This is a genomic window from Teichococcus aerophilus (assembly GCF_014490485.1).
Lineage (GTDB): Bacteria > Pseudomonadota > Alphaproteobacteria > Acetobacterales > Acetobacteraceae > Pseudoroseomonas > Pseudoroseomonas aerophila.
The window spans coordinates 1-48,059 of sequence record NZ_JACTVA010000042.1 but is presented as its reverse complement, the minus strand read 5'-3'; the positions used below and the strand labels follow the sequence as shown (position 1 = coordinate 48,059).

Below are 48,059 nucleotides of genomic sequence, written 5' to 3'. Positions count from 1 at the left end.
GGCTTGTCGGGGCGATCCGGAAGATAGGACACAACTCTGCACCTGAGCGGAAAGCAGGAGATTTGCTCTCGAGTGGAGTATCTGGGAGTGCCTGCTAGAGGGCGTATCTTCCTACGCTATTCCCAGAGCAGGCTCGTCGCCTAGCCACCCAAGGTCTGCAGACCTATCTTCCTGTGTATGTCCCGCTCCCCTGCTGCTGACCTGGCCCCCCTCATCAAGCTGCTGCAAGCGGGTGTCCCACCCGAGCGCGCTGCCACCGAACTCTCTCGCGTTCTGGCGATCTGGAAGGCTGAGCTCAAGGATGACGAGGAGCAGCTGCAGGAAAGGCTCTCTGGCTTGGCCGAACAGCTGACAACAGGCATCGAGGACATGCACGAGGGCATCGCCGAAGCCAGCGACAAAGGGAAGCCTACGCTGCGGCGGATCCTGGCGGCGCATGAGGCGGTGCTGGACGCGGTGCAGAAAGCGCAGGGGACCGAATAGGCGTTCAACTAATCCGCCAGGATTAGCCACCGCCGCTCCCAACACAAGGCTTGGGCGGTCGGCCCCTACACTAGTTCAATTCCTGGAGAATGAGCCGCAAAGCCTACTCGGCCTGTCTGGCGCGGTCATATGCAGTGCGGGCGTCATTGATTGCGTCGCCATGCGCCAGTGCCCAACCACAGAGCGCCTCGAAGGGATGACGCAGAGAGTGCCCTAGTGGCGTGATGGCGTACTCCACGCCAATCGGCGCCGTCGGCAGCACAGTCCGCGTCACCAGCCCGTTCCGCTCCAGGCGCTTCAGTGCGTCCGCAAGGGCTTTGTGGGTGATGCCATCAAGGCGCCGCTTGATCTCGTTAAAGCGCGAAGGCTTTGGGCAGAGCACCGTGAGGATCAGGATGGTCCACTTGTCTGCGATCTTGTCCAGCACGGGGCGCACGCGCGCCATGTTGGACAGGGCGCAAGAGGAGAGGACTTCGAGGTCGGTATCGTTGGCCATATCTAGGCTATCCAAAGTGCGTTCTTGCTACCAGATACACTCTGTATATCTAGACCGCTATCGTTGATGAACTGGAGACGGCGATGGCGCGGATGTTGAACAAGGTGGCGTTGGTGGTAGGTGGCGCGAGTGGCATCGGCCTGGCCACCGCCCAGCGGCTAGCAGCCGAGGGCGCGACGGTGTTTCTCACCGGGCGCCGTGCCGAGACAGTGGATGCCGCCGCCGCTACAATCGGCCGAGGAGCACGCGGCCTCGTCGCGGATGCCAGCGTGGCGCAAGATGTGGCGGAAGCCGTCGCTGCGGTGCGGGACGCGCATGGCCGTATCGACGCGCTGGTGCTCAATGCCGGGATCTCCGAACCGGCAATGCTGACCGAGGAGACGCCGGAACATGTCGATCAGCACTTCCTGGTCAATGTGCGCGGCCCCGTTCTCGCCTTCCATGCGGCGGTCGGCGCCATGAACGAGGGCAGCTCGGCCGTGCTCATCGGGTCGATCGCGGACGTGGCGGGCATTCCCCACTATGGCACCTATGCTGCCACCAAGGCGGCCCTGCGCTCCTACGCGCGCACCTGGACCGCCGAACTAGCGCCGCGCGGCATCCGCGTGAACGTCGTCAGCCCGGGCCCCACGGATACGGCGATGATGGAGGCCACGACGGATGAGGTGCGCGCGGCCCTTGTTGGACAGATCCCGCTCGGCCGGATGGCGCGCCCGGAGGAAGTTGCGGCGGCAGCGCTATTTCTCCTCAGCGACGAGGCGAGCTTCATCGCGGGCGCTGAACTATGTGTCGATGGTGGGATGCGGCAGGTCTGATCTGTTACGAGCCAGCGGAGTACACGGGCTCACGCAGCTATCAGTCACTCGCAGAACGGTGGCCCTTCGCGCCGCGAGGCCATCCAGACACGGGTAGTATGTCCGATTCAGGCATCCGGTGTCACGACGCGAAGGACGGCAATGGGCGCCAAGTCGACCTACCAAGCCTGAGCCGCGGGCGGAATGGCAGCTGCTGGCAGACCTTTTGAAAAACCGCTACTGGGTTGGTAGCAGTAGGTGACCGGTCAGGGGTGCGCTCCGATTAGCATATCTCCTACGGCTGAAGCGGTGCTCTTCAGTGGGACGCCTAGGTGCGCAGCGCCTGCTCGAGGGCTAGGCTAGCAAGGCGAGCGGTCGCGAGGAGGCGGTCAAGGCCGTAACCCTCACGAGCTATGGTGGAGAGGCCGACCATCACCGTGACAACATAGTCTGCCAGCCGCCCGGCCGCCTCTGGGTGGGTGGCGGCAACGAAGCGACGGATTGTGTCCTCGGCGGCGGTGGTCAAGACACGGGCGGCGTTTCGCGCATCGGGGTCGTTGCAGCGGGCACCCTCGATGACGAGGCAGCCAGCTGCGGCAGGGTTGGCCCCATAGCGCCGGGCAGAATCCTCCAGCACGGCCGAGAGAGCCTCAGCCACGGGGCGCCCGGGCCGCAGGATCTCGGTCAACGGAACACCTTCTGTACCGGTGTAGCGGCAGAGGGTGCGGGCATAGAGTGCAGCCTTGCTGCCGAAGGCGGCGTAGAAACTGGGCGGATTGATGCCAAGCGCTTCAGTGATGTCGGCGACGCTGACGGCATCGTAGCCGCGAGCGTGGAAGAGGCGCTGAGCAGTGGCGACGGCTTGCTCCGGGTCGAAGCGGCGCGGGCGCCCCCGCGGGCGCGATATATTTGTAGTCACTATTACAAAACTCCTTGACGAGGCGTCCGCTGTCGGATTTATGTATCGACAACTACATTAAATCTCAAGGAACCTCCCGTGGGTAGTTTTCAAGGTAAGTCCGTTCTGGTGCTCGGTGGCAGCCGGGGCATTGGGGCGGCGATCGTGTGGCGTTTTGCAGCAGATGGCGCGGCGGTGACCTTCACCTATGCCGGTTCGCGTGAAGCAGCGGAGCGGGTAGCGGCCGAAACCGGCAGCACGGCGGTGGTGACAGACAGCGCCGACCGGGACGCGGTGATCGCACGGGTGCGGGATAGCGGGCCGCTAGACGTGCTGGTGGTGAACGCGGGGGTCGGCGCCTTCGGCGACCCGCTCGAGCAGGATCCTGACGCGGTGGACCGGCTCATCCGAGTGAACGTGGCCGCGCCTTACCATGCCGCGGTCGAGGCGGCACGGCGAATGCCAGAGGGCGGGCGGATCATCGTGATTGGCTCCGTCAACGGCGATCGAATTCCCTTTCCGGGCCTCAGCGCCTACGCGATGAGCAAGTCGGCGCTGCAGGGCATGGCGCGAGGGCTGGCGCGGGATTTCGGTCCGCGTGGGATCACGGTGAACGTCGTGCAGCCCGGACCGATTGACACGGACCTGAACCCGGCGGACGGGCCGATGAAGGACATCCAGCACGCCGTCATGGCCATCAAGCGTCACGGGCGGCCCGAGGACGTGGCGGGGATGGTCGCTTGGCTGGCAGGGCCGGAGGCGGGCTTCGTGACCGGGGCGATGCACACGATCGACGGCGGCTTCGGCGCCTGATGCGACGGAGCACGGGGCGGCCAGAGCGTCGGCCGCCCGCCCGTGGGTCCGTCCAACCTGTTTGCAGATAAGCCGCCTGGGCAGGTCCGTCCGCTTCCGGGAACACAGCGGTGCTTGGTGGCTACCTGAAATGGGCGCAAAGCAGGACAACTGGCCCTCCACGCCATTCCGCCCGATGTTCCTTCTTTTCGGACGAAATAGCCGATGGCATCCGGTCTCACCTTTTCGCCCGGCAGATTTGCGGCAATACCATCCGCAACCGCTGGTAGGGGCGGGAGCTGAAGGAGAGAGTGCATGTTACCGACACCGTCAGAAGTCTGCGTCATCCGCGTGCCCGCCTCTTCGACGCTCGGTAAAGCGGCGCTGGAACTCCGCCACAAGGTTTTCGTAGTGGAGCAAGGCGTTCCCGTAGAAGAGGAGATCGATGAGTACGATCCGGGCGCGACCCATTACATCGCCTTATACGAAGGTGAACTTGTTGGGACGTTGCGAGTTGTCTTCACCCCGGAGCATGCGAAGATCGGCCGGGTCGCTGTGTGCCTTGAACATCGCGGACAGGGCATCGCACGCAAGATGATGAGCGCAGCCATGGAGTTTTGCCGGAAGGGCGGTATTGTTCGCTTCTACCTGACAGCGCAGACCGACAAGATTGGGCTCTACGAGAAGCTCGGGTTCGTCGCATTCGGTTCAGAGTTTATGGATGCGGGCATCCCTCATTTGGCCATGAAGACCTACTGAGGATGCCCGCTTCCCATTCATAGCGCGTCCCTGGCCGGCACATTCATTCCATCCGACCACAGCCATTCTCGGACGATGAGGCTGACCGTCAGATCATGGCTTCCATGCCCATTGCTTTCAGGACGCCGTTCTGGATGGGCGCGACTGCGTCGTTGATGTGCTGGACGCCGTAATCCAGCCCTTCGGGCATAACGACCGTGCGCAGCGGACGCCGCTCGGTCGCCGCGACCAGTTTCGCGATTGCATCAGCGACCAGCTGCGGACGCGGCGGGTTAGCGGGATCGAACTGCTGATCGGCATGGGCCTTGATCTGGCCCGGGATCGCCGCGACCTCGCCATAGGCTGCCAGCACTGCGCTATCAGATGGCTGCGGGCTGGACGCGATAAGGTTACTGGGGAAAGGGCCCGGCTCGACGATCACCGAATCGATCCCGAAGCTACTGAGTTCGTAGCGATAGGTTTCGACAAGCGCCTCGAGTGCGAACTTGCTTGCGGCATAGACGCCGAAGAACGGGATGGTGAATCGGCCCATCAGCGACGTGACCTGCACGAGGAGCCCGCTGCCGGCGGCACGCATGTGGGGGAGGACAGCGCGATCGGTACGGACGGCGCCGAAGACGTTGACCGCGAACAATCGCTCGACGTCGGCGGTCGTATAGGCCTCCGTTACGCCTATGGGCATCAGCCCTGCGTTATTGACCAGCACGTCGATTCGACCGTGCTGCGCGATCACGCTGGCGATAGCCGCTGCGACCGACGCATCGCTGGCGACGTCCATCTCGAGGACTTGCAGAGGGTTCCCGTCTGCCTTCGCGGTCTCGATCAATTCATCCCGGACCGTGCTATTGCGGCCGTCGATGTCGCGCATCGTCGCGACGACAGTATGTCCCTGCCGCACGAGTTCCAACACCGTGAGCTTCCCAAAACCGCTGCTCGCGCCGGTGACAACCACTACCTTGCTGCGCATTTCGAATCCAATCGACAATCTACAATGACCGCCATATAGACAGACCTGTCTGTATTTACAAGCGCGCAGATTACTGCCCTGTCCATCCAAGGGCGGCACCATTATGTAAAGATCATGAAGGCGATGCCATGCAAGAACTGACCAATCTTGACGACCAACCGTTTGCCGATCTCCCTCCAAGGGAGCGCATCCGGAGAACCGCGTCTGAGCTATTCTATCGGCGCAGCATCCACACTGTAGGAATCGACCGGATCATCGCCGAAAGCGGCGTTGCCAAGATGACCTTCTACAAGCATTTTCCATCTAAGGCGTGTCTGATTACTGACTATCTTCGCAGTCAAGCCAGGGTCTGGATGCAGATGCTCGTCACCAGGACCGAGCGTCCGGGCCTGTCCCCCGTTGAGCGAGTGCTGGCGATATTCGATGCACTCGAGGCATCCTTTCAGGAACGTCCGTTCCGTAGATGTCCCTTCGTAAAGGGTTTGGCCGAGTTCGGTCCGGAGGCAGATACCCCCGAAATACAGGCGATGATCGATACCTATTTTGAAAACCTGGATAAGCTGGTCACCGGCCTCATCGCGCCTTTGGGTTTGGCCAATTCTGAGAAAACTGTCCTTCAGATTCTTGCGCTTATCCAGGGCGTGATCGTAATGGCGCAAGCCACGTCTGACAGGCGGATCGGCGGAGCCATTCGTGACGCAGCCCGACTACTGCTGGGCGACAAGTCGTGTGATTAGCTCTGTCCGCTCTATGTACCCTCTCCCTGCGTCCGCCGGATTCAAGCTTGGGATACGGAACGGAAGGCCCCTAGAAAAATGCCTTCGTTAGAGCGCCAGAGGCCGTTATGGACCTGCGGCAAGTTGAGCGGCTTGCTTGAGCATGATGCAGGCGACGAGATGGAGATGGGCAAGCGTGGTGGCGTAGCGCTCGTAGTCCTTCACTAACTGCCAAAAGCAGGTGGCCCAGGCAAAGGACCGCTCGACCACCCAGCGTCGCGGCAGAAGCATGAAGTCGCGCTTGCTTCCGGCAACTTCACGACCTCCAGTTCGGTGCTGTACGCCCTGGCAGCCTCGGCAGCCTGCCGTATCCGGTCCAATGAAATATTGTGCAGCGCAGCATGTGTGGATTTGGATACCGGGCTAGGGGGATGTGGTGTCGCTTGTGGCTCCGCTGTCGCACTGGTTTAGGCTGCTCGCATGACCCGCCGTACTCTCTCCACGACCTTGCTAGGCGAGTTGGTCCTGCCAGTGGATACCGACCCCACGCCGACCCTGGACGCGCTCTCCGGCCGGGCGGCGGTCTATGCCACCCGGGAGGGGGGGAGGGCACCCGCCGCGTCTACCGCAGCGCCTGGGGTGCCTATGCCGCCTGGTGCACCGGCCTCGGCCGTGACCCGCTCGGCGCCGATCCCGACACCATCGCCATGTACGCCGTGCGCCTGGCCGATGATGGCCGCTCGGTCGCCACCCTGCGCGTGCATCTGGCAGCCATCCAGGCAGCGCACCGCCTGGCCGGCTTGGCGCTCGATCTTGGCGACGCCCGCCTGCGCATGGTCCTGGAGGGCATCACCCGCAGCACCGACACCCGGCCGCGCCGGCAGGCCGCCGCCACCCCGGATCTGCTGCGCAAGATGCTGGCGACGCGGCCGGCAGCCGACACGCCAATCGGTGCCCGTGACCGCGCGCTGCTGCTGATTGGCTTTGGCGCGGCGCTGCGCCGCGCCGAGTTGGTCGGCTTGGCGCTGGGCGACGTGGTGGCCGTGGCAGGGAAGGGGCTGCAGGTGAGCATTCGCCGCTCCAAGACCGACCCGCACGGTGCCGGTCAGCTGGTCGCCATCTGGGCCAACCCGGCCGAGCCCTCCTGCTGCCCGCTGGCGGCGTGGCAGGCCGGGATGAGCTTCCGCCGGGAGGCCGCGGATGTTTGCGGCGGCGCCTCGGATGCGGCGCTGCCGCTGTTCGTCAGGCTGAGCGAAGCAGGCAGTCCTAACGCCGCCCAGCTGTCCAACGAGGCGGTCTGGCGCCTGGTGCGCGTGGCGGCGCTGGAAGCCGGGCTAGAGGGCTGGGAACGCTTCTCCGGGCAATTCCCTGCGGGCTGGGCTGGCGACGGCCGCTGGCGAGGCGGGGGCGGACCTGGCGCAGGTGATGCGGCAGACCCGGCACCGCTCGGCCGAGGTGGCCATGGGCTACCTGCGGCCAGCGGAAATCTGGCGGCAGAACCCAACCCAGAAAATCTGGGCGAAGCCGGCGGCGTCTGCAGAGTAAGCCCCGCTTCGCCGAGAAGCGCCCCCAACCTACGCTCGCACAAAATCTTCCTTATCGCGAGAGAGGGAACTACGCCGACGCCGGCCACGCCGGCCACGCCGGCCACGCCGGCCACGCCGGCAGCGTCCGATCCGAGGCCGGGAAGGCCACCATGCCCGCCCCGTAGGCGCGCCGCAGGGCGGTGCAGAATGGCAAGCGGCTACTCGACCCTTCATCCGACAACGGGCGTTTCCAGACAGAATGACGTGCGTCCAGGCTCTGCGTTAGACCCACACCTGTATCCACTGGGACGGTCCGAGGAGAGAAGCTCGACGGCTTGCTCACGGTCGGGCATGCGGGAGGGCAATTCTCGGATCCCCTCCAGATGCGCAGGGCGGGTAGCGAGGCCCCGGAACGGGATCCGTCCGTGGCGGATGTATTCTATGCACTCCTCGAAGATGATGCGCATCACCGGAGGTTCATCCTCCTACACATCCGCAGCGCATACGGGGAGGGCGAAGAGAAGGGTGGCAGAAACCAGAGCCACGAATCTCGACAAGGCAATCCTTTTCCTCTGTGCAGGAACAACTATCTTGCATAGCGATCATGATGCCCCAAACCCTCGATATATGCGTCGTGGCTACCCGTCTGGATAGATGCGTTCTGAAAGAGCACTCTTCGATCATGCCACCAGACCTCATTCACAAACCATCGGCACGTCAGGCCAAGGGGGCTGCAAAAATCGCGTTCATCATGGCGATCTCGCGCTGCGTCGCCGCGTCCTCGCTGGGCTCGGGGCGGGAGGAGAGCTTGACCACGACGCGACGCTTCGTCCGGTCCACCCATAGCCACTGGGCATGGATGCCGATGGCGCAGAAGCTCGTGCCACTGCCATCCGGGTGGTACCAGCCGGAACGGTAGCGCCCACGTGGAAACATGTCCGCCGCGCTGCCCGCGGCCCAGGCGGGGAAGCTGGCCTGCTCGCGAAGGTCCTCGATCCACGCGGCAGGGACGACCTGCTGGCCATCCTCGCCCCGGCCATCCGCCAGAAGCAATTGGCCGATGCGTGCGAGGTCCCGTGCCGTCATGCAGAGGCCGCCCGAGGCGCGTGCCGTGCCGATGCCGTCCGTGGTGATATAGGCCGGCCCGCTGGCACCCATTGGGGCCCAAAGCTGCTCAGCCAGGTAAGTGTGGTAGCGCTGCCCAGTCACACGCTCCAGCACCAGGCCGAGCATATCGACATTGGGCGAGGCGTAGAAGAAGCGTTCGCCATGCGCGCCGCGCTGCTGCAAATCCGCCAGGACGTCGGGCAGCGTTTCAGCGGGTAGATTGGCGTCCGGCGGGTTCCACAGCATCGCCCTGCGGTAGCGGCCGAACAGCCCGGCGGTGTCCAGGTAGTCGTCCTCGAACGCGATGCCCACGGTCATGTCCAGCAGCTCCCGGATGTGCGCCCCGGCATAGGCGGCGCCTGGTGCCATGGGCAGGAAGTCGGCGATTTGCGCTTCCGGGTCCAGCAGGCCCTGCCCGACGGCGATTCCCGCCAGCAACCCGGTGATGGATTTGGATATTGAAAACACCGTGTGCGGGCGCGAGGGATCGACCCACGGTGCGTACCATTCGGTCAGCACTTCGCCATCCTGCAACACCAGCAAGGCATCGGCGGCGGAGAGGCCAAGATGGCCGCCCAGCGTCACCTGCCGCCCATCCGGGTAGGCGAAAGGCAGGTCCAGCAGCTCCAGCCCCGCCATGGCACGTGGCGGCGCCGGTTGGCCGGAGATGATGGCGGTGGGAATCAGGCGGTCGGCATTCTGGAAGCCCCAGCGGTTGAACGGCCACGTCCGCCAGTTGGACAGCGTCGTCTTGCCCTGCTCGCGGTCGGTCATGGTAGGCCTTTCGTGCTCGGGCTGGATCAGCCGCGGTAAAGGGCGATGATCTCGTCGGCCTCGCGCATGGTGTCGCACAGCCAGTCGGTCAGCAGCTTCACGTGGCGCTTGCGCTTCAGGTTCGGTGGCTTGACGAGATAGTAGGACATGCCTGTGGAAACCGGCAGGCGCCGTGGCGTGACCAGGCGGCCGGAGGCGATGGCACTGTGCGCGAGCACGACATCGGCCATCGCCAGGCCGTGCCCGGCCTCCGCTGCGCTCAGCGCCATGTCCAGCGCATCGAAATCGAGGCTGCGTTGCATGTCCAACCCGGCCAGGCTGGCGCGTTCGCACCAGATCGACCAATCCTGCCGGTTCGGCAGCGGGTGCAGCAGGGTGAGGTCGGCGAACTCCGCCGGGTTTTCCAGTGCTCGGCCGGTGATGTAGCCCGGCGCGCAGACGGGCAGCACCCATTCCTGGTATAGCTCCGACACCGCATCCGGCGCCCAGTTGCCGATGCCGTAGCGGATGCCGAGATCGGCATCCCCATCCCCGGCATTCATGTCGTTCAGCCGAGTCTGCACGTTGATGCGCACGAGCGGGTGCTGCGCCTGGAACTTGTTCAGGCGCGGATACAGCCAGCGCAGCGCGAAGGTGGGCAGCACGCGGATGGTCACTTCGTCCGCATCGCTGCGGAAGGGATCGAGTGCGTCGGCGATATGGTCGAAGGCCTCGCGCACCGCGCCGGCCAAGCGCTGCCCGGCCTCGGTGATCTCCAGCCCGTTATTCGTCCGCAGGAAGAGCGGCATGCCGAGCTGCTGCTCCAGGATACGGATCTGCCGGCTGACTGCGCTTTCGCTGACGCAGAGCGCATGGGCGGCCTTGCGGATGCTGAGATGCGCCGCGACGCTGTCAAAACAGCGCAGTGCGTTGAGGGAGGGGAGGCGGCGGTTCATGCCAGCCGCGACGGCGCGAGAGAGGCCGGTACCAGGCCCGCCGCCCGCAGCGCCTCCGGCCACGCATGGCCGAGCACCAGGGCCGCCGCCGCTTCCCCCAGCGCTGGCGAGGTCAGCACGCCACAGCCGCCCTGACCCGCGAGCCAGAAGAATCCGGGCGCATCCGTGGCCTTGCCCGCCACGGGGTCACGGTCGCGCACGAAGCTGCGCAGCCCGGCCCAGCGGTGGATGGGGCGCCCGATCTGCAGCCGCGTATCCGCCCCGATCCGGTCGATGGCCAGGGCGATGTCGAACTCCTCCGGCATGGCATCGCAGGGTAGGCAGGGGGTGGCATCGGCCAGGCTCCCCATCATCTGCCCCGCATCAGGCTGCACGTACCAGCGACCGCCGATATCGGCCACGTGTGGCCAGATGGTGTGGTCCAGGCCGGGCGTCGGCGCGAAGGTGAAGGCGGTGCGCCGATAGGGCTGGATGCCGATGGGCCGCACGCCGGCCAGGGCCGCCACCTCGTCCACCCAGGCCCCGGCCGCGTTGACGATACGGGGCGCACGGAACGCCGCGGCCTGCGTGCGGACCTCCCAGCCCTGGGCCTCATGGTGGAGTCCGAGGACCCGCTGGGCACCGAGGCAGCGCGCCCCGTGCGCCCGGGCGCCGCGCAGATAGCCCTGCAGCAGTGCATCCACCTCGATCTCCATCGCGTCCGGCTCCTCCACCGCGCCGGCGGCGGCGCTGGCGGCCAGCAGGAGCGGGAAGCGGGCGAGGGTGCCGGCCATGTCCAGCCGTTTCGCCTGGGCGCCGGCCTCGCGGATGCGCCGGGCCAGGGCATCGAGCCGGGCTTCGTCACCCGCGCGGCCGAAGGTCAGGCTGCCCCGGCGATGCAGCAAGGGGGACGCGGCGAAGCCGGCCGGCGGTTGCGCCAGGAAGGCGCGGCTGGCGGCGGCCAAGCGGCGCATGGCGGGGGCGGTGATGCCCACGGTGAACTGTGCCGCGCTTCGGCCGGAGCTGTGCTGTCCGAACTGCTCCTCCGCCTCCAGCAGCACGACCGAGGCGTGCGGGGCGAGGAAGAAGGCGGCCGAGGCACCGGCGATGCCGCCGCCCAGGATGATGACGTCAGCCGAGATGTCCACGTTGCGTTCCGCCGGCTGGCTGCCGGGATAATGGCCTGGGTTGAGCCACGGGGCGTGGCCGGGGTCCATGCGAATGAATGTAAAGCTGGCTCTAAAAAGCTGGGGCAGGCCAGGCAACGGTCCTGGCCCAGCTTTTTAGACCCCTGTTTGCCGTTATTGAAATCGACACACAGCGCGGCCGGTGGTCTTTACAGATGCGCTTTAGACCCATTCGCATCCATGCTCCACCCGCTATTCCCGCCGCCCCGCCCATGCTGAGCCTGCTGCCACACACGCCGGACGACGTGATGGCGCAGCTGACAGGCTGCGCCGAGCCGCTGCCCCGCCGAGCCGATGCGGTGGTCGTCGGTGGCGGCATCATCGGCCTGGCCGCCGCCTATTTCTTGGCCGAGCGCGGCCTGCGCGCGGTGGTGCTGGAGCAGGCGCGCCCGGCCGCCCTGCAATCGGGCCGCAACTGGGGCTTCGTCCGCAGTCAGTACCGCGACCCGCTGGAGATGCCGCTGGCCGCCGCCGCGCTGGCCCTGTGGCCGGGGCTAGAGGCGCGGCTGGGAATGCCGATGGGCTGGCGGCAGCAGGGCTGCTTGTTCGTAGCCGGCAGCGAGGCGGAGCAGGCCGCCCACCGGCGCTGGCTGGAGAAGGTCGCGGACCAGGCGCCGACGACGCGCCTGCTGAGCCCGGCGGAAGTGGCGGCATCCTGGCCCAGCCTGGGGCGCGCCAGTGCGGGCGCCCTGTTCTCGCCAGAAGATGGGCAGGCGGAGCCCGCCCTGGCCAGCCGCGCCTTCCTGCACGCGGCGCAACGTCTGGGCGCCCGCGTGATCGAGGATTGCAGCGCGCTGGCCATCGAGGCGAGCGGCGGGCGCGTCCGTGGCGTGCGGACGGAACACGGCAGCATCGCCAGCGACGTCGTGATCTGCGCCGCGGGCGCGGCATCACGCGGCTTGCTGGCGGGGCTGGGCCTCTGGCTGCCGCAGCAGGTAGTGCGCAGCACCGTCTCCCTCACCGCGCCACTGGCGGGGGTGATCGACCCGTGCTTCTGCGGCTTCGGCATCGGGCTGCGGCAGCGTGCCGATGGCTCCTGCATCGTGGCGGCGGATGGTGCCGCGGATATCGACCTGGACTGGGGTCTGCTGCGCGACGCGAGGCACTATTTGCCTAGCTTCGTGCGACACCGCCACGCTTTCACCCTCGGCCTGGCCCGGCCCGGTGCCCCCCGCACCGGGCCGAACCAGATGCGCGTGGTGGAGACGATGCGGCGCTTCGGCGCCCTGTTCGGCCTGCAGGCCCCTGTGAGCGTCGTCAAATCCTGGGCCGGGCAGATCGACCTGCTGCCGGATGCCCTGCCGGTGATCGATGCGCCGGAGCGGACACTCGGGCTGATCGTGGCCACGGGCTTCTCCGGCCATGGCTTCGGCCTGGCCCCTGCGGTGGGCCAAGTCATCGCGCAATTGGCCACTGGCAAGGCAGCCGCGCAGGACCTGGCGCCGTTCCGGCTGGATCGCTTCGAGACGGGGCGGGCGGGCCGCCCCTTCGGCCCGCTATGACGCCCCAACCCGGTTTTCGCGTTATTTGCGAGTAATTATCACTTTCATGAGCGACCGCATGCGCCGGGCTGTGCAGCCCGGCGTGGCGGATGGCGCCGACAGGAGACGTCCCTTGATTCCACTTGCCCACCCGACCACGCGCCGCCGGACCCCACGGGGCGGCAGCGCACGGATGGCCCTGCTGCTCGGCACCGCCGCCTCCGTCCTGGCGCTGGGGGTGGCACACACCGCCCGGGCCCAGATGGCTGCCAATACGGCGCCGGTGCAGTTGCCGGAGGTGAACGTGCAGGCCAGCGCGCTGGCCAGTGGCCTGCTGCCGCCGCGCGCGGGCGGGCAGGTGGCGACCGGCGGCGGGCTCGGCCTGCTCGGCAACCCGGATGCCATGGACACGCCGTTCAACACGCTGAACGTAACCTCGCAGCGCATCGAGGACAGCCAGGCGCGCACGGTGCAGGATGCCCTCTCCTTCGACCCCTCCATACGCGGCACCGGTCAACAGGGCGGCATCTTCGACGCGTTCTATATCCGCGGCTTCCCGATCGGTGAGGGCAATGCAGGCGAGATCGCCTTTGACGGCCGCTACGGTATTGCGCCGAACTATCGGGTGTTCAGCGAGTACGTCGAGCGGATCGAGGTCCTGAAGGGGCCGGGCGCGCTGCTCTACGGCATGGCGCCGAACGGCGCGGTGGGCGGCGTCATCAACATCGTGCCCAAGCGGGCGGATGAGGACCTGACGCGGCTGACGACGGATTACAGCAGTGACTCGCAGCTCGGCGCGCATCTCGACTTCGCGCGCCGCTACGGTGAGAACCGCGAATTCGGCCTGCGCTTCAACGGCAGCTACCGCGATGGCGACACGGCGGTGGACGAGCAGTCCCGCCGCGCCGGCGTGACGGCGCTGGCGCTGGATTACCAGGGCGAGCGGCTGCGCGTCTGGATGGATGCGCTGTGGCAGCGCGAGCGGTTCGACGCGCCGTCCCGCCCCCTGTTGCTGGCGGCGGGTGTGCCGATCCCGCGCGCGCCGGGCGGCCAGCGCAACATCACCCAGTCCTGGGAATGGTCGCGCATGGAGGATACCTCTGGCCTGCTGCGTGCCGAGTACGACCTGACCGACAGCATCACCGCCTTCGCGGCCATTGGCGGGTCGGAATCGGAAGTGGACCGGCTGTTCGGCACGCCGACCATCACCAGCTTTGGCGGCGACACGCTGCATACGCCGCAGCATTTCCGGTTCGAGGCCCACCGCTACACCTACGATGCCGGCCTGCGGGCGCGGTTCGAAACCGGCCCGGTCCGCCACACCGTCTCGCTGCAAGCATCGCGCTATCATGAGGCGCTGGACCGCGCGACGGTGAACGGCACGCCCGTCGCCTCCAACATCTACACCCGCGTCAACCGGCCGGCGCAGGACGTGGCGGCGCCCGGCCGCGTGCCGCGCGTGTCCGAGACGGAACTGACGGGCCTGGCCATCGCGGACACACTCTCGGTCCTGGATGACCGGGTGATGCTGACGCTGGGCCTGCGCAACCAGCAGGTCGAGACCGACAACTTCAATGCCGCCAACGGCCAGGTCTCCAGCCGCTACGACAAGAGCGCGGTGACGCCGATGGTGGGGCTGGTGGTGCGGCCCTGGCAGAACGTCGCGCTCTACGCCAACTATATCCAGGGCCTGAGCCGGGGTGACATGGCACCGGCCACCGCCAGCAATGCCGGCGAGGTCTTTGCGCCCTACGAGACCGAGCAATACGAGATCGGCGTGAAGCTCGAACTCGGGCAGCTCTCCACCACCGTCAGTGCCTTCCAGATCAGCAAGCCGAGCGCCGAGCTGGCCGGCAGCCGTTACGTCGTCAGCGGCGAGCAGCGGGTGAGGGGGCTGGAGTGGAACGTCTTCGGGGAGATCACGCCCGGGCTGCGCGCCCTGGGCGGCGCGACCGTCATGGACCCGGAACTGACCAGCTCCGCCAACCGCGCCGTGGTGGGCAACCGGCCGGTCGGCGTGCCGACGGTGCAGGCCAATGCGGCGTTGGAGTGGGACCTGCCCTGGGTGAGCGGGCTGACCGCCGGCGGCGCGCTGACCTATACCGGCAGCCAGTGGCTGGACACCACGAATGACCGCCAGTTCCCCGCCTGGACCCGCGCCGACCTGAACATGCGCTACCGCACCGAGATCGCTGGAAGGGCCACGACGTTCCGCGCCAATGTCTACAACGTCGCAGACAGCAAGTACTGGTCCAGCGTCTCCAGCTACGGCACCTTCTCGCAGGGTGCGCCGCGCACCTACCTGCTGTCCATGACCGTGGATTTCTGAGCGATGGCATGGCGCCAGGAATGGACGAGACGCTCGGCACTCACCGCCCTGGCCGGGCTTGCCTCCGGCCTGGCCCCGGACCTGGCAGCAGGAGCGGAGGGCATCCGGCTGCGGGACCTTGCGGGGCGGGATGTCGAGCTGCCGCGGCCGGTCCGGCGCGTGGTGCTGGGGGAAGGGCGGCTGCTCTACCTCCTCGCCGCGCTGGAGAGGGAGGATCCGGTGGCGCGCGTCGTCGGCTGGCGGCGAGACCTGGAGCAGACCGACCCCGCCACCTATGCCCGCTACTTGGCGCGCTTCCCGCAGATTGGGCGGTTGCCTGTCGTCGGCTCCAACGAAGCCGGCGCGCTGGATGTGGAGCGCATCGTGGCGCTGGAGCCGGACCTGCTGCTACTCAGCACCGACGTGGCGGCGGGCGGCTCACTGTCCTCGCAGGCGCAGGCGTTGATGAAGGCGGGCATCGCCGTGCTGTTCGTCGACTTCCGCTACCAGCCGATGCAGAACACCGTGCCGACCATGCGGCTGCTCGGCCGTGCCCTGGGGCGGGAGGACCGCGCGGAAGCCTTCATCGCCTTCTGGTCCGCGCAGATCCGGCGCGTGACGGACGTGATCTCGGCCCGCCAACCGGCCCGGCCGCGCGTCTTCATCGAGCGGATCGGTGGCTATTCGGAGGAATGCTGCTTTTCCTTCGGCCGGGAGAATTTCGGCCTGTTCGCCGAGATGGCGGGGGCCGACAACATCGCCGCTAACCTGATCCCCGGCACGTTCGGCCAGGTGAATCCGGAGCAGGTGATCGTCGCCGATCCGCAGCACGTGGTGGTGACCAGCGCCGACTGGCACCGCTTCTCCCCGCAGGGGGATTGGATTCCTGTCGGCCCTGGGGGCGATGCGGCGGAATCGCTCCGGAAGCTGCGGCTCTACCCGGGTAAGCCTGCTTACCGGGGCAGCAGCGCGGCCCGAAACCGTCGCTTCCACGCGATCTGGCACCAATTCTATAACAGCCCCTACCAGTTCGTCGCGATCCAGCAGATGGCAAAGTGGTTCCATCCCTCGCTGTTCGAGACTCTACAACCAGATGCTACCTTTGTAGAGTTACATGACCGCTTCCTGCCCCTTAAGTACGAAGCCGGGTATTTTGCTAGCTTGACGAGCTTGGTGGAGTAGATAGATTTTATCGGATAGAAAAAATTCGAGCGGCTGGCATAGATAAGCCGATAGAGGCTTGATCTTTGGTATGGAAAAGCGTCGTCGCAGTCGACTGCCGCTGGCCACGCAAAAGCGGCTGCTGGAGCACTTCGTGGCCGGTACGCCAGCCCGCAGCGCTGCCGAGCTCGTCGGCGTCAATCTCAACACCGCCACCCTGTTCTACCGAAAGCTGCGTGAGACCATCCAGGGCCAGATCGCCCAGGAAGCACCCCTGGATGGTGAGGTGGAAGTCGATGAGAGCTATTTCGGCGGCAAGCGCAAAGGCAAGCGCGGGCGCGGTGCTGCCGGCAAAGTGGTCGTCTTTGGCCTGTTGAAACGCCACGGACGGGTGCATGCCGTGATGATCCCAAACGCCCGCAGCCAGACCCTGCTGCCCTTCATCCGCCGGAAGATCCGACCAGATTCAGTGGTCTATTCGGACGCGCTCGGCAGCTACAACGTCCTGGACGTGTCCGAATGCCATCATCAGCGGATCGACCACAGCAAGCGGTTCGGCCAGGGCCGCAACCACATCAACGGCATTGAGAATTTCTGGAACCAGGCCAAGCGGCACCTACGCCGATACAACGGCATCCCGCGCCAGCACTTCCACTGTTTCTGGCCGAATGCGAATGGCGCTTTAACCACGGCTCACCCAAGAGCCTGCTTCAGGCCCTGACCAAATGGGCTAGGCTCACCACCCAGCGTCTCCCATAACCCCGCTTATCTATGCCAGCCTCTAGAGTTCGAATCCCGCGTGATCCGCCAACTCCCGGAACCGCTCGAACTGGTCGGCGGGGTGCATCGCCTCGCGGGTGACGTTCTCGTCAAGCGAGATTTCTGCCGCGTCGTTCTCGGTATCCAGAACGCAGCGGATCGGTTCGGACTTCTTGATCTGCTTGCGCTTCACGCGCAGCAACTGCGCCAGCCTGCGGCCTTCTCCGATGGTTACGAAATAGCTGCCGGTCGGTTCTCCCTCCGCATTCGTCTCCGGCTCTACCACCAGATTTTGCAGCATCCCCTTGGCTGCGATGCTGGCCGACAGCGCTTCGATATGGGCTTCGCTGTGCGGGGTCTTGCGCGCGTTGCGGGGCGACTTCTTCAACTTGTTCAGCGGCACGAACAGCGCCGCGCCGTTTGCGGCGGCGGGGGCTTCGGAAACCGTGGCGGTCGTTTCGATGGTGTCGGTCATGGTCTTGATCCTCATTGGCTTGGGTTGGAGCGCAGCGCTGCGCTGCAACCCTGGCCGTCGCCGAGACCGGGGGGTGCAAGGAGCAAGGGCGGGCGGGACGGAGGGGGATCACCCGGCCTGCACAAGCGGATAGAAGCTATGAGCCAAGAGTGTGAAACACGCATCCGCGCGGAAGGCCGGGGAGACCGTCCCGACCGAGCGTCAGCGATCCCTTGCGCCGCGCCCGGGGGAGACCCCCAAGCAACCGGCTCGGCGTGAGCAGCAGCGGTAGCCGGGCATCAAAACTCGATCGGGAGTGCAAAGCCGCCTGACCTTGCAGCTGTGAATCCCGATCACAGTATTCCCTTTAAGACGATCCCAGCATAGAATTCAAAACAGGGGCATTGGGGAATGATATGGCGTCGCAGGATTACGAAACCGAGAAAGTTGCGTTTCGCGATTTCTACGATGGCTCGTGGGATACGATGGAAGCGGCGCGGAACGCTTTCATTACGCTGATGCGCTCTCTTCTCGCCACGGATGTGGCAATTGCCGGAGCCAAGGTCGAAGGCCGGATCAAGGACCGTGAAGAATGTTTGAGCAAATTTCGTCTGAAGTATCAGACAGCACTCGAACGCGACAAAACGCCTTACGCCATTCGCGACCATATTTCCGATCTGATCGGACTGCGTATCGTCTGCTTCTACGAGGATGATATCGAGCGCGTGAAGGCGCTCATTTCGGAAGAGTTCGACGTGCTCGGCGTCACCGACAAGACCGCACAGATGGAGGAAACGGCAGATGCCTTTGGGTACAAGGGCCTCCATCTTGATCTGCGCCTGAGCGAGGGGCGACGGACGCTGAAAGAATATGCCGCTTATGCTGAGTATCCGTTCGAGCTGCAAATCCGAACCGTAGTTCAGGATTCCTGGAGCATTCTCGACCACAAGATCAAATACAAGAAATCGATCCCGAATAGTCTGAAGCGGCGTATCAACACGCTTGCCGCCCTGTTCGAACTTGCCGATCGTGAGTTTCGAGCCATTCGAGACGGAACGGCTGAAGAGATTGAGCGGACGGAGGCCTATGCCGAGATCGAGGAAGAAACAGCCGTTGTCCCGGCCGAGCCGGAAGCTGTTGTCGATTCAGCTCCACGTAAATATGCCCCGCTCAATGCCTTCAGCCTGCTACGGATCGCGAAGCACTTTTTTCCTGGGCAGGAGTTCGAGCCGCATAAGGTCGACGGTTTTACGCAGCAGGTCATCGACCTCAAACCAGACATCAGCCGCGGCAAGTTCAATTACTACCTGCGAGAGACGATCGGAGAAGTGCGGCGCTACAAGGCCGACTTTGAAGCACGCCCCGATGGCACGCCGTTCAATCCTTTTACGGTCATGCGGCACTGCCTCTATGCAGCCGATCCCGCTCTCTTCTCATCGCTTTTGACAGACAGGGCGAGGGAAAGCTTCGATGCCTGGCGTGCGGATAACAAGCCCGCTACGCAAGCCGGTTGACACGGTCGAAAGCCGTCTATCCAGATCGGATTTCTAACATGTGCGTGCGAAGAGTTTACGAAACAAAATCTCTGATCGCTTAACACCGTCCTCCGTCAGCACGACGGATTTCGCCTTGCCGACGGGATTGCCGATGTAACCCTTCTCGTGAAGGCGGTTCATGGCGTCCCAATCGAAGCCTTTCCATGCACGGCCGTCATGATCCAGCGACAGGAACAGCAGTGCGAGAACCGCATCGTCGATCTTGTCCTTGTCGGCCTCGATGCGGTCTCCGGCGGATCTTTGATCAGCCAATCCACGGGACGGGATCAGGGCGGTGTCGATCAACCGAAAGATCTCCGCCTGATATCGCGCATCCTCAAGCGGATCATGGGTGCCCGCGAGTGTGGGCTTTAGATGCTCGGCGATTTTGCTCGACCGCGTATCACGCCATGACGAGCCGGTGGCGCCCATATAGAGCGCCTTTATATCCAAAGCGGTGAAGCCGAACGGGTTTTGACCTGCAAAGCGATGGAAATAGTAGTTCACGAACGACCAGTCGAACGGCGCGTTGAATCCGACGAAGACGAGCGTGTCATCCGGACCCGCCAATATCGCCAGCCAATCCGAGAACACCTTCATCGCGGCTTCGGGATCGAGCCCCCGCTGGCGCAGCTCGTCCATCGAAAGCCCGGTCACTTCCAACGCCTTCGGGTCGAACCTATCGTTGATGGGTTTAACCTCGACGGTGAAGCCGTTGTCGGGATCGAAAGCGGAGCAGGCCCCGATCGACAGCAAGCTGTATTCACCCGGGATTGGCCCCGCCGTCTCGACATCGACCGAAACGAATATCTCGCGAGGGCTGGTCATGAGATCAGGGGCTCCGTCGGAACGAGGGTCGGACGATTACGGATCGCGTTCCAGTGTTCTTTGAACGCGCGCCGGCGTTCGTCGGCACTGCCGCTCGCCTTCCAATGGTGACCAGCGAATGTGGTGATATCGAACGGCAGGGAGGCCCCCTCCCGCGCCGTGACCATGGTGGGCAGGCCGCGACCCAGAGCGTAGCCCAGTTCGAGAAAGCAGTTCGGCCGAGCGCCGGTGATATCGGCCAGCACGACGCTACTGCGATGGAGCTTGGCAAAGATTTCCTGATCGATCCGCGCATGATCATAGGACTGCCGTCCGTCGATAACGATCAAACGATAGCCAAGTTCATCTTCGAGCACCGGCTTTGCCACAACGTCGAAGAAATCCTGCACGCTCGCGTAATCTTCATGGTCGGGGTTCAGCAGGCGTACGGCGAAAGCCTTCGGGCGGTCGAGAGATTCGAGCAGGTCGATCACGGCGGAAACGCGATCGGGAATGCTCTGCCGTTTCGGAAACCCGATGCGGTTGATCCAGTCATGCGCATCGCCGTCATCGGCAATCTGGAACAGGCGGCGCGTCTGGGCACTGGCGAGGCCAAAGGCGTAAAGCCGGCGCGCGCCCTTCGTTTCGGCGCCAATCGGAAGGTTCAGAGGTACGATCGGCTTGCCGGCATCGTGATAGAGGTTCGCGAGATACAGAACCCCTTCATCGCCACCAAGTGCAATCAGCACATCGCCGAAACGCGCCTGGGCCTCCATGTGCTTGCTGTTCATGTTCCAATAGGCGGCGCTCTCGATCTTGATCAGTTGGGATGCCCGAAGCTCGTCCCAAAGGTCGAGACACTCCTCGGGAATCTGCTCCTCGGTCTTGTGGTGTTGCACGGCGACGATGAACGGCCCCGGCACGTTCTGGGGGCGGTGGATGAGATTGTCTTTCACCGTCTTCCAGACCAGCCAGTCGAAACACACAGGCAGCCCATCGACGTTCCGCTTGGGCTCAGCGTCGACGGGAATGACGAAGTTGGCACCACGCTTGACCAGTTCCTTGACCAGCAGGGCGACCAGTTCGCGCGCTGCCTCGACATCGGCCGTCGGAGCGAGCGTCAGATCGTTGACGACGCTGCCGGAAATGTGGATGCGGCGTCCGAACATGGGAGATCGAGCCATTATTTGTCCTCCATGACCGGAGACGCATGAAGGGTGGACGCGACCGCCGTCAGGTCCGCGAAGCTTAAGGGCCGGTCGGGATAGGCCTTGGCGAGGGCCGCAGGATAGAGCCGTGTCCGAATATCCGAATATGTCCAGGCCGGATGGCGATCCCGCGCGCCCGTCAGCCGCGTCAACTCGGCGAGTTGAGGCTGAGCGAGCCCGAGACCGGCAAGGTCCATCTGGAAAAGCTGCTGGCGCTCGGCATCGCTGGGGCGGGCAAACGTCTCGATAATGGCCGCACGCCGGCGCAGGGCGGGATCGAGTACCGACAGGCGGTTGGTGCAGAGGATCACCACGATCCGCCCGCCATATTGCCTGAGATCGTCAATACCCTGGATCAGGGTGTTCACCGCCACCTTGTCCTCATGATGGCTGTGATCCTGCGCGCGGGACGCCGCCAGGCTGTCGCCTTCATCGATGATCAGGATCGCGCGCCGGGTTTTGCCGGCCGACTGCGTGACCTTTCGGAAGGCTTCGGCGATCAAGGTGCCCATTTCGCCGACCATGCCGTTGCCGCGCACCCGGTTCGACAGCTTGAACAGCATCGAATCCGAACTGCGCGCCTCGGCCACAAGGCGGTTTGCGATGCATTCCGCCATGGCCGTCTTGCCGGTACCGACATCACCGTGGAAGATCACCAGCGGATATTGCTCGGCGACCAGATCGCATAGCGAAAGCTTCCCGCCGTGGTGTTTCCTGTTCCATTCGCCGAGTGCGCCGACATTCAGCAAGAGACGAAGCTGGTCGTGAACGCGGACATAGCGCTGATCGAAGCCAAGCAGGCTCTTCTCGCGCTTGGCCAGGGTATCGCTCGGAAGCGCAATTTCGCTGTCAAAAATACCTGGCTGGCTCATGCGGCCCAATCCTTCCTCTGCATCCCGTAGGTGCTGCTGACATAGTTCCGGCCACCGGACGAACTGAGGCTGGAGTGGCTGGTGTCGGCATGGGAGGTGGTCCAGCCGATCTTGAGCTTGCTCCGCGTCGCCTCGCGGGCCGCGCTCGTGTAGGCATCGGTGTAACTGATCACGATCCGCAGTTCGGCGGCGGTGACACGCGGCCACAGCACACCGCCGGGACGGCTGGTGCTCAGCGTTCCCGCGTCGGTATCGACATTGAAGCGAACGGCCTTCAGCTCGACGCCGTTTTGCAGCAGCGTTACATCCACCCAGGCGAGATAGCCCGCCTTGGCGAGCACCTCGACATCATGGGCGTAATCCGCGGCCTTCTGAGGCGTCCATCCGCCGGTGCTGTCGGCGATCATGGCCAGATCTGCCTTCACGCGCCGGACGACGTTTTCGATATCGGTTGTCGTATAGGTGGCCGAAGCCGTTCTCGTTTGGCTCATGTCAGCCCTCCACCTTGAAGCCCGGCCCGAAGACCTCTTTCCAAACTGCATCGTCGTCCTCGACCGATGCGAAATTCACCGTCTCCCAAGCCTCCTGAGCCGCCGCAACGATCTCCTTCCGCTCAGCCTCGGAAATCCGGCTTGTGACGTTGTTGAAGCTGTAAACCGGATCGTAGATCACCACCGGATCGGAGAAGGTCCCCAGCGGCAGCGTGTTTTCGGGAAAGCTGATCTGATCCTTGAGGCCGGATTGGGCGATGTAGAGCAAAAAATTGCGGAAGCGCTGCTCGATGCTGCCATCTTTGCCTTGTGACGCGAGTACATGCGCCATGATCAGTTCGATGGCGAAAGATTTGAGCGGTTTGATCTCTGCATAGTTGCGCCATTTCTTGGCCATACGTACCAGCGTGCGGAAATCGCCGTCCTGGTTCTTGCGGTCGCGCACGAACTGGATTTGGCACGGCGCGCAGGTCTGGATTTTTGAACCGTCGTGGACATCGAACTGCCAGCCATAGCCGGCACGGCTCTCGTCTTCGATCACCGGCACGATATCGACGCTCAATCCTGTGCCGACGAAGGTTACGGTCGCCGCCTTGCGCTGGATCTCGAAATCCTCGACCGACTTGTTCGGGTAGATCTTGATCAGCAGGTCGTAGATCGTGGTGCTTAGGCTATCGAGGGTTTCCTTGCTCGCGTCACGGCCGGAAATGTAAAACACGACATCGACATCGACGGGATCATACGTCGTCTTGCGCAGGATCGTGAACTTGGCAAAGGAGCCGGCCTTCACGACCTTGGTGATCTTGATCTCGGTCTTGTCCCTGACGCTCTTGCGTAGTTCCTCGATCAGCCGATCGACCTGTGCGTGATATTCCTTGCGCTTGTCCGCCGGAAGGCGGAGCACATTGCCGTCATAGTAGCGAAGCTCGGTGTTCGTGAGAGCCATGATCGTTCCTGTGGGCCTGACACTGATCGAAGCGATCGGGACAGGCCGGCCCCGCATCGACGCAAAACGGTTTACAAAAGTGTCGGATATCCGACCATGAAACTCAGATGGGGGACCATTAACCGCGTTTCAAGAGGTTTTGGTTTACAAAAGTGTCCCCATATTCTAGATATGGAAACCGCATCACGCAAGGAGGCCGCCATGATCGGAAACAAGCTCAAGGTCGCTCGATCGGCGTCGGGCCTCTCGCTGCGCGCGCTCGCGGATGCGATGGACGGCCTTGTGTCCGCCCAAGCGATCGGAAAATATGAGCGCAACGAGGATATGCCGAGTTCGCGAGTTCTGATCGCGCTGGCAAAGGCGCTCAACGTCTCGGAGGAATATCTTCTGAGCGAGGACGAGCTTTCGCTCGAAGGCGTGGATTTCCGCAAAAAGGTCGGAACGTCGTCCAGAGAAGAAGCGGCGCTTGAGGCTCGTGCCATCCATATGCTGGAGCGCTACCTCGCAGTAGAAGACATGCTTCATATGCGAAGCGTTGAATGGGAGCAGCCGCGCAGCGCGCCTCACCCGGTTGCGGAGATACGCGATGCGGAAGACGCCGCCCGCTCGGTTCGCGAGGATTGGGGCCTTGGCAATGATCCGATTCCACAGCTTGCCGAGCTTCTGGAAGAGCGCGGTATCAAGGTGCTTTCGCTTGATCTCGACAATGTCGATGGCCTTGCCGCCAAGGTGCGCCGCAAGGAGCGGGACGCTGCGCGCGTGATCGTGGTCAAGCGGAGCACGTGGTCTGAACGCAAAAGGTTCAATCTGGCGCACGAGCTTGGTCACATGGTTATCGCTCCGTCAGAGGGTGTCGATGAAGAGAAGGCGGCACACCGGTTCGCTGGGGCCTTTCTGATGCCCGCCGACGTTCTGCGTGCGGAAATCGGTGCCCATCGGTCGTCGATCAGCATCGGGGAACTGGTCGCCCTGAAGAAACGCTTTGGCGTCAGCATCCAGGCGCTCGCTTACCGCTGCAAGGATCTCGGCATAATCAGTCAGCCCGCCTGTGCGCGGCTGTTCAAGATATTCGCCGAGCGGGGATGGCGCGCGGCTCCGTATGAGGAGCCAGAGAGCATGGCCCCCGAAGCAGAAGAGCCACGGCGCTTCGAGCGGCTTTGCTACCGCGCCCTCGCCGAAGGCGTTATTGGAGAAGCGCGGGCCGCCGAACTTCTCGGCATTTCTGTGCGGGAACTCGACAAGCGGCTCGATCAGGTGGCGGCTTGACCCTTGCCGATCCTCGTCTCCGATACGTCAGTCCTGATTGACCTCGAGAGGGCCAACCTGCTTGAGGAGTTGTTTCTTCTCCCGTTCGAGTTCGCCGTGCCAGACCTTCTCTATGATAGGGAGCTTGCCGGTGAACTTGGCGACAGGCTGGTGCAACTCGGCTTGCGAATAGAGGAACTGACACCCGTCGAGCTGCGACGAGCGACCGCCGTCAATCGGCAGCATAGTCGATTGTCAGTTCCGGATACGTTCGCGTTTGCAATAGCTGAGTCTAGGAGTTCGGGGCTACTGACGGGCGACGGCACGCTCCGCGAACTCGCTGTTGCTGAACAGATCGATATGCATGGCGTCCTCTGGCTTTTCGACCAGTTTGCGGACGGTAATCATGTTGGCTTTGCTCGTCTGCACGGCGGTCTTGCTACCCTGTTCGCTCACCCCAGATGTCGGCTACCCGCAAATGAAGTACGGCGCCGACTCTCACGATTCGCTCAAGGCTGAATGTTGTGTCTGCGGATCCGCCAACATGGAATCTGAACTCTATAGCCCCAAAGGGCGGCCTATCCGTTGGGCTTACGACTCGATCAGCGTGTGAAGGCCGCCATTTCCAGAGCATTTGAAACGATTACTCCAGCTTCAGAAGGCTAGATATACCAATCACAATGTCCAACCAATCCAATCTCGAAGCTTTGAACAAGAGGTGCGAACGCAGCATCAACAAGATGACTGATGCAGAAGCGCTAGAGTATATCGGGCAGCTGATCGACGAGTCGCACGATGCATCGTTTGAACGTGGCGCAAAGCGGGCGTTGTACCTTCTCGGCGAGCTGGAGAAGCGCCCGCTCACCGAGAAGGATGCGGTGCTGGCGGAGTATTTTCGGGCCAATGCCTGGGCGGCGCGATCACACATCGCCAATGTCCGTCAGTCCTGGGTATGGGAGTGCGAAGAGCTTCAGGAAGAGATGTTGGCACTCTCGCGCGCCACCTACCATCCGGGCTTCGCGATTCTGGAAAAAGGGCGGCGCTGCCAGATTCTGACCAACCGCGCCAACCTGCTGAGCATGGTCGGTCGGTCGATCGATGCCATCGCCGGCTGGGACGAAGCGCTACGGATCGGCCCGCAATTCGCGATGGCGCTCGGCAATCGTGGAGCCGGTCTGAAGCACTATGCCGGCATGGTCGTCGATAATCACGAGCGCGCCATCCTCGCGCTGCATGCCTATGACAGTCTGTGCGCGGCGATGGCACCAGACGCGGTGAACGAGTCCGTCGATCCGCAGCCTGTAATCGCGCAGTTCAAGGCGGTGGCAGATCAACTCGAAGGCGCGCTCAATGTTGAAGCCGCGCGGGCGATGCAGCGGCTCGACGAGGGCGAGGCAGGCCGATCGAAAACCGAGCGCGCCTATCGGCAATGGTGCCTCGACAAGCGGCTGTTTCTTTGTCCGCTGAACGACCTCGGGCCACATCTCATCGCGGCGACCGATGATCTGATGCTGCCCGGCATCACCGAAGCGTTCGACGAACGGCCCGGAGACTATTCACCGCCGCCGATCATCGGCTTCTTCAGCCAGATGAAGCAGGAATATGCCTCAGCGCGCTACATGTTGTTCGAAGGAATGAGCAGCACGCGCGTCCATTTTTCCGATCGCGATGTCGCGCTTACCGACACGCTCGACTATCCGCTCTACTCGCTCGCGAGCGAGCGAGTCCGTACCGCGTTTCGCATCGCCTATTCGTTGCTCGACAAGATCGCCTTTCTGGTCGACCGCTATTGGAAGCTGGGCAAGGTTCCGGAGCGGATCAGCTTCAAGAATGTCTGGATGGTCGAGAACAAGGCACGGTTGCTGCCGCAATTCGAGAACTCGAAGAACTGGCCGCTGCGCGGACTCTACTGGTTGTCGAAGGAGTTGTTCGACGATCAGCTCAAACAGACCACGGCGGCGGACGCCCGCGAACTACATGCGATCCGCAATGCCCTCGAACACACCTATCTTCGTGTAAGCGAGGGTTGGGCCAAGCCGTTCATGATCGGCACGCCCAGTGCGAACGGCTTCGGCATCGCGATCGGAAGTGACGAACTGGAGGCGAAGGCCATTCGGGTCATGCAGATCGCCCGATCGGCCCTGCTTTATGTGTCATTTGCGATCGGCCACGAGGAGCGGGAGAAACGGCGCGCCAATCCGGATCATCTGGTCGGCTCGCTTCCGCTCCACAACCTGCAGGACAAGCGCAAGCGTCGGGACCCGAACTAGAGCGATTGCTCGGTTCGATCTCGTGATAATCGCGCGACCGTAGGCCAACGGGGGAAATCATGACTTGGACTAGTGCGCCAAATGACTTGCCGGTCACGGCCAAGCTGCCGTACAAATCGACCCTCAACAACGTCATCGGTCGTGTACCGGTTTCGAGCTCGATCTCGTTCGACTGGCTCAGTTCATGGTGGTGACCGTCAAGGCCAGCCATCTGGGTTACGTCGCTCCCGATGCCGTGTCGCATGCTGGCAGCGAAGGAATCCGATACGACAGGGGTTCGGTTCACTTCCGCGACATAGAGCGCGGGCGGGCAGGCCCCGGAAATTAATACCCGGCCTTGGAGCTATGAGGAACCCGACTGGCACGTTATCGCCCTGATCGAACTGGTGGTAGGCCACGTCAAACGCCCGAAACGGCCGCCGTTCGCCACCCAAATGCCGCCGAAACCCGCCGATAACCGCACGACAACAAATATCTTCATAATCCTCAAAGGGTTATGAAGATTTCATAGTTCTCATCTTCATCGGGCGCTGCCCGCCAGCCCCGCCGATTCTACGCCATGGCGCGATATTCTGCGCAATGGCTACGCAAGCGCCGCCGAATGCCGCATCAGCGGAAGCGGGCAAGCATTTCAGTCGTCTTTTCCCACAAGTGTCGCCGTGCTTCTTCGCCAACCGCTGGAGCAACAGGTGTTAGCAGGCGCGCGTTCTTCGCCGAGACATAAGCCCCGGTCTGCTTGCCGAACGCCGGATCGGTAGCCAGCCCTACGATGGCCCCCGCGCCGCGCTTGGGATTGCCGATGCCAAGCCAGTTCAGCACCGTGGCGAGCGGGTAAGCGAAGCGCAGTTCACGCCCGGGACCGGTGACGTTGAAGCCCGGACACAGGCAGTTGACGGCGACCCGCATCCCGTCGAGTTGCCGGGCCAGTTCGGGGGAGAACATGATGTCCAGAAGTTTGGTGCGGCCATAGATCCTCGATGATCCCCGCGCGGTGAAGGAGGCGATGTCGAGCAAGTCTTTTTCGATATCGAGGCCGCCACTCTGGCGCGAAGCTTCCGAGCCAACGATTACGATCCGCGATGGCGCAGAATGCACGAGTGTTTCCCGTAAGGTATTCGTCAGCAGCCAAGGGGCGAAATAGTTGACGGCGATCATTTCCGCATAACCGTCCTTGGTGACGCGCTGCTCGAAGGCGTGCAGTCCTGCATTGTTGATCAGCACATCAATGCGCGAATGCTGCGCAGCAATGGCTTTGCCGGTCATCACCACGGCCGCCAGGTCGGAGAAGTCGACGAAATGCACATCGACCGGCGTACCGGGCGCGACTGCCTCGATCGCGGCGCAAGTCTGGTAGGCCTTGGCCTTGCTGCGCGCGGTCAGGATGAGGTGCGCGCCGCGTCGGGCCAGGTCCAAAGCGGCGAGTTGCCCGATGCCGTCGGTGGCGCCGGTGATGAGAATTATTGGTCGAGCGGACATGGGCACAGTACCATTTGGTTGATATATATCCATCAATCGAATTGGTAGACAAATGTCCACTAAATTTCCTTGTGGGCCTGTTGGAGGATGGAAATGAGCACGACGCGTACGGAGCTTGCGACAGAGTTGGGCAGCGAGCTGAACGCCCTTCTCGTGGCTTCCCGCACCGTCATGGCCGCTTCGGCCGCCCGGTTTCATCCCGACCTTCAGCCGGCCGCGTACCAACTTGCCGCCATGCTTGCCAGTCAGGGTCCCACAAAGGCAGGGGGTCTCGCGGACCGGCTTGGTATGGACAAAAGCGCTGTCAGCCGGTTGGCAAAGTCCCTTTGCGACAACGGGCTTGCGCAGGCCTCAACTGATTCAGACGACGGGCGGGCGATCGTCTATAGCCTGACGGACGCGGGCCATAACGGAATTCAAGCCACGAACGCGGTCAAATCCGACGCGTTCTTTTCGCGCGTGGAAGGGTGGAGTGATGCCGAATTCACTCTATTCATCGGCTTGCTAAGGAAGTTCAATCGAATTTGAAAAACAAATGGCAGCGCTGGCATTTCGGCCCAAACGCCCACACAGTCACCGAGGTCCGTTCAGGAGCCGTCGAGGCGCGCGTGGCTTAGCTCTCCCAACACCGCCATTTTATTCATAGTCGACGGAATGCCGCTTTAGAGGGCTATAGCGTAGATGTATTGCTCATCATCGTCGGGCGCCGTCCGCCAAACACCGCAGATAGTACGCTGTAGTGCGATATTCCTCGCCACAGCTACGCAAAGGCCGCTGATTTCCCCAAGATGTCCGCCGGACTTCACTGCCGGTTGACTGGTTCCTTGCTTGCATAATGTCCTTGGGCATCGGCACTCGACCAGTACCGCTTCGGCGCTGTGCCGTGGGTACGTTTGAACGCGTTGCCGAACGCGCTCTCGGATGCGTAGCCCACCCTCGCGGCGACTGTGGCGACAGTTTCCCCTCTGCGCAGGGCGTCGCGAGCGACCTCCATGCGCCAGCGCAAAAGGTAGTCGAGCGGAGGAGTGCCCACCATCTGCTTGAAAGCGAGCGCGAAGGCGGAACGCGACATACCAACGGTGCGAGCAAGGCCCGCAACCGTCCAGCGATGAGCGATATCGCCATGCATGAGGTTAAGCGCCGCCCCGATATGCGGATCAGCAGCGGCGGCAATCCAGCCGGAACCTGTGCCGCCGGACCGGGCCGCATAGCCCCGAAGAACCTGTACCAGAAGCACCTCGGCGAGACGTCGTGTCACCAGCGATTTTCCCATCTGCCCGACCCGAATCTCCCGATCGAGGACCATGAGCAGGTCGCGCAGGACGGTGGCCGCCAAATCCCGGGAAGGAATGAGCATGAACGACGGCAACGCATCGAGCAGCAGTCGGATATAGAGCGCCTCGAAAACGAAGCTGCCGGCCAGTAGCACCGTCTCCGATCCGCCGTGATGCGCCACGTCGGAATGCTCCCAGTCGAAGGACACGATCCCGTCTTGCGGTGTCAGGTGCGGATCGTTTGCCAGGATGTATTCGGGCGCCTCGGCGAGCAGAAACGTGTCTCCAGCCACGAGGTGATGCGGATCTTCGCCGGGAAGTATGATCCAGCACTCCCCGCGCAAGACCGCGGTGAACTTGAGCCGGGGCTTGGCAGGGAACTGGAACGCCCACCTGCCGCCGGCCTCGAACCGCGTACAGCGGGCGCTGCGGACATCGAGCAAAGAGAGGATATCAGATAGCGCGTCGATCACGGATTCAGACGGTTGCGATGAAAATGGGGAGCCTTACGCATAGATCATCCGCAATGGTTCAGCAATGTTCGGCGCAGCGGAATGGATCGAAGGAGATCGAGAATGTCGGAGATCGAAGGAAAGATTGTCGTGATCACGGGCGCGAGCAGCGGCATCGGCGCGGCAACAGCCCTGTTTTTGGCTGAGAAGGGGGCCTGGGTGGTGCTGGGAGCACGCCGGCTGGAGCCACTCGTCGGTCTGGTCGATCGCATCAGAGCGGCGGGCGGACAGGCCGAGTGCGTGGAGACGGATGTCACACGGCAGGACGACGTTGCCAATCTTGTGCGCCGCGCACAAGAGCGCTTCGGCAGGCTCGACGTCCTGCTGAGCAACGCCGGGGTCGGACCGATCTCACCGCTCGACAATCTTCGGGTCTCGGAGTGGGAGCAGATGGTGGACGTCAACATCAAGGGCGTTCTTTATGGAATAGCGGCGGCGTTGCCGGTCTTTCGCGCGCAAGGTTCGGGGCATTTCGTGACCGTCGCTTCTACAGCCGGCATGAAGACCGTTCCGACACAAGCGGTCTATTCGGGGACCAAATTCGCCGTCCGCGCCATCTGCGAGGGACTGCGGCAGGAGGCCGGATCGCAACTTCGCGTCACCCTCATCTCTCCGGGAGCGATCAGGACGCCCTTTGTGGAAGGGATCGGCGAACCGGACGTTCGGGCGCGCTACGTCGGACTTCGCGACGAGATCGCGATTGATCCCATCGCGATTGCCGAGGCGATCGCCTTCGCGATTGGGCAGCCGGCGAATGTGGATGTCGGCGAGATCGTTGTGCGCCCCACCGCGCAAGCCTGATCCATGGGCCTAAACACTAAAGGTGGGCGCAACTCAGTGGGTTGTTGCAATTATGTTCCTAGTCTCGATGCTTGAATATGGTGTCAGTCCATCTGATTCGCATATGGTCTGCCGGGTCAATGCGGCACCACCAGCGCCGAGCCCTGGTGTGGCGCAAGCCACCTCACCTCGATCACGCGCCGCCCCGAAGTCATAGCGGGCGAAAGTCTGTGACGACCGGCGCTGATCCAGCAACCAACTATCAGTTAAGGGCGACGTTAGAGGGCTATAGCGTAGACATAGTGCTCATCATCATCGGGCGCGGCCCGCCAGTCTCTCGGTTTATTCGCTGTGACGCGATCGCTACGCAAACGCCGCCGATTTCCGTACCGCGCGTCAAGCCGCCGCCGCTCCGCCCGCCACCATGACAGCGGGAACGGGACGAACCGGCGCGATATACGATGCCTATTGCGGCTGCAGATGCTCGGCCATGAAGTTGACGAATGCCCTCAGTTTGGGCGTGATCTGGCGGCTGGCCGGCCAGAGCACGTTGAACTGATCGGTCTCGGTAACCCACTCGTCCAGGATGGATACGAGACGGCCGTCAGCGATCTCGCCACGGATCGCAAAGGGCGGCAGACAGGCAATGCCCAGCCCCTCAATCGCCAACTCTATCAGAGGATCGACCGCCGTCGCGCTCATCCGTTCGGGCAGGACAATCTTCGCCTGTCGTTCCCCGCGAGCAAACGGCCAAGGTCGGATCTTGCCGGTGCTGGGAGAGCGTTGGTGAAGACACTGATGCTGCGCCAGGTGGTCAGGGGTTTCCGGCACTCCGCATCGCGTCAGATAGTCGGGTGAGGCGACGATCTTCAGTTTGAACCGACCGACATTGCGGCTCATCAACCGGCTGTCCGATGGTTGCCCGGTGCGAATGACAGCATCGAGCCCTTCCTCCACCACGTCCACCAGCTGATCGCTGAAATCCAGGTCGAGTTGCACCTCTGGCCAGGCGCGCATGAACTTGGCCATCACCGGTGTCAGCAGCATGCCGACCAGCGGCAGACTGATCCGCAGCCGCCCTCTCGGCGTCCGATTGGATCGGGCAAGCTCGGCTTCCGCTGCCTCCACCTCCTCGAAGATGCGGCGGCAGCGTTCGAGGAACAGCCGCCCTTCTTCTGTCAGGGTCATGTTGCGCGTGTTGCGATGGAACAGGCGCACATCCAGCCGTTGTTCCAGTCGGACCACAGCCTTGCCAACCGCAGAGGCGGAAAGGCCGAGCTTGCGGCCAGCCGCCACGAAGCTGCCGGTTTCAGCCGATTGCACGAAGGCGTCGAACGCCGTGAGTTTGTCCATGCCTTGATTTTTACAGAAATATTATTCTGTAGTCACCGGAACACTGGCCCATTTTTCCGGGACAAGCCGACCGCTATCCCTTGGCTTTACGAAACCAAGGAGACGAACATGAACCCCACCTTCACGACCCAGCCCACCCCGACGACTTTCATCGTTAACGTGATCCACGTTCACTCTGGCCAGCAGGACGAAGCTTTCAGGTTGATCCAGGATGTCGTCCACTATGTCGCCGAGCGGAAGCCGGGCTTTCTGTGGAGCAACCTCGCCAAGAGTACGGATGGGCTGACGGTCGTGAATATCGAGGCGATCTCCGACCCCGGCGACGTCGAGATTTTCTTTTCCGATCCGGTATTCCTCGAGAAGTTCCGCAAGCTCGACACCGTCTCGTCGAGCGAGTTTCACACCTACACCGTTGGTGACCTGGTGCTGCCGAAGGCCTCAGCGTGACGTGCCGGGTCGAACGGCTGCCGGTAGCGGGGCTATGTGCACTGGCGGCTGCCGGTTTCGTCACCATCCTGACTGAAGCCCTGCCTGCCGGTTTGCTCCCGCAGATCGGGGTCTCGCTGTGGGTGAGCGAGGCCATGGCGGGACAATGGATCAGCATCTATGCGCTGGGATCGCTGATCGCAGCGATCCCCCTGACGGCAGCAACGCGAAGCTGGCGCAGACGACCACTCCTGCTCGGCGCCATCATCGGTTTCGCTATCGCCAATCTGATTACGGCCCTGACGACGAGTTTTATCGTCGCGATGGCGGCACGTTTCGTCGGCGGTGTATCGGCCGGCCTGCTGTGGGCGTTGCTGGCTGGCTATGCCGTTCGCATGGCACCGCCCAGCCTCGCTGGTCGGGCCATGGCCATTGCGATGGCGGGGACGCCGTTGGCGCTCTCCATCGGCATCCCGGCCGGCACATTTATCGGCAACCTCGCCGGTTGGCGACTGACCTTCGGATTGCTCAGCGTGATCGCGTTGCTGCTCGCTGGATGGATCATCGCGAAGGTGCCGGATTTCGCCGGCGAGCCTGAAACGCAGCGCCCTTCCTTGGCCCAGGTCTTTGTGGTTCCGGGCGTACGCCCGGTGCTGGCGGTGACGCTCTGCTTCGTCCTGGCCCATAACCTCCTCTACACCTACATCGCGCCACTTCTGGCCAGCCATCGCATGACGGGCCAGATCGACACTGTCCTTCTGGTTTTCGGGGGTTCCGCACTTGTCAGTATCGGGCTGACGGGCGTGTTGATCGACAAATGGCTGCGACCATTGACCTTCACCGGCATCGGCCTGTTTCTTGTGGCCGTCTTGATACTTGCGGTGATGACCGGGGCACCGTTGGCGATCTACGGCGCCGCACTTATCTGGGGACTGGCTTTTGGCGGGTCGGCGGCGCTATTTCAGGCCGCATCGGCGCGTGCTGCCGGTCCTGCGGCCGACGTGGCCCAGGCGATGATCGTCACGGCATGGAACATCGCCATTTTCGGCGGAGCCGTCATGGGCGGTTTCATTCTCGAAACCGCCGGAGCAGACGGGTTGTCGTGGGCAGGTATTGCCCTGCTTGTTGGTGCTGCCTGGTCATCGCTGTGCATGGGGCGCCCCGCTGGCGCAGGACACATAATGTGAAAAAGCGAGGCAAGTTGGTCCGGATTGTCGCGTTGTGCGGCGTTAGAGCGCCATGGCGTAGACATAGTGATCATCTTCGTCGGGCGCGTGGCCCAGCGCGTGCTGGCGCGTTCGGTTTTCGGTTCTGTGAATACCGAGCGCGCGTGCCAAGAATGCCCACCGGCCGACGCGACGTCGAGAACGCCAGATGCAGCGTTTCAAGTCACCCTAGCAGGCACAGCGCTTCCTCTCAGCGCACGCGATGATCCATGGCCACTTCCGTCCACGGCGGCACTTGATGATGGTTGATCAGTATCGCCGTTCGCGCAACAAGGCGTTCCGGGTCTGGCAGCAGGAGACGTGTGCCCAGACGACGGTGTGGGGTCACGCAAGCCCCACCATGCGCTCAAACTCGCCTGGTCATCAAACAACGTGACAATGCCCAGCCGACTCATCCATTCCTGAGCACCGGGTGGCTGGCCGGGCTTCGCAGCCATCAAGCCGTCGCCGAGTATCGCCATCTCATTCTTGTCCGTTGCTGCAGCCGAGATGTCGGCTTGTCATCGGCATTGCAGGAACGCAGCAATGGCTCCGACAATGAATTATTGCTAAGCTCTGGCTAGCGCCGCCCCCTCGGCGTTCCTGGCGCCGCCTTTCCCCCAGGTATACGAGGCGGCGAAGGGGTTTACCGGCCGCGCCGGAAAGCGCGGCCGGTAACCTGGACACGTCGGATATGCCGGCTTGGAGCTGGCAATTGAGAGTGAGCAGCCGCTTCCCGGTCAGCGCTTTAGCGTCAGCCTCATCTTGAGGCACAGCCAATCCGTGAAGAACGTGGATCTGAACCTTGGTAAGACGGCGGGCCAGGTCACAGCGATGCTGGCTGGTTTGACCGATGAGGCCCAGTTGGCAGAGCCCCGGACGCGATCCCAAGAGTAGGGCTGGGTAGTTGGCTACCGGCAGACGGAGTGGGGCATTCCTACATAAGAAAGGCCTTGGGCTGGGCAGGCGAGCTGGAAAAGCCGGAGCAGGATCTAGCTGCCAGATCCCAACAGCCTGCAGCCCGGCCAGAAAGGCCGCAGTGTGGTGGGGTGGAAGAACAACTAGCATAGTATCTACATAGTAGATACTATGCCGGAAACTAGGATGAGGAGGTTGTCATGAAGGCCATGGTCAAGAAGTGGGGGAACAGTGCCGCGGTACGGATTCCGGCATCGGTCCTGGAAGCCGCGCGCGTCCAGCTCGATCAGCCTGTCGACGTGCGGGAGGAACAGGGGCGCATTGTCATCGAGGCCTTGCGGCCGGAGCAGTACGACATCGAGGATCTGGTGGCTCAGATCACCGACGAGAACAGGCACGTTGCCGTGGATATGGGGCCAGCGGTTGGCAAGGAGGCCTGGTAGTGCCAGCTGACTACGTGCCGGACGCGGGGGATATCATTTGGCTGCAGTTCGATCCCCAGGCAGGACGAGAGCAGGCGGGGCACCGGCCTGCCGTGGTTATCAGCCCGGCTGCTTATAATGGCCGGGCGGGGATGGTCATTTGCTGTCCCACGACGACGCGGATCAAGGGCTATCCCTTTGAGGTGGCGCTGTCGGGAACGCCACCCAGCGTGGTGCTGGCGGATCAGGTAAAGAGCCAGGACTGGCGCGCCCGTAAGGCCGTCCGGAAGGGAAGGGTCGGTCCGACTGAACTCGCCGAGATACGCGCCAAGCTGCGGGCGTTGATCGGATAGCACCGCGCAGCCAACCCGCGCACACCTTGGCGGACCACGCCGAATCAGATCCGACGCACGGGGACATCTGGTGTGTGTGGCCGCCCCCCCGCAGAAGGCCAGGATCAAGTCGATGGCCGTCCGGCGCCGAGACACCGCGGCTGCGAGCGCTCCGGCGGGCCAAGGCCTTCTCCGGCTTGGAGGGCGATCCCCCGCAAGAGGGATCGTCGACCTCTTGGCGGACATCTGTGGGCTGCTCGCAAATGCCCGAGATGCGGCATGATCCTCTGACATGCATGCCCTGTGATGCGATGTCGACACAGCTTTCGTGGCGCGGGCGCATCAGGCAACGGCCTGGCGGCCGACGATCACGACAAGCTCGCCCACCGCGCCGATGGCGGGCGCCGCGGACCGAGAGGAACGCTCCATGAGCGTATCAGATTGATGCTCTACTGCCCCGACAGAGATCCTGGATTCCATCGCCAAAGGGCCTGGGCTGTGGCGGTCCAGCCCGTCCTCCAGGCGGCCCACCGGCATGGCGTGGACGCCGCGATTGCCTCGTCTTGGACTGCAGCCACTTTTCTGCAAGCCACAGCTATGGACCTCGCAGCTTCCGTCTGATTGCGCCGGGAGGGCGGCGGTAGACCTCCGCAAAGACGGCATTGAAGCGGCGCAGGCTTCCAAAGCCGGCCTGCAGGGCGATTTCGGTCATCGTGAGGTCCGTCCCGCTCAGCAGGCGCTTGGCCCTCTGAACCCGGGCGGTCTTCGCGACCGCGTTCGGAGTGGCTCCCAGATGCCGCACGAACAGCCGCCGCAGATGCCGTGCCGTCATGCCCAGACGGGCGGAGAGGCTCTCGACGGAGGCGCCTTCACCATCCAGCGCGCCTTCCTCGACGATCAGGCGGAATGCCCGCTCCACTGTGGTCAGGGTGCCTTTCCAGGCGGGGGAGAACGGCGCCGTCTCAGGCCGGCACCGCAGGCAGGGCCGGAAGCCTGCCGCTTCGGCCGCGGCAGCGCTCGGCAGGAATTCGATATTGCGACGGAAAGGCAGCCGCACCGGGCAGACGCACCGGCAATAGACGCCCGTGGTCCTGACACATACGAAGAACCCCCCGTCGAAGGCGGGGTCGCGTTGAGCCCAGGCCCTTTCCCAGATCGCTGCTTCGGCCGTCATGCCAGCCATCCTACAGCAGGATGGCGGAGGCCGAGAGGACGAGGTCCGCTTCCGGCGAGGCAGGACCGTTCCGATGCGCGATCTATAAGTAAGTGCATCGTTCACCATGAGGTTCCGCCGAGTGTCTGACACCCGCGCCATGCGCTGCTCCGAATGGGGGCTCCTCGGCCTCCTCTCGCTCCTCTGGGGCGGGTCGTTCTTCTTTTCCAAGGTCGCCCTGTCGGAGCTGCCGCCGCTGACCGTGGTGCTGGCGCGCGTCGGCATCGCCGCCGGCGCCCTGTGGCTCTACCTCCGGCTGCGAGGCATCCCGATTCCAACCGCCGCGTCCCCATGGCGGGCCTTTCTCGGTATGGGACTGCTGAACAGCCTGATTCCCTTCACCCTGATCTTCTGGGGACAAACCTTCATCGGCAGCGGGCTGGCCTCCATCCTCAATGCCACCACCCCGGTCTTCTCGATCCTGGTCGCCCACTTCCTGGCCGAGGACGAGACGCTGTCCATGAACCGGCTGGCGGCGGTTGCCCTTGGTATCATGGGAGTTGCTGTCCTGCTGGGCGGCCCGTCCTGGGGATCAGGCGGCACCCTCTGGGGAATCCTGGCCTGTCTCGGGGCCGCACTGTCGTACGGCTTCGCCAACACCTATGGCCGGCGCTTCAAGCAGATGGGCATTGTGCCTGCCGTGAGCGCCTTCGGGCAGATCGCCGCCACGACGGCCATGGCGCTTCCGCTTGTGCTGCTGATCGACCAGCCCTGGCGGCTGGCCCAACCGGGCCTCGCCGTGTGGGGCTCCCTGGCTGGCCTGGCGCTGCTCTCCACGGCCTTTGCCTACATCATCTTCTTCCGCCTGATCGCCACAGCCGGGGCGACGAACACCTCCCTGGTCACGCTGCTCATTCCGGCCAGCGCGATCCTGTTGGGCGTAGTATTCCTGGGGGAGCGGCTCTCGATGTCACAGGCTGTCGGCATGGCCCTGATCTTGCTCGGGCTCCTGGCGCTGGATGGACGGATGTTCCATCGGCGATAGCAGGATGGCGACGACGCAGGCTTGCCTTGACCGTGTGGCTGACGAGCCTTGTTCGGCCTCTTACCGGTCGCCGGGGTCATCTCACCCCGGGCCACGGCCATAGGCCCCATCCACCATCAGCGGCGCGGTGTCGCTGACACCTTCCTCCACAGCAAGGTCGACGTCTCCGGAATAGCCGGCATCGACCAGTTCGCGCCCGGAGACGGAAAGCCGAACCATGCGGGTGAGGTCACTTCCGGCTGCGCGGTAGGCATCGCGGGCCAACTGGGCTTCGGGGGAACAGGCGCTGCCGAGATAGTGCAGGATAGCCCCTGCGCCCAGTTGGTCCTCGATAGCCGGGCGGAGACCCCCGTCCGGCCAGAGCTCGCCTGCCGGGATGATGCCGATGGCCTGATCCCCAGCCAGCGCACGGGCCGCCAGGGCCACGGCAGAAGCGTTGCGCAGGCAGCCGGTCAGAACCGGCACCCGGTTCGGCGTGCGGGCAGCGGCGAAGGAGAGGCGGGAGCCATTGGGGGAGGGGAGAATCAGCCTGGTGCCCGGGCGTATGGTGGTAAGGCTGGCCGGCGAGAGGCTGAACTGGCCGCCTGCAGCTGCTCTCGGCCGGGCCAGCTTCGCTCCGAGTTGGCTGGCGGCGCGCTGGGCGGCCTCAATCTCCTTGAAAGGAAAGGGGTGGACCGTGGCGCCCCGGGATACAGCGACATCGACGGCGGTGGAGAAGGAGAGGACATCGACGATTACCAGCACGGCGACCCGGCTGTGGAGGGCTGTGACGCCGGCCATCCCCCATTCGCAGAGTGCTTCGTTCACTGCTGTGCCAGTCCATGATGAGCCTGGGGAGGGCGGTACATGCAGTGACGGGGACTGTCCATCCTGTTGTCCGAGCGGCTGCATAAGGCTGACCGGGCCACACAGGCCCACCTTGGACGGACCAGTGTTCTGGAGGTGCGTGACCAAACGGATGGATTGGAGAGCGCGCTTGGTACCCGCCGGAACCTCACAGAGCAAGGAAGAGCGGTGTGGGCCTACCATCTTGCAGATACTCTGGAGGCCGCGAGAGGGCGCGGAGCTGCCCTTGGGGCCATGCTATAACATCGAAGCCAACGCCATGGTTATGCTGTTGATTGCCAAGGCTGCAAGCGCAAGCCCTGTCAGGACATTGATGCCGAAGAAGAGGCGCGGTGTTAGATGCCGATGCAACCAAGCTATCGCGCCGGCTGCCACAAAGCAGCAGGCCACGCACGCAGCCATGAAGCCGGCCAGAAATACCGCGCCCCGTGCCGAGACGGGCGTTGAAACACCAAGCCCACCCATGGTTGCACCGACCGCCAGCCAGAACGGGATGTTCTTCGGGTTCGTCAACGAAAGCAGAGCGCCGGAGAGGAACGGACCGATGCGCTCTTCGGGGGCCACGACGCCAAGGCTCGGGAAGCTGTTCGCGGTCCTCAGGGAGCTCCAAGCCAGCCAAAGCAGAAAGGCAGCTCCGGCAAATTCTAATGGCAGTCGGAGCGCCGGAACTGAGAAGATGAGCCCGAGGCCGGCAGATGCCGCGAGCGCCCAGGCAAGGTCTCCTACAAGCGAGCCGAATTGCACGATCAGTGCAGGGCGGAAGCCGCCCCTCAGCCCACGTCTCAAACTTTCCGCGAAGACGGGGCCGGGTGACAGGCACAGCGCGAGAGCGAGTGCGAACGCGTATGTGAATAAGGCGAGCAAGCTGGTCCTCCCGGCCGTTCAGGTTGCCAGGAATGCTGCGCGACACTGGGCTTGCCGTCTTGAATGGGATTGATCGACTACTGCCCGATCGCCCGCGAGAACTGCGCTGGCGTGGTACCGCTGACGCGCTTGAAAAACCGGTTGAGATGGCTTTGATCTGAGAAGCCCAGCTCGGCTGCCACATGTGCGGGAGCCTTGCCGTCTCGCAGGAGTTGGCGAGCGCGGGCCAGGCGCTTCTGCATCGCCCATGCCAGAGGTGGCAGACCAAAGGCACGAGCATAGCTGCGCACCAGATGCTCGACCGAAAGGCCGACTTCCCCTGCCAGGTCGGACAGATCTGGCTGCTCGTCCAGGCGTTCCAGCAGCCTCTCAGCAACGCGCTTCAACCGCGGCTCTGCGGATGCAAGGCTCGTCTCAGCCTTCCTCTTACCCGTTGTTGTCCCCACACGAGCCTCGAGTTGGCCAAGGATCAGCGTGACGACTTCGTCAAGTTCCACCAGGTTACCGCTGAGGAAGAGCCGTTCACCGGCGAGGAATAAGTCGAAAGTCTGCTTGCATGAAAGTACGGCGGTATTGAACTCGACGCAGCCGCATGTGCCATACAGAAGCCGATGCGCGGCCCCGGCATCGATGTAGAAGGTCAGAAAGCGCCATTCGCGATCCGGCTCAAGCGAACCACCTTCCTGCACCTGAACCGGGTTGTAAAGAGTGCTATCTCCCTGCTCGGCAACAAGGTCACGGCCATCAAGTTTGAGCCACTCCGCACTAACTAAATTGGCGCCCAAGACGATCTCATCGTGGAAATGCCGGGCATAGGCATGCGAGGCGGCGAAGCCGCGATACGATCCCACGGCCATGGGCAGAGCGCCCGCGGAAGCCGCTTTGGAAGCCCGGCGCCTCGGTAGGATCGAGAGTAAAGAGAAGGGGCCTGGGACATTCCTGCCCCATGCCTCCGGAGGGTCAATGCCGACCCGCTCTGCTCCTGGCGTTTGCCGGGACGCGTGAGTTCAACTCAGGCGATTACGCCTCAGGCGTCGTCTCCTCGACGCGGTCGTAGCGCACGTTCTTGGCCCGCCCCCCGCTGGCTTGCAGCCCGGTGATGGTGCTGCCATCTCGCAGCACGCGTACATCCAGCCAGGCGCGGAAGAGCATGCTGGGAATATTGATGCGGATGAGATCACCCGCGATGGGCGTCATCTCCCAGGGCTGGCCGTTGGCCACCGGGCCCTCGGCGCGCACCCAGGTGCCGCCATCGGCCTCCGTCACCGTCCAGCGCGTGGCCATCTCGGGGCTGTGATAGGTGCCGCTCAGCCCGTGCGGCAGGGCGGCGCCTTCGGCCACGCGCTGCCACCGGCCGACGGTGCCGGCATCCTGCTCCACCTCGATGACATCGGCGCCGCCGGGCTTGACGATGAAGACGCTGCTGGCGCGGGGCGAGGAGAAGCGGCCATCCTCCGTCGCCTCCGCCGTCACCGTCAGGCCGTTGGTGGCCAGGGTGGGGATGCCGGCCTCGGACACCGCGATATCCAGCGTTGCGCCGCTCACCGGGTCCAGCCAGCGCCCGGCCATGGGCGCCAGGGTTTCCTTGGGTGGCAGGGCGGGCACGGGGTGGACGCCCATGGAGCGGGCGCCGGGGCGCGTCTCCAGCACCGCGTCCAGCGCCCGGTGCGCCAGTAGGTTGGGGTCCGAGGTCGCGGCGTTGGAAATGGCGATAACGGTAGCGGCCAGCGCCGGCACCCGCAGGAACTCGGTGCGGTAGCCCGGCCACAGGCCGCCATGGCTCACCGTCTCTAGCCCGCGATAGGGCCGCACCACCAGCCCGCGCGCATAGCGGTTGATCGTGCCGTTGGCGAAGGGCGTCTGCACCGTCAGCCCATCCAGCCAGCCGTCGCCAATGGCACGCGTGGTGGCGTTGTGGCTCCACAGCGCGAGGTCCTGCACGGAGGAGACCAGCCCGCCTTCGCCATGCAACGGGAAGGCATGCGGCGCGCGGCGCCAGCCGGCCGGCTCGCCGGGGAAGTAGCCGGTCGCCAGATGGGGGATCGCCTGATGCACATCCGGGGTCATGCGCGTATCCCGCATGCCCAGCGGCGCGAAGATGCGCGCCTCCAGCATATCCTCCAACTTCATGCCGGTCAGCCGCTCGACGATCAGGCCGAGCAGCAGGAAGTTGGTGTTGCTGTAGAGGAAGCGCGTGCCGGGCGTGAAGTTCAGCGTGCGCTGGCGGCAGATGCCGTCCACAAGATCCTGCAAGCGGATCGGCGTGCCGAGATCGGCGCCGCCATGGCGCATGATCTCCAGCATGTCGCGGATGCCGGAGGTGTTGTGCATCAGATGCGCGACGGCCACGCGGTCCGCCAGCGCCGGCAGTTCCGGCAAGTAGGTGCGGGCTTCTTCCTCCAGCGACAGCTTGCCTTCCGCCGCCAGCATCAGGATGGCGGCGCAGGTGAACTGCTTGGAGACGGAGGCGATGCGGAAGCGCGTTTGCGGGCCGATCGGCACGCCATGTTCGATATTGGCGAGCCCGGCGTGGCGGTGCACCGCCAGCCGGCCTTCCAGCACCACGCCAAGGGTGACGCCCGGCCCGGCATTGTTGGCCCAGGGGGTCAGCAGGGCATCGACGCGGCGTTCAAGCAGGGTCACATCCAGATCGGTCACGGGCTTTGTGCTTTCATCGGCGAGGCGAGGGTTTCAAGCGGCCCAGCACGCCGCCTTGTGGCCCTCGCCGAGGTCGAGCAGCAGCGGCTCCTCCTCGGCGCAGCGCGACATGGCGATGGGGCAGCGGGAACGGAAGCGGCAGCCGCTGGGTAGGCGGGCGGGGTTCGGCGGCTCGCCCTGCGGCAGGGCGGCGTCGGGGCGCTGCGCCGGATCGGGCGAGGGCACGGCGGCCAGCAGCGCGCGGGTGTAGGGGTGGCGCGCACCGGCATAGAGCGCCTCGCGCGGTGCCAGCTCGACGATGCGGCCGTAATACATCACGGCCACACGGTCGGCCATGTGCTCGACGACCGCAAGGTTGTGCGAGATGAACACCATGCCGAGGCCGCGCTCCGCCTGCACATCCTTCAGCAGATTCAGGATCTGCGCCTGCACGGACACATCGAGGGCGGAAACCGGCTCGTCGCAGATCAGCAGCCGGGGTTCCAGCACCAGCGCGCGGGCGATGCCGACGCGTTGCCGCTGCCCGCCGGAGAATTCATGCGGGAAGCGTTCCGCGTGCTCCGGCCGCAGGCCGACGCGCCGCAGCACCTGGGCCACCGCCGCCTCCCGCTCCGCCCGCGTGCCGATGCCGTGCAGCTCCAGCCCCATGCGGACGGAACTGCCGACGGTGCGGCGCGGGTCCAGCGAGGCCACCGGGTCCTGGAACACCATCTGTGCGTGGCGGCGCAGCGCCTTCAACTTTCCGGGCGGTACCTCGAAGATCCGCTGGCCCTCGATCTCCACGCTGCCTTCGTCGGCGCGGCGCAGCGCCAGCAGGGTGCGGCCGAGGGTGGATTTGCCGCAGCCGGATTCGCCCACCAGCCCCAGCGTCTCCCCGGCCTCCACTTTCAGGTCGACGCCGTCCACGGCATGGACCCACGCCTTGGGCCGGCCCATCACCCCGGCGCGGACGGGGAAGCGCACCACCAGCCCGGCGGCGCGCAGCAGCGGCACGGCGCTCATGCCCAGGCCTCCGGTGCGGGTTGTGCCTGTGGCGCGCCCGCCTGTAGCCAGCAGCGGGCCTGCCAGCCGGCGCGAGGCAGGAAAGAGGGCGGCGCCTGGCTGTCGCAGCGGGCGGCGCCGGCCTGCTGGCGCGCCTCGCAACGCGGCGCGAAGGCACAGCCGGAGAGCGGCCGCGTCAGGTCCGGGATGCCACCGGGAATTTCCCGCAGACGTGCCTGCACCGCGCCCATCACCGGCGCCGAGCGCAGCAGGCCGCGCGTGTAGGGATGCGCCGGCTGGCCGAGGATATCGGCGACCTTGCCGTTCTCCACCACGCGCCCGGCATACATGACGGCCACGCGGTCCGCCATCTGCGCGACGACGCCGATATCGTGCGTGACCAGGACCAGCGCCGTGCCCAGCACCCGGCAGCGCTCGCGCAGCAATTCCAGGATCTGCGCCTGCACCGTCACGTCCAGCGCCGTGGTCGGCTCGTCCGCGATCAGCAGGCGCGGGCGCAGCGCCAGCGCGATGGCGATCATCACCCGCTGCGCCTGCCCGCCCGAGATCTCGTGCGGATAGGCGCGGGCCTTTTCCTCCGGATTGGGGATGCCGACGGCGCCCAGCAGCTCCACCGCCTCCCGCCACGCCTCGGCGCGGGAGCGGCCGCCACGCAGCCGCAACGGCTCCGCGATCTGGCTGCCGATGCGCATCAGCGGGTCCAGGCTGGCCTTGGGCTGCTGGAAGATCATAGCGATGTCCCGCCCCCGCAGCGCCGTCAGCGCGCGCGGGCGCATGGCCAGCACATCCGTGCCCTCGAATAGCACCTGCCCGGCGACGATGCGCCCCGGCGCGTCGATCAACCGCAGGATGGACAGCGCCAGCACCGTCTTGCCGCAGCCGGATTCACCGACGATGCCGAGCACCTCGCCCGGGTTGATGGCGAGATCGACGCCGTTCACCGCGCGCACCGCGCCGGCGCCGGTGCCGAATTGCGTGCGCAGGCCACGGACTTCCAGCATGGGGGTGGCCTCAGACATCGCGCGGGTCCAGCACGTCCCGCAGGCCGTTGCCCAGCAGGTTCATCGAGAAGATGGCGACGAAGATGGCCAGCCCCGGCGCGGCCACGGCCCACCAGGCGGTGAACAGGAAGGAGCGGGAATTGACCAGCATGGCCCCCCATTCCGGCGCCGGCGCCTGCGCGCCCAGGCCGAGGAAGGAGAGCGCCGCCGCCGAGAGCGCCGCGATGGGCGTGGCGTAGGAGAGGTAGACGATCAGCGGCGAGATGGTGTTGGGCAGCACGGTGCTGAGGATGATCTGCGCCTCGCTGGCGCCGAGGGCGCGCGCGGCCTCCACATACTCCTCCCGCTTCACCGTCAGCGCGACGGAGCGGATCAGCCGCGCATAGCCGGGGATGCCGGCGATGCCGACCGCCGCCATCGCCGTCCACAGGCTGGGGCCGAGGATGGCGACGATGGCCAGCACCAGCAGGATGTAGGGGAAGGCCAGCAGCATGTCCGTGCAGCGCATGATCAGCGTATCGGCCAAGGCCGAGCCGCCGCCGGCCACCAGCCCCAGCAGGATGCCGAAGCCACCGGAGATGGTGGAGGCGATCAGGCAGATCAGCAGGAAGTAGCGGGTGCCGAAGATCAGCCGGCTGGCGATGTCCCGCCCCACTTCGTCGGTGCCCAGCCAGTTGGTGGCGCTGGGCGGCAGCAGGCGGCCGAGGGTGTTGACGTGGAGCGGGTCATGCGGCGCGACCCAGGGCGCGAAGGCGGCGCAGAACAGGATCAGCAGCAGCACGCTGCCGCCGATGCGGGCGGAGGGGTTGCGCAGCAGCCGCGCCATGGCCCAGCGCCAGCCGCCACGGCGCGGCTGGGGGGCGGCTTCCGCCGGGGCGGCCACGCTCTGCGCCAGGCTCATTGGTCGTAATCCACGCGCGGGTCGATCCAGGCATAGAGGATGTCGACCAGCAGGTTGGCGCTGATATGCGCGCCGGCACTGATGAGGATGATGGCCTGGGTCAGCGCGAAATCCCGCCACTGGATGGCTTTCACGCCCAGCTCCCCGATCCCGCGCCAGCCAAAGATGACCTCGATGATGAAGGCGCCGCCAAGCAGGTTGCCGAATTGCAGGCCGATCACCGTCATCACCGCCAGCAGGGTGCCGGGCAGGGCGTGGCGCATGATGACGGAGAACTCGCCCATGCCGCGGGAGCGGGCGGCGCGGATATGGTCTCGCCGCAGGATCTCGATCATCGCCGAGCGGGCGATGCGGGAGAGCGGCGCCGCCTCGATCAGCCCAAGTGTCAGCGCCGGCAGCAGCAGCGCCGCGCCGCCGCGTGGCACGACGGGAATCCACATGAGCCAGACAGCGAAGACCAGGATCAGCAGCAGGCCGAAGAAGAAGGCCGGCATGGAAATGCCGAGCAGCCCCACCGTCATGGCGCCGACATCCAGCCAGGTGTCCTTCTTCGCCGCCGAGATAATGCCCATCGGCACGCCGATGCCGATGCCGATCAACAAGGCGACGCCCGTCAGCGTCAACGTGTTGACGAAGCGGTAGCCGATCTCTTCCGACACCGGGCGACGCAGGCGGATGGATTCGCCGAAATCGCCTTGCAGCACATTGGCGCCGTAGCGGACGAACTGCACGTACCAGGGCTGGTCCAGCCCATAGCGCTCGCGCATCGCGGCGATGGCCTCCGCCGCTTCATCTTCCGTCACCTGGCCTTCATACATGGCGCTGACCGCATCGGTCGGGATCACCGCCTGGATGAGGAAGGTCAGCAGCAGGATGCCGACCACCACGGGCAGCGCCATCAGCAGACGGCGCAGGATATAGCGGCTCACCAGTCGCTCATGCGCACGTCGCCATGCAGGATCTGGTTGAGGTAGTCGAACTTGTAGTTCTGCAATCCGGCCTGGGTGATGGTGACCTGGTCGCTGGTCAGGATGGGCAGGATCAGCCGGCGCTCCAGCAGCGCTTTCTGGGATTCGGAGACCACCTTCTGCCGCTCCGCCGGGTCCAGCGTGGAATCGACGGCGGTCAGCAGGCGCGTCAGCTCCTCATCCGCCGGCAGGTTGCGGCGGTGGCCGGGCGGGCGGAACAGGTTGGTCATCACCAGCGGGTCGCTATAGGTCCAGCGGTTCAGCGTCATGTCCCAGCCTTCCCGCAGCAGGGACGGATAGAACGTGCCCCAATCGGCGGTGGAGACGCTGACCTCGATGCCCACGGCGGCGAGGTTGCTCTGGATGACCGCCAGCGCCCGGTCCGTCGCCGGGTTGGCGTAGGATCGGATGGCGAATTTCGCCGGCTTGCCGTCCTTGGCCCGCAGCCCACCGGCGGCGGGCTGCCAGCCGGCCGCCGCCAGCAGCGCCTTGGCCTTCTCTGGGTCGTAGGGCGTGCCGTATTGCGTGCCGATCGCCGCGTCATAGCCTGGGATGCCGCTGGAGAGCGGATTCAGGTTGATGCGGCCATAGCCGCTGTAGGAGGCGCGCAGGATCGCCTCCCGATCGATGGCATGGCTGACGGCATCGCGCAGCGCCCGGTCATCGAAGGGCGGGCGGAAGGAGAATTCCATGAACACCAGGTTCTTCGCCTTGTCGTCGATGACGACGGCGAAGCGGGGGTCCTGGCGCAGGCGGTCCACCGTGTCGGTCTGCAATTCGGCGGCGCTCAGCTCGCCCGTTTGCAGGGCGGAGAAGGCGACGCCTTCCTCCGGCAGCACGCTGAGCGTGATCTGGTCGGCGAAGGGCGCGCCCTTGTTCACCGCGTCCGGCCGCAGCTGGCGGTAGCGCGGGTTGCGGACCAGCACGATCTCGCTGCCCGCCGACCAGGACTTGAACATGAACGGCCCGGTGCCGACCGGCCGGCGGCCATATTGCCGCCCCGCCTTCTGCACGGCGGTGGGCGAATTGACGCCATAGGTGGGGCTGGCCAGCAGGATCATGGCGGCGGCGAAGGGGCGGCTGAAGCTGAGGCGGACCGTCAGCAGGTCCAACACATCGCAGCTATCCAGCGCCGCGATCTGGCCGCGCACGGGCGAGGCCGCCTTCGGGTCCAGGATGGTGTCGAAGTGGAATTTCACCGCGGCGGCATCGAGGTCGGTGCCGTCATGGAACTTGGTGCCGGGGCGCAGCTTGAAGGTGATCTGCCGGCTGTCCTCGCTGAAGGACCAGGATTCCGCCAACCAGGGCTGTGGCTTGCCCTCGGCATCGATGTAGACCAGCCGGTCATGCAGGAAGTTCAGGCAGGTATTGACGGTGAGCGAGACGCTCTGACCGCTGTAGAGCGATTCTGGATCTTCTATCAGCCGGTAGCGCAATTCCTTGGCGCTGGCGGCCTGGGCTGGCCGGGCATGGGTTGCTGTGAGGCCTGATGTGGCGAGGGTGGAGAGAGCCAGGAGCGAGCGACGGGTGGGCATCGAACGGTCTTCCTCCGGAAAAGGCCGCGCAGCGCGGCTGGCGCCGTGGAGCCAAGGCAGGGTGAATCGAGAAATCTGTTTATGACAGTTCTTTGATCATTACCAACTGTCAAGGCGCTGGAGTTGATTACGAAATAACCGTCCTGCTCTTCTTTTGAGCGGCCATTGGCTGTCGCTACAGTGTCACGCTGAGGAGGCCGGCGTGGCCTTGGCACCTGAAGGCTGCTGCCCGCTTCGCTCTCCCCTGGGAGAGACGCAGGTCAGCGCTGCCTTGCTCAATATCCGTGCAGGGTTTTTCCGGTGGCAGCAGCACCGCCTGCGTTCAGGCCGCCGCGCGCTGGGCGATGGCCTTGGCCCGGGGCAGCAGCGCCTCGGCCCGGCGGACGATGGGGATGTCGATCATCTTGCCATCCAGGGCGAAGGAACCGCGCCCTTCCG

At 64.4% G+C, this 48,059-nt stretch carries 46 protein-coding genes and 2 pseudogenes; 19 read left to right on the top strand and 29 right to left on the bottom strand.

Translation table 11 applies throughout. The features are described 5' to 3' along the window. Positions 1 to 177 precede the first annotated feature (177 nt). Entirely contained in the window at positions 178 to 483 is a 306-nt protein-coding gene (locus tag IBL26_RS19225) for a hypothetical protein (RefSeq protein ID WP_187786130.1), read from the top strand. Positions 484 to 586: 103 nt separating this feature from the next. Here the strand turns inward: IBL26_RS19225 and IBL26_RS19220 are convergent, their stop codons facing one another. Beyond that, positions 587 to 979 (bottom strand): winged helix-turn-helix transcriptional regulator, encoded by a 393-nt coding sequence (locus tag IBL26_RS19220; protein ID WP_187786129.1) that lies wholly within the window; start codon positions 977 to 979, stop codon positions 587 to 589. Between the two features lie 83 nt (positions 980 to 1,062). Between IBL26_RS19220 and IBL26_RS19215 the strand changes: the two genes are divergently transcribed. Then, positions 1,063 to 1,794 carry an SDR family NAD(P)-dependent oxidoreductase gene (locus IBL26_RS19215; protein WP_187786128.1) on the top strand — a complete coding sequence of 244 codons (732 nt, stop codon included), beginning with the start codon at positions 1,063 to 1,065 and terminating at the stop codon, positions 1,792 to 1,794. Between the two features lie 307 nt (positions 1,795 to 2,101). On the opposite strand, the gene IBL26_RS19210 is transcribed toward IBL26_RS19215, so the two are convergent. Continuing rightward, positions 2,102 to 2,692 carry a TetR/AcrR family transcriptional regulator gene (locus tag IBL26_RS19210; RefSeq protein WP_187786127.1) on the bottom strand — a complete coding sequence of 197 codons (591 nt, stop codon included), beginning with the start codon at positions 2,690 to 2,692 and terminating at the stop codon, positions 2,102 to 2,104. A 78-nt stretch (positions 2,693 to 2,770) separates the two neighbouring features. Here IBL26_RS19210 and bdcA point away from each other — a divergent pair, with 78 nt between their 5' ends. Together bdcA and IBL26_RS19200 are read left to right on the top strand one after the other, a co-directional pair. Then, positions 2,771 to 3,484, top strand: a complete 714-nt coding sequence (gene bdcA, locus IBL26_RS19205) for an SDR family oxidoreductase (protein WP_187786126.1) — start codon at positions 2,771 to 2,773, stop codon at positions 3,482 to 3,484. A gap of 294 nt (positions 3,485 to 3,778) precedes the next feature. Then, positions 3,779 to 4,222, top strand: a complete 444-nt coding sequence (locus IBL26_RS19200; protein WP_187786125.1) for a GNAT family N-acetyltransferase — start codon at positions 3,779 to 3,781, stop codon at positions 4,220 to 4,222. 88 nt (positions 4,223 to 4,310) lie between these two features. Here the strand turns inward: IBL26_RS19200 and IBL26_RS19195 are convergent, their stop codons facing one another. Then, entirely contained in the window at positions 4,311 to 5,189 is an 879-nt protein-coding gene (locus tag IBL26_RS19195; RefSeq protein ID WP_187786124.1) for an SDR family oxidoreductase, read from the bottom strand. 128 nt (positions 5,190 to 5,317) lie between these two features. On the opposite strand from IBL26_RS19195, the gene IBL26_RS19190 reads away from it, so the two are divergent. Then, a complete protein-coding gene (locus IBL26_RS19190) occupies positions 5,318 to 5,926 on the top strand; it encodes a TetR/AcrR family transcriptional regulator (RefSeq protein ID WP_187786123.1) in 609 nt (202 codons plus the stop codon). A 105-nt stretch (positions 5,927 to 6,031) separates the two neighbouring features. On the opposite strand, the pseudogene IBL26_RS19185 reads toward IBL26_RS19190, so the two are convergent. The 5 genes and pseudogenes from IBL26_RS19185 to IBL26_RS19165 all read right to left on the bottom strand — a co-directional run. Further along, positions 6,032 to 6,264 (bottom strand): annotated as a pseudogene (locus IBL26_RS19185) (transposase); the annotation flags it as partial. Between the two features lie 225 nt (positions 6,265 to 6,489). Then, positions 6,490 to 7,002 carry a hypothetical protein gene (locus IBL26_RS19180; RefSeq protein WP_187786122.1) on the bottom strand — a complete coding sequence of 171 codons (513 nt, stop codon included), beginning with the start codon at positions 7,000 to 7,002 and terminating at the stop codon, positions 6,490 to 6,492. A 1,146-nt stretch (positions 7,003 to 8,148) separates the two neighbouring features. Next, entirely contained in the window at positions 8,149 to 9,312 is a 1,164-nt protein-coding gene (locus tag IBL26_RS19175) for a serine hydrolase domain-containing protein (protein WP_187786121.1), read from the bottom strand. Between the two features lie 26 nt (positions 9,313 to 9,338). Continuing rightward, positions 9,339 to 10,247 carry a LysR substrate-binding domain-containing protein gene (locus tag IBL26_RS19170; RefSeq protein WP_187786120.1) on the bottom strand — a complete coding sequence of 303 codons (909 nt, stop codon included), beginning with the start codon at positions 10,245 to 10,247 and terminating at the stop codon, positions 9,339 to 9,341. After that, positions 10,244 to 11,374: an NAD(P)/FAD-dependent oxidoreductase gene (locus IBL26_RS19165; protein WP_367615467.1), complete on the bottom strand. Its 1,131-nt coding sequence runs from the start codon at positions 11,372 to 11,374 to the stop codon at positions 10,244 to 10,246. The genes IBL26_RS19170 and IBL26_RS19165 overlap by 4 nt, the downstream gene beginning before the upstream one ends. A gap of 251 nt (positions 11,375 to 11,625) precedes the next feature. Here IBL26_RS19165 and IBL26_RS19160 point away from each other — a divergent pair, with 251 nt between their 5' ends. The 4 genes and pseudogenes from IBL26_RS19160 to IBL26_RS19145 all read left to right on the top strand — a co-directional run bounded on the left by IBL26_RS19160 (position 11,626) and on the right by IBL26_RS19145 (position 17,122). Next, entirely contained in the window at positions 11,626 to 12,915 is a 1,290-nt protein-coding gene (locus tag IBL26_RS19160; protein ID WP_187786118.1) for an NAD(P)/FAD-dependent oxidoreductase, read from the top strand. Positions 12,916 to 13,027: 112 nt separating this feature from the next. Beyond that, positions 13,028 to 15,223, top strand: a complete 2,196-nt coding sequence (locus IBL26_RS19155; RefSeq protein WP_206684268.1) for a TonB-dependent receptor — start codon at positions 13,028 to 13,030, stop codon at positions 15,221 to 15,223. A gap of 3 nt (positions 15,224 to 15,226) precedes the next feature. Next, the gene (locus IBL26_RS19150) at positions 15,227 to 16,384 is read left to right on the top strand and encodes an ABC transporter substrate-binding protein (protein WP_187786117.1); all 1,158 of its coding nucleotides are present in this window, start codon (positions 15,227 to 15,229) and stop codon (positions 16,382 to 16,384) included. A 70-nt stretch (positions 16,385 to 16,454) separates the two neighbouring features. Then, positions 16,455 to 17,122: pseudogene (locus IBL26_RS19145) on the top strand (IS1595 family transposase). A 22-nt stretch (positions 17,123 to 17,144) separates the two neighbouring features. Here IBL26_RS19145 and IBL26_RS19140 read toward each other — a convergent pair. Then, on the bottom strand, positions 17,145 to 17,597 hold the full coding sequence (locus IBL26_RS19140) for a ParB/Srx family N-terminal domain-containing protein (RefSeq protein WP_206684267.1): 453 nt from the start codon (positions 17,595 to 17,597) through the stop codon (positions 17,145 to 17,147). Between the two features lie 395 nt (positions 17,598 to 17,992). On the opposite strand from IBL26_RS19140, the gene IBL26_RS19135 reads away from it, so the two are divergent. Next, positions 17,993 to 19,090 (top strand): GTP pyrophosphokinase, encoded by a 1,098-nt coding sequence (locus IBL26_RS19135; protein ID WP_187786116.1) that lies wholly within the window; start codon positions 17,993 to 17,995, stop codon positions 19,088 to 19,090. A gap of 33 nt (positions 19,091 to 19,123) precedes the next feature. Here IBL26_RS19135 and IBL26_RS19130 read toward each other — a convergent pair whose 3' ends face one another. The 5 genes from IBL26_RS19130 to IBL26_RS19110 are packed head-to-tail and all read right to left on the bottom strand — an operon-like array spanning position 19,124 to position 23,435. Then, positions 19,124 to 19,939 (bottom strand): DUF6429 family protein, encoded by an 816-nt coding sequence (locus IBL26_RS19130; RefSeq protein ID WP_187786115.1) that lies wholly within the window; start codon positions 19,937 to 19,939, stop codon positions 19,124 to 19,126. Then, positions 19,936 to 21,087, bottom strand: coding sequence for a hypothetical protein (locus tag IBL26_RS19125; protein WP_206684266.1), 1,152 nt, complete (start codon positions 21,085 to 21,087; stop codon positions 19,936 to 19,938). The genes IBL26_RS19130 and IBL26_RS19125 overlap by 4 nt, the downstream gene beginning before the upstream one ends. A gap of 14 nt (positions 21,088 to 21,101) precedes the next feature. Then, on the bottom strand, positions 21,102 to 21,998 hold the full coding sequence (locus IBL26_RS19120) for an AAA family ATPase (RefSeq protein WP_187786113.1): 897 nt from the start codon (positions 21,996 to 21,998) through the stop codon (positions 21,102 to 21,104). Further along, the gene (locus IBL26_RS19115; RefSeq protein WP_187786112.1) at positions 21,995 to 22,489 is read right to left on the bottom strand and encodes an HORMA-1 domain-containing protein; all 495 of its coding nucleotides are present in this window, start codon (positions 22,487 to 22,489) and stop codon (positions 21,995 to 21,997) included. Before IBL26_RS19115 ends, IBL26_RS19120 begins: the two co-directional genes overlap by 4 nt. Before the next feature lies 1 nt (position 22,490). Beyond that, positions 22,491 to 23,435: a CBASS oligonucleotide cyclase gene (locus tag IBL26_RS19110; protein WP_187786111.1), complete on the bottom strand. Its 945-nt coding sequence runs from the start codon at positions 23,433 to 23,435 to the stop codon at positions 22,491 to 22,493. A gap of 201 nt (positions 23,436 to 23,636) precedes the next feature. Between IBL26_RS19110 and IBL26_RS19105 the strand changes: the two genes are divergently transcribed. Continuing rightward, entirely contained in the window at positions 23,637 to 24,701 is a 1,065-nt protein-coding gene (locus tag IBL26_RS19105; protein WP_187786110.1) for a helix-turn-helix domain-containing protein, read from the top strand. Positions 24,702 to 24,728: 27 nt separating this feature from the next. Here the strand turns inward: IBL26_RS19105 and IBL26_RS19100 are convergent, their stop codons facing one another. Next, positions 24,729 to 24,926 carry a hypothetical protein gene (locus IBL26_RS19100; protein ID WP_187786109.1) on the bottom strand — a complete coding sequence of 66 codons (198 nt, stop codon included), beginning with the start codon at positions 24,924 to 24,926 and terminating at the stop codon, positions 24,729 to 24,731. Between the two features lie 60 nt (positions 24,927 to 24,986). Further along, positions 24,987 to 25,109: a hypothetical protein gene (locus tag IBL26_RS25990; RefSeq protein ID WP_277817339.1), complete on the bottom strand. Its 123-nt coding sequence runs from the start codon at positions 25,107 to 25,109 to the stop codon at positions 24,987 to 24,989. Positions 25,110 to 25,420: 311 nt separating this feature from the next. On the opposite strand from IBL26_RS25990, the gene IBL26_RS19095 reads away from it, so the two are divergent. Then, positions 25,421 to 26,950: an LA2681 family HEPN domain-containing protein gene (locus IBL26_RS19095; RefSeq protein WP_187786108.1), complete on the top strand. Its 1,530-nt coding sequence runs from the start codon at positions 25,421 to 25,423 to the stop codon at positions 26,948 to 26,950. A gap of 609 nt (positions 26,951 to 27,559) precedes the next feature. Here IBL26_RS19095 and IBL26_RS19090 read toward each other — a convergent pair. Beyond that, positions 27,560 to 28,426, bottom strand: coding sequence for an SDR family NAD(P)-dependent oxidoreductase (locus tag IBL26_RS19090; RefSeq protein WP_187786107.1), 867 nt, complete (start codon positions 28,424 to 28,426; stop codon positions 27,560 to 27,562). 93 nt (positions 28,427 to 28,519) lie between these two features. On the opposite strand from IBL26_RS19090, the gene IBL26_RS19085 reads away from it, so the two are divergent. Then, positions 28,520 to 28,954 (top strand): MarR family winged helix-turn-helix transcriptional regulator, encoded by a 435-nt coding sequence (locus IBL26_RS19085; RefSeq protein WP_187786106.1) that lies wholly within the window; start codon positions 28,520 to 28,522, stop codon positions 28,952 to 28,954. A 274-nt stretch (positions 28,955 to 29,228) separates the two neighbouring features. Here the strand turns inward: IBL26_RS19085 and IBL26_RS26155 are convergent, their stop codons facing one another. Next, positions 29,229 to 30,173 carry an AraC family transcriptional regulator gene (locus IBL26_RS26155; protein ID WP_187786105.1) on the bottom strand — a complete coding sequence of 315 codons (945 nt, stop codon included), beginning with the start codon at positions 30,171 to 30,173 and terminating at the stop codon, positions 29,229 to 29,231. Between the two features lie 102 nt (positions 30,174 to 30,275). On the opposite strand from IBL26_RS26155, the gene IBL26_RS19075 reads away from it, so the two are divergent. Further along, entirely contained in the window at positions 30,276 to 31,013 is a 738-nt protein-coding gene (locus IBL26_RS19075; RefSeq protein ID WP_187786104.1) for an SDR family oxidoreductase, read from the top strand. A 444-nt stretch (positions 31,014 to 31,457) separates the two neighbouring features. On the opposite strand, the gene IBL26_RS19070 is transcribed toward IBL26_RS19075, so the two are convergent. After that, a complete protein-coding gene (locus IBL26_RS19070) occupies positions 31,458 to 32,345 on the bottom strand; it encodes a LysR family transcriptional regulator (RefSeq protein ID WP_187786103.1) in 888 nt (295 codons plus the stop codon). 108 nt (positions 32,346 to 32,453) lie between these two features. On the opposite strand from IBL26_RS19070, the gene IBL26_RS19065 reads away from it, so the two are divergent. From IBL26_RS19065 to mazF, 4 genes are all read left to right on the top strand, one after another. Next, complete coding sequence (locus IBL26_RS19065; RefSeq protein ID WP_187786102.1) at positions 32,454 to 32,792, top strand: antibiotic biosynthesis monooxygenase; 339 nt, start codon at positions 32,454 to 32,456, stop codon at positions 32,790 to 32,792. Continuing rightward, positions 32,789 to 33,958, top strand: a complete 1,170-nt coding sequence (locus IBL26_RS19060; protein WP_187786101.1) for an MFS transporter — start codon at positions 32,789 to 32,791, stop codon at positions 33,956 to 33,958. Before IBL26_RS19065 ends, IBL26_RS19060 begins: the two co-directional genes overlap by 4 nt. A gap of 1,136 nt (positions 33,959 to 35,094) precedes the next feature. Continuing rightward, positions 35,095 to 35,337, top strand: a complete 243-nt coding sequence (locus IBL26_RS19055) for an AbrB/MazE/SpoVT family DNA-binding domain-containing protein (RefSeq protein WP_187786100.1) — start codon at positions 35,095 to 35,097, stop codon at positions 35,335 to 35,337. Beyond that, positions 35,337 to 35,669 (top strand): endoribonuclease MazF, encoded by a 333-nt coding sequence (gene mazF, locus IBL26_RS19050; protein ID WP_187786099.1) that lies wholly within the window; start codon positions 35,337 to 35,339, stop codon positions 35,667 to 35,669. Before IBL26_RS19055 ends, mazF begins: the two co-directional genes overlap by 1 nt. A 574-nt stretch (positions 35,670 to 36,243) precedes the next feature. On the opposite strand, the gene IBL26_RS19045 is transcribed toward mazF, so the two are convergent. Continuing rightward, positions 36,244 to 36,822 carry a bifunctional transcriptional activator/DNA repair enzyme AdaA gene (locus tag IBL26_RS19045; RefSeq protein WP_187786098.1) on the bottom strand — a complete coding sequence of 193 codons (579 nt, stop codon included), beginning with the start codon at positions 36,820 to 36,822 and terminating at the stop codon, positions 36,244 to 36,246. Positions 36,823 to 36,943: 121 nt separating this feature from the next. On the opposite strand from IBL26_RS19045, the gene IBL26_RS19040 reads away from it, so the two are divergent. Then, a complete protein-coding gene (locus IBL26_RS19040) occupies positions 36,944 to 37,846 on the top strand; it encodes a DMT family transporter (RefSeq protein ID WP_367615466.1) in 903 nt (300 codons plus the stop codon). A gap of 81 nt (positions 37,847 to 37,927) precedes the next feature. On the opposite strand, the gene IBL26_RS19035 is transcribed toward IBL26_RS19040, so the two are convergent. The 9 genes from IBL26_RS19035 to IBL26_RS18995 all read right to left on the bottom strand — a co-directional run bounded on the left by IBL26_RS19035 (position 37,928) and on the right by IBL26_RS18995 (position 47,621). Beyond that, entirely contained in the window at positions 37,928 to 38,653 is a 726-nt protein-coding gene (locus tag IBL26_RS19035; protein ID WP_367615465.1) for a 2-phosphosulfolactate phosphatase, read from the bottom strand. Between the two features lie 276 nt (positions 38,654 to 38,929). After that, positions 38,930 to 39,556, bottom strand: a complete 627-nt coding sequence (locus tag IBL26_RS19030; protein WP_187786097.1) for a LysE family translocator — start codon at positions 39,554 to 39,556, stop codon at positions 38,930 to 38,932. A 77-nt stretch (positions 39,557 to 39,633) separates the two neighbouring features. After that, positions 39,634 to 40,413: an AraC family transcriptional regulator gene (locus IBL26_RS19025; RefSeq protein ID WP_187786096.1), complete on the bottom strand. Its 780-nt coding sequence runs from the start codon at positions 40,411 to 40,413 to the stop codon at positions 39,634 to 39,636. A 163-nt stretch (positions 40,414 to 40,576) separates the two neighbouring features. Beyond that, on the bottom strand, positions 40,577 to 42,214 hold the full coding sequence (locus tag IBL26_RS19020) for a serine hydrolase domain-containing protein (protein WP_187786095.1): 1,638 nt from the start codon (positions 42,212 to 42,214) through the stop codon (positions 40,577 to 40,579). Positions 42,215 to 42,247: 33 nt separating this feature from the next. Further along, positions 42,248 to 43,216, bottom strand: a complete 969-nt coding sequence (locus IBL26_RS19015) for an ABC transporter ATP-binding protein (protein WP_187786094.1) — start codon at positions 43,214 to 43,216, stop codon at positions 42,248 to 42,250. Further along, positions 43,213 to 44,235: an ABC transporter ATP-binding protein gene (locus IBL26_RS19010; protein ID WP_187786093.1), complete on the bottom strand. Its 1,023-nt coding sequence runs from the start codon at positions 44,233 to 44,235 to the stop codon at positions 43,213 to 43,215. Before IBL26_RS19010 ends, IBL26_RS19015 begins: the two co-directional genes overlap by 4 nt. Further along, complete coding sequence (locus IBL26_RS19005) at positions 44,228 to 45,118, bottom strand: ABC transporter permease (RefSeq protein WP_206684265.1); 891 nt, start codon at positions 45,116 to 45,118, stop codon at positions 44,228 to 44,230. The genes IBL26_RS19010 and IBL26_RS19005 overlap by 8 nt, the downstream gene beginning before the upstream one ends. Continuing rightward, positions 45,115 to 46,047, bottom strand: coding sequence for an ABC transporter permease (locus IBL26_RS19000; protein ID WP_187786092.1), 933 nt, complete (start codon positions 46,045 to 46,047; stop codon positions 45,115 to 45,117). The genes IBL26_RS19005 and IBL26_RS19000 overlap by 4 nt, the downstream gene beginning before the upstream one ends. Then, positions 46,044 to 47,621, bottom strand: coding sequence for an ABC transporter substrate-binding protein (locus IBL26_RS18995; RefSeq protein ID WP_187786091.1), 1,578 nt, complete (start codon positions 47,619 to 47,621; stop codon positions 46,044 to 46,046). The genes IBL26_RS19000 and IBL26_RS18995 overlap by 4 nt, the downstream gene beginning before the upstream one ends. Between the last annotated feature and the right edge of the window lie 438 nt (positions 47,622 to 48,059).

Excerpts from the sequence above, each read along its gene's own strand:
- IBL26_RS19225 (WP_187786130.1), top strand. The coding sequence starts at position 178 with ATGTCCCGCTCCCCTGCTGCTGACCTGGCCCCCCTCATCAAGCTGCTG.
- IBL26_RS19220 (WP_187786129.1), bottom strand. The coding sequence starts at position 979 with ATGGCCAACGATACCGACCTCGAAGTCCTCTCCTCTTGCGCCCTGTCC.
- IBL26_RS19215 (WP_187786128.1), top strand. The coding sequence starts at position 1,063 with ATGGCGCGGATGTTGAACAAGGTGGCGTTGGTGGTAGGTGGCGCGAGT.
- IBL26_RS19200 (WP_187786125.1), top strand. The coding sequence starts at position 3,779 with ATGTTACCGACACCGTCAGAAGTCTGCGTCATCCGCGTGCCCGCCTCT.
- IBL26_RS19195 (WP_187786124.1), bottom strand. The coding sequence starts at position 5,189 with ATGCGCAGCAAGGTAGTGGTTGTCACCGGCGCGAGCAGCGGTTTTGGG.
- IBL26_RS19190 (WP_187786123.1), top strand. The coding sequence starts at position 5,318 with ATGCAAGAACTGACCAATCTTGACGACCAACCGTTTGCCGATCTCCCT.
- IBL26_RS19175 (WP_187786121.1), bottom strand. The coding sequence starts at position 9,312 with ATGACCGACCGCGAGCAGGGCAAGACGACGCTGTCCAACTGGCGGACG.
- IBL26_RS19170 (WP_187786120.1), bottom strand. The coding sequence starts at position 10,247 with ATGAACCGCCGCCTCCCCTCCCTCAACGCACTGCGCTGTTTTGACAGC.
- IBL26_RS19160 (WP_187786118.1), top strand. The coding sequence starts at position 11,626 with ATGCTGAGCCTGCTGCCACACACGCCGGACGACGTGATGGCGCAGCTG.
- IBL26_RS19150 (WP_187786117.1), top strand. The coding sequence starts at position 15,227 with ATGGCATGGCGCCAGGAATGGACGAGACGCTCGGCACTCACCGCCCTG.
- IBL26_RS19140 (WP_206684267.1), bottom strand. The coding sequence starts at position 17,597 with ATGACCGACACCATCGAAACGACCGCCACGGTTTCCGAAGCCCCCGCC.
- IBL26_RS19135 (WP_187786116.1), top strand. The coding sequence starts at position 17,993 with ATGGCGTCGCAGGATTACGAAACCGAGAAAGTTGCGTTTCGCGATTTC.
- IBL26_RS19130 (WP_187786115.1), bottom strand. The coding sequence starts at position 19,939 with ATGACCAGCCCTCGCGAGATATTCGTTTCGGTCGATGTCGAGACGGCG.
- IBL26_RS19125 (WP_206684266.1), bottom strand. The coding sequence starts at position 21,087 with ATGTTCGGACGCCGCATCCACATTTCCGGCAGCGTCGTCAACGATCTG.
- IBL26_RS19120 (WP_187786113.1), bottom strand. The coding sequence starts at position 21,998 with ATGAGCCAGCCAGGTATTTTTGACAGCGAAATTGCGCTTCCGAGCGAT.
- IBL26_RS19115 (WP_187786112.1), bottom strand. The coding sequence starts at position 22,489 with ATGAGCCAAACGAGAACGGCTTCGGCCACCTATACGACAACCGATATC.
- IBL26_RS19110 (WP_187786111.1), bottom strand. The coding sequence starts at position 23,435 with ATGGCTCTCACGAACACCGAGCTTCGCTACTATGACGGCAATGTGCTC.
- IBL26_RS19105 (WP_187786110.1), top strand. The coding sequence starts at position 23,637 with ATGATCGGAAACAAGCTCAAGGTCGCTCGATCGGCGTCGGGCCTCTCG.
- IBL26_RS19100 (WP_187786109.1), bottom strand. The coding sequence starts at position 24,926 with ATGCTGCCGATTGACGGCGGTCGCTCGTCGCAGCTCGACGGGTGTCAG.
- IBL26_RS19095 (WP_187786108.1), top strand. The coding sequence starts at position 25,421 with ATGACTGATGCAGAAGCGCTAGAGTATATCGGGCAGCTGATCGACGAG.
- IBL26_RS19090 (WP_187786107.1), bottom strand. The coding sequence starts at position 28,426 with ATGTCCGCTCGACCAATAATTCTCATCACCGGCGCCACCGACGGCATC.
- IBL26_RS19085 (WP_187786106.1), top strand. The coding sequence starts at position 28,520 with ATGAGCACGACGCGTACGGAGCTTGCGACAGAGTTGGGCAGCGAGCTG.
- IBL26_RS19075 (WP_187786104.1), top strand. The coding sequence starts at position 30,276 with ATGTCGGAGATCGAAGGAAAGATTGTCGTGATCACGGGCGCGAGCAGC.
- IBL26_RS19070 (WP_187786103.1), bottom strand. The coding sequence starts at position 32,345 with ATGGACAAACTCACGGCGTTCGACGCCTTCGTGCAATCGGCTGAAACC.
- IBL26_RS19065 (WP_187786102.1), top strand. The coding sequence starts at position 32,454 with ATGAACCCCACCTTCACGACCCAGCCCACCCCGACGACTTTCATCGTT.
- IBL26_RS19055 (WP_187786100.1), top strand. The coding sequence starts at position 35,095 with ATGAAGGCCATGGTCAAGAAGTGGGGGAACAGTGCCGCGGTACGGATT.
- IBL26_RS19045 (WP_187786098.1), bottom strand. The coding sequence starts at position 36,822 with ATGACGGCCGAAGCAGCGATCTGGGAAAGGGCCTGGGCTCAACGCGAC.
- IBL26_RS19025 (WP_187786096.1), bottom strand. The coding sequence starts at position 40,413 with ATGGCCGTGGGATCGTATCGCGGCTTCGCCGCCTCGCATGCCTATGCC.
- IBL26_RS19015 (WP_187786094.1), bottom strand. The coding sequence starts at position 43,216 with ATGAGCGCCGTGCCGCTGCTGCGCGCCGCCGGGCTGGTGGTGCGCTTC.
- IBL26_RS19010 (WP_187786093.1), bottom strand. The coding sequence starts at position 44,235 with ATGTCTGAGGCCACCCCCATGCTGGAAGTCCGTGGCCTGCGCACGCAA.
- IBL26_RS19005 (WP_206684265.1), bottom strand. The coding sequence starts at position 45,118 with ATGAGCCTGGCGCAGAGCGTGGCCGCCCCGGCGGAAGCCGCCCCCCAG.
- IBL26_RS18995 (WP_187786091.1), bottom strand. The coding sequence starts at position 47,621 with ATGCCCACCCGTCGCTCGCTCCTGGCTCTCTCCACCCTCGCCACATCA.